This window comes from Carboxylicivirga longa, assembly GCF_050589825.1.
GTDB classification, from domain to species: domain Bacteria; phylum Bacteroidota; class Bacteroidia; order Bacteroidales; family Marinilabiliaceae; genus Carboxylicivirga; species Carboxylicivirga longa.
Genome location: NZ_JBNGOZ010000015.1, coordinates 57,672 through 115,342, shown reverse-complemented (window position 1 = coordinate 115,342; position 57,671 = coordinate 57,672). Strand labels below are relative to the sequence as shown.

General features: G+C 36.6%; 47 protein-coding genes (1 of these 47 only partly in view). 40 read left to right on the top strand and 7 right to left on the bottom strand.

The annotated features are described in order from the left end of the window. The 39 genes from ACRD7A_RS13715 to ACRD7A_RS13525 form a co-directional block, all read left to right on the top strand. Positions 1-601, top strand: the 3' portion of a protein-coding gene (locus ACRD7A_RS13715) for a hypothetical protein (RefSeq protein ID WP_430811563.1). The gene continues 356 nt to the left of window position 1, outside the view; only the last 601 of its 957 coding nucleotides appear in the window; the start codon falls outside the window, past its left edge; its stop codon occupies positions 599-601. A gap of 224 nt (positions 602-825) precedes the next feature. Further along, positions 826-1,128: a helix-turn-helix transcriptional regulator gene (locus ACRD7A_RS13710; RefSeq protein WP_430811564.1), complete on the top strand. Its 303-nt coding sequence runs from the start codon at positions 826-828 to the stop codon at positions 1,126-1,128. Between the two features lie 182 nt (positions 1,129-1,310). Continuing rightward, positions 1,311-1,646 (top strand): DUF4406 domain-containing protein, encoded by a 336-nt coding sequence (locus ACRD7A_RS13705; protein ID WP_430811565.1) that lies wholly within the window; start codon positions 1,311-1,313, stop codon positions 1,644-1,646. Positions 1,647-1,715: 69 nt separating this feature from the next. Next, on the top strand, positions 1,716-2,258 hold the full coding sequence (locus ACRD7A_RS13700) for a phage antirepressor N-terminal domain-containing protein (RefSeq protein WP_430811566.1): 543 nt from the start codon (positions 1,716-1,718) through the stop codon (positions 2,256-2,258). Positions 2,259-2,263: 5 nt separating this feature from the next. Beyond that, the gene (locus tag ACRD7A_RS13695; RefSeq protein ID WP_430811567.1) at positions 2,264-2,554 is read left to right on the top strand and encodes a hypothetical protein; all 291 of its coding nucleotides are present in this window, start codon (positions 2,264-2,266) and stop codon (positions 2,552-2,554) included. Between the two features lie 3 nt (positions 2,555-2,557). Then, positions 2,558-5,779, top strand: coding sequence for a DNA primase (gene dnaG, locus ACRD7A_RS13690; protein ID WP_430811568.1), 3,222 nt, complete (start codon positions 2,558-2,560; stop codon positions 5,777-5,779). Positions 5,780-6,149: 370 nt separating this feature from the next. Continuing rightward, complete coding sequence (locus ACRD7A_RS13685) at positions 6,150-7,040, top strand: Rpn family recombination-promoting nuclease/putative transposase (RefSeq protein ID WP_430811569.1); 891 nt, start codon at positions 6,150-6,152, stop codon at positions 7,038-7,040. Positions 7,041-7,366: 326 nt separating this feature from the next. Beyond that, positions 7,367-7,675 carry a hypothetical protein gene (locus ACRD7A_RS13680; RefSeq protein WP_430811570.1) on the top strand — a complete coding sequence of 103 codons (309 nt, stop codon included), beginning with the start codon at positions 7,367-7,369 and terminating at the stop codon, positions 7,673-7,675. 508 nt (positions 7,676-8,183) lie between these two features. Continuing rightward, positions 8,184-8,417: a DUF4248 domain-containing protein gene (locus ACRD7A_RS13675; protein ID WP_430811571.1), complete on the top strand. Its 234-nt coding sequence runs from the start codon at positions 8,184-8,186 to the stop codon at positions 8,415-8,417. After that, a complete protein-coding gene (locus ACRD7A_RS13670) occupies positions 8,414-8,767 on the top strand; it encodes a J domain-containing protein (RefSeq protein ID WP_430811572.1) in 354 nt (117 codons plus the stop codon). The genes ACRD7A_RS13675 and ACRD7A_RS13670 overlap by 4 nt, the downstream gene beginning before the upstream one ends. 118 nt (positions 8,768-8,885) lie before the next feature. Next, positions 8,886-9,176 carry a helix-turn-helix domain-containing protein gene (locus tag ACRD7A_RS13665; RefSeq protein WP_430811573.1) on the top strand — a complete coding sequence of 97 codons (291 nt, stop codon included), beginning with the start codon at positions 8,886-8,888 and terminating at the stop codon, positions 9,174-9,176. Further along, positions 9,173-11,851, top strand: a complete 2,679-nt coding sequence (locus ACRD7A_RS13660) for a class I SAM-dependent DNA methyltransferase (RefSeq protein WP_430811574.1) — start codon at positions 9,173-9,175, stop codon at positions 11,849-11,851. Before ACRD7A_RS13665 ends, ACRD7A_RS13660 begins: the two co-directional genes overlap by 4 nt. 1 nt (position 11,852) lies before the next feature. Further along, positions 11,853-13,787 carry a DEAD/DEAH box helicase gene (locus ACRD7A_RS13655; protein WP_430811575.1) on the top strand — a complete coding sequence of 645 codons (1,935 nt, stop codon included), beginning with the start codon at positions 11,853-11,855 and terminating at the stop codon, positions 13,785-13,787. Next, positions 13,780-15,018, top strand: coding sequence for a GIY-YIG nuclease family protein (locus tag ACRD7A_RS13650; protein ID WP_430811576.1), 1,239 nt, complete (start codon positions 13,780-13,782; stop codon positions 15,016-15,018). Before ACRD7A_RS13655 ends, ACRD7A_RS13650 begins: the two co-directional genes overlap by 8 nt. A gap of 21 nt (positions 15,019-15,039) precedes the next feature. Beyond that, positions 15,040-17,553 (top strand): HD domain-containing protein, encoded by a 2,514-nt coding sequence (locus ACRD7A_RS13645; protein WP_430811577.1) that lies wholly within the window; start codon positions 15,040-15,042, stop codon positions 17,551-17,553. Between the two features lie 47 nt (positions 17,554-17,600). Further along, complete coding sequence (locus ACRD7A_RS13640) at positions 17,601-19,934, top strand: AAA family ATPase (RefSeq protein ID WP_430811578.1); 2,334 nt, start codon at positions 17,601-17,603, stop codon at positions 19,932-19,934. Beyond that, positions 19,934-21,259, top strand: a complete 1,326-nt coding sequence (locus ACRD7A_RS13635) for a hypothetical protein (RefSeq protein WP_430811579.1) — start codon at positions 19,934-19,936, stop codon at positions 21,257-21,259. The genes ACRD7A_RS13640 and ACRD7A_RS13635 overlap by 1 nt, the downstream gene beginning before the upstream one ends. A 146-nt stretch (positions 21,260-21,405) precedes the next feature. Continuing rightward, positions 21,406-23,886 (top strand): hypothetical protein, encoded by a 2,481-nt coding sequence (locus tag ACRD7A_RS13630; RefSeq protein ID WP_430817950.1) that lies wholly within the window; start codon positions 21,406-21,408, stop codon positions 23,884-23,886. Between the two features lie 34 nt (positions 23,887-23,920). Then, a complete protein-coding gene (locus ACRD7A_RS13625) occupies positions 23,921-24,583 on the top strand; it encodes a hypothetical protein (RefSeq protein WP_430811581.1) in 663 nt (220 codons plus the stop codon). A 64-nt stretch (positions 24,584-24,647) separates the two neighbouring features. After that, the gene (locus tag ACRD7A_RS13620; RefSeq protein ID WP_120271258.1) at positions 24,648-25,490 is read left to right on the top strand and encodes a hypothetical protein; all 843 of its coding nucleotides are present in this window, start codon (positions 24,648-24,650) and stop codon (positions 25,488-25,490) included. A gap of 78 nt (positions 25,491-25,568) precedes the next feature. Then, complete coding sequence (locus tag ACRD7A_RS13615; protein WP_212191656.1) at positions 25,569-25,958, top strand: hypothetical protein; 390 nt, start codon at positions 25,569-25,571, stop codon at positions 25,956-25,958. 106 nt (positions 25,959-26,064) lie between these two features. Beyond that, positions 26,065-26,841 (top strand): hypothetical protein, encoded by a 777-nt coding sequence (locus ACRD7A_RS13610; protein WP_430811582.1) that lies wholly within the window; start codon positions 26,065-26,067, stop codon positions 26,839-26,841. Continuing rightward, positions 26,828-27,178 (top strand): hypothetical protein, encoded by a 351-nt coding sequence (locus tag ACRD7A_RS13605; protein WP_301193225.1) that lies wholly within the window; start codon positions 26,828-26,830, stop codon positions 27,176-27,178. Before ACRD7A_RS13610 ends, ACRD7A_RS13605 begins: the two co-directional genes overlap by 14 nt. A 7-nt stretch (positions 27,179-27,185) precedes the next feature. After that, positions 27,186-28,307, top strand: coding sequence for a hypothetical protein (locus ACRD7A_RS13600; protein ID WP_430811583.1), 1,122 nt, complete (start codon positions 27,186-27,188; stop codon positions 28,305-28,307). An 11-nt stretch (positions 28,308-28,318) separates the two neighbouring features. Further along, on the top strand, positions 28,319-28,495 hold the full coding sequence (locus tag ACRD7A_RS13595; protein WP_170154413.1) for a hypothetical protein: 177 nt from the start codon (positions 28,319-28,321) through the stop codon (positions 28,493-28,495). A gap of 13 nt (positions 28,496-28,508) precedes the next feature. After that, the gene (locus ACRD7A_RS13590; protein WP_430811584.1) at positions 28,509-28,985 is read left to right on the top strand and encodes a hypothetical protein; all 477 of its coding nucleotides are present in this window, start codon (positions 28,509-28,511) and stop codon (positions 28,983-28,985) included. Positions 28,986-29,002: 17 nt separating this feature from the next. Further along, a complete protein-coding gene (locus ACRD7A_RS13585) occupies positions 29,003-29,608 on the top strand; it encodes a hypothetical protein (RefSeq protein WP_430811585.1) in 606 nt (201 codons plus the stop codon). Positions 29,609-29,627: 19 nt separating this feature from the next. Continuing rightward, the gene (locus tag ACRD7A_RS13580) at positions 29,628-32,129 is read left to right on the top strand and encodes a hypothetical protein (RefSeq protein WP_430811586.1); all 2,502 of its coding nucleotides are present in this window, start codon (positions 29,628-29,630) and stop codon (positions 32,127-32,129) included. 2 nt (positions 32,130-32,131) lie between these two features. Continuing rightward, positions 32,132-32,632 carry a hypothetical protein gene (locus ACRD7A_RS13575; protein WP_430811587.1) on the top strand — a complete coding sequence of 167 codons (501 nt, stop codon included), beginning with the start codon at positions 32,132-32,134 and terminating at the stop codon, positions 32,630-32,632. Positions 32,633-32,645: 13 nt separating this feature from the next. Beyond that, positions 32,646-33,776 carry a hypothetical protein gene (locus tag ACRD7A_RS13570; protein WP_430811588.1) on the top strand — a complete coding sequence of 377 codons (1,131 nt, stop codon included), beginning with the start codon at positions 32,646-32,648 and terminating at the stop codon, positions 33,774-33,776. Then, a complete protein-coding gene (locus ACRD7A_RS13565) occupies positions 33,754-33,924 on the top strand; it encodes a hypothetical protein (protein WP_430811589.1) in 171 nt (56 codons plus the stop codon). The genes ACRD7A_RS13570 and ACRD7A_RS13565 overlap by 23 nt, the downstream gene beginning before the upstream one ends. A 30-nt stretch (positions 33,925-33,954) precedes the next feature. Beyond that, positions 33,955-37,707 carry a strawberry notch-like NTP hydrolase domain-containing protein gene (locus ACRD7A_RS13560; RefSeq protein ID WP_430811590.1) on the top strand — a complete coding sequence of 1,251 codons (3,753 nt, stop codon included), beginning with the start codon at positions 33,955-33,957 and terminating at the stop codon, positions 37,705-37,707. Further along, entirely contained in the window at positions 37,704-40,040 is a 2,337-nt protein-coding gene (locus ACRD7A_RS13555) for an LPD1 domain-containing protein (RefSeq protein ID WP_430811591.1), read from the top strand. Before ACRD7A_RS13560 ends, ACRD7A_RS13555 begins: the two co-directional genes overlap by 4 nt. A 34-nt stretch (positions 40,041-40,074) precedes the next feature. After that, positions 40,075-40,941: a hypothetical protein gene (locus tag ACRD7A_RS13550; RefSeq protein ID WP_430811592.1), complete on the top strand. Its 867-nt coding sequence runs from the start codon at positions 40,075-40,077 to the stop codon at positions 40,939-40,941. A gap of 14 nt (positions 40,942-40,955) precedes the next feature. Then, positions 40,956-41,588 carry a P-loop NTPase family protein gene (locus tag ACRD7A_RS13545; protein WP_430811593.1) on the top strand — a complete coding sequence of 211 codons (633 nt, stop codon included), beginning with the start codon at positions 40,956-40,958 and terminating at the stop codon, positions 41,586-41,588. Position 41,589: 1 nt separating this feature from the next. Beyond that, entirely contained in the window at positions 41,590-41,922 is a 333-nt protein-coding gene (locus ACRD7A_RS13540) for a hypothetical protein (protein ID WP_212220934.1), read from the top strand. Beyond that, positions 41,919-42,332 carry a hypothetical protein gene (locus ACRD7A_RS13535; RefSeq protein WP_430811594.1) on the top strand — a complete coding sequence of 138 codons (414 nt, stop codon included), beginning with the start codon at positions 41,919-41,921 and terminating at the stop codon, positions 42,330-42,332. The genes ACRD7A_RS13540 and ACRD7A_RS13535 overlap by 4 nt, the downstream gene beginning before the upstream one ends. Further along, positions 42,329-42,889 carry a glycoside hydrolase family 108 protein gene (locus ACRD7A_RS13530; RefSeq protein ID WP_430811595.1) on the top strand — a complete coding sequence of 187 codons (561 nt, stop codon included), beginning with the start codon at positions 42,329-42,331 and terminating at the stop codon, positions 42,887-42,889. Before ACRD7A_RS13535 ends, ACRD7A_RS13530 begins: the two co-directional genes overlap by 4 nt. A gap of 44 nt (positions 42,890-42,933) precedes the next feature. Continuing rightward, complete coding sequence (locus tag ACRD7A_RS13525) at positions 42,934-43,656, top strand: GNAT family N-acetyltransferase (RefSeq protein ID WP_430811596.1); 723 nt, start codon at positions 42,934-42,936, stop codon at positions 43,654-43,656. Between the two features lie 43 nt (positions 43,657-43,699). Here ACRD7A_RS13525 and ACRD7A_RS13520 read toward each other — a convergent pair whose 3' ends face one another. From ACRD7A_RS13520 to ACRD7A_RS13495, 6 genes are all read right to left on the bottom strand, one after another. Beyond that, a complete protein-coding gene (locus ACRD7A_RS13520; RefSeq protein ID WP_430811597.1) occupies positions 43,700-44,413 on the bottom strand; it encodes a hypothetical protein in 714 nt (237 codons plus the stop codon). After that, on the bottom strand, positions 44,370-50,624 hold the full coding sequence (locus ACRD7A_RS13515; protein ID WP_430811598.1) for a P-loop domain-containing protein: 6,255 nt from the start codon (positions 50,622-50,624) through the stop codon (positions 44,370-44,372). Before ACRD7A_RS13515 ends, ACRD7A_RS13520 begins: the two co-directional genes overlap by 44 nt. A 341-nt stretch (positions 50,625-50,965) precedes the next feature. Further along, entirely contained in the window at positions 50,966-52,027 is a 1,062-nt protein-coding gene (locus ACRD7A_RS13510; protein ID WP_430811599.1) for an acyltransferase family protein, read from the bottom strand. 184 nt (positions 52,028-52,211) lie between these two features. After that, positions 52,212-53,006 (bottom strand): hypothetical protein, encoded by a 795-nt coding sequence (locus ACRD7A_RS13505; RefSeq protein ID WP_430811600.1) that lies wholly within the window; start codon positions 53,004-53,006, stop codon positions 52,212-52,214. Positions 53,007-53,129: 123 nt separating this feature from the next. Beyond that, positions 53,130-54,695: a zinc-ribbon domain-containing protein gene (locus ACRD7A_RS13500; RefSeq protein WP_430811601.1), complete on the bottom strand. Its 1,566-nt coding sequence runs from the start codon at positions 54,693-54,695 to the stop codon at positions 53,130-53,132. Between the two features lie 355 nt (positions 54,696-55,050). Further along, entirely contained in the window at positions 55,051-55,914 is an 864-nt protein-coding gene (locus ACRD7A_RS13495; RefSeq protein ID WP_430811602.1) for a hypothetical protein, read from the bottom strand. Positions 55,915-56,008: 94 nt separating this feature from the next. Between ACRD7A_RS13495 and ACRD7A_RS13490 the strand changes: the two genes are divergently transcribed. Next, the gene (locus tag ACRD7A_RS13490; protein ID WP_430811603.1) at positions 56,009-56,164 is read left to right on the top strand and encodes a hypothetical protein; all 156 of its coding nucleotides are present in this window, start codon (positions 56,009-56,011) and stop codon (positions 56,162-56,164) included. Here the strand turns inward: ACRD7A_RS13490 and ACRD7A_RS13485 are convergent. Then, complete coding sequence (locus ACRD7A_RS13485; protein WP_430811604.1) at positions 56,161-57,012, bottom strand: hypothetical protein; 852 nt, start codon at positions 57,010-57,012, stop codon at positions 56,161-56,163. The genes ACRD7A_RS13490 and ACRD7A_RS13485 overlap by 4 nt on opposite strands. Positions 57,013-57,671 lie beyond the last annotated feature (659 nt).

The following is a 57,671-nucleotide window of genomic DNA, read 5'->3' as shown; positions in this document are numbered from 1 at the left end:
AGGTGAATTATGCTATACTCAAAAAGGTAGAATGCGCATAAACATCATTCGCTTATTTATTTGGATATTTCTCCGAGAAAAGAAACAAAAACTACAAGATATAATCTCAATTCAGCACGAATCTTCGGAAATCAAGTTATTGGAAATTTATTACTACTCCGAATACATTAACTTATCTACCACCGACAATAAATCGTATTACAACTTCTTTTGTGATTACTACGGAAAGCTGAAATTTCTCAACTACATCAGGGCAAACAACAATATACCGATTGAAACGACAGAACCCACAAGCGTTAAAACAATTAGTGATTTAACAAGCATTCGTCAGGTAATTTGGGCAAAGTTCATTTTTAACCTCATTGGGTTAAGGCTACGAGAGAATCTCGACACAAGCTCCCTGGCTAAATTTCTACTCTTAATCAACAATCTTAACCTTGAGGATTATAAAAATTCATACTTCTATAAGATTGCTGGTAAACTTCAAAATCTAAGCTCAAAAAAATATTATCGGGAACTTGAATATATGAAAGCATATTTTCAAGAACGGAATATTCCGACCAAAGATATAGACAATGAGTTAGAAAAATTGAAGCGGTAACCGGGCAAAAATTGACCGTTTTTTTATTTGTTGCCTTTTGCTTTGATAAAAAGTATCCGACAAAAATGGCAAAAAGTGTCCGACAAGGTTGTTTAGCACACTTGTAAGGTATTGAATTTGTGAGCTGTAAAAATTATTTTAAAAATATCGGATAGTCCGACGTTGGAGAGTTGCATTGCCTCGCCTTAAACTTGCATCCATAAAATCGAAGTAAAAAAATGATTATGGATAAGCAAGAAAATTTCAATGCGGAGACATTAAAAAGTCTCGAAAAATTAAACAACCAGGTATCGGAATTGATACAGGTACAACGAAAAGCCATTACCGGGTACGACTATATCAACGTACACGAGCTTTCTCAATTGTTAGGCGAAAGTATCAGTACCATTTACAATAGAGTTCATCATAAGCAAATCCCTTATTATAAGCCGGGTGGTAAAGTCCTATTGTTCAAAATAGGCGAAATCGAGGACTGGATAAAGTCAGGTCGTCATTCCCCCATAGATGAGATTAGGCAAAATATTTAATCGGTCACGCCTGTATAAATCTATGAAAGTGAAGACTGAAAAGAATAGAAAGGAAAACAAAGGTCGGAAACAAGGTGTCAGGTTCTATTTATTCAAAAATCTACTAAAGAAAAAATCGAAAACTTACACTATTCCGGAACACCTTATCTGTAAGCAAAAAAACATAAGAAAATAAGGCTGTTATGAGAAAAATATACATCTGCGGAAACGAAACGGATTCAGATGATGGAAGATATTATTTGGAAACAGACAAGATTAAGAAAAAGCTGAAATCCATGCGGTGTTCCGTTATCAATCCTACCGAAATTCCATACATACACATGGGTTGGACGGATGCAATGGAAAGCAGAATCAGTCAGTTGAAAAAGTGCCAGGCTATTTATGTTTTGCCGAATTGGAAAGAGAATATCATGGCACGAATTGAACTGACAGTAGCAATGGACTTAAAGCTTGAAACAATATTTCATCCTGTAAGCAATAAAGAGATAAGAGAAATATTAACCTCCCTTAACAGTTAGCAAGGTTTCGGCAGGACTGAATAAGGGCAGTCCTGCCAATTATAACGAGTAAATTTTAAACAAACGATTATGACAGAAAGATTACAAACAGTAGCAAAGATTAACAATGTAAGCATCACACTCATTGACGATGCAGACAAACTTGTGCCAATTAGACCTATTTGTGAAGCCCTGGGCGTTGATGATAAAAACCAAAGGTCAAAAATAAAGAACGATGAAATATTGGGTTCAGTTGGGGTGCTGAGCACCTCTACAGGAAAAGATGGAAAACAATACGAAATGTTTTGCTTACCCTACATGTATGCTTTAGGTTGGCTCTTTACCATTAACCCTAAAAACGTGAAGGAGGAATCACAGGAAACTATCATCAAATACAAAAAGGAATGCTACACGGCTCTGTTCAACCATTTTGTTGGTAAGTCAGAGTTTTTGGAGCAGAAACAATTAGCCATAGAAAAACAGTTGGAGGATATTGAGAAAATCCGTTCCGATTACGGTAATCAGAAGAAGCTGCTCTCTGAGGCTAAAAAGGCTCTCAACAAAGTTAAGGAAATGACTTTTGAGCAATGGCAGATAAACAAGCGACAACTTTCTATTGACTTCCCAAACTAAAACAAATGACAGCATTAGCTCCTAATACCGTATCGAAGTTATACTATTTCGATAACCGCATAAAGAGTATTTATGAGAAACACGGTCATACATCAATCCCGTTTGATGGCACAAAAGTTCAAGCCATGATACATGAAGCTGCAAAGGAACTGGTAGCTCTCTTTTACAAAATATGGGGTTCTATTATGGGGTATCATCTTTTAAACAAATTCTATGATTTCAGAGGGAATGTTTATGAGTTCTTTATGAGCCTCGACAGTACTAACCGTGAACTATTGACAGGTAAAGATTGGTAGCCGATGGATGCAAAGAGGGTTATAGAGCAAATCAATGATGAAATTTACGAGGTAGTCTCCAATTTTGTCACACTAAAGAAAGCAGGAAGCAATTACAAAGCATGTTGTCCATTTCACAATGAGAAAACGGCTTCATTCAGCGTTAACCCGGCAAAGGGTATTTTCAAATGCTTCGGTTGTGACAAAGGTGGCAACGCCATTGAGTTTATTAAAGAGCATGAAAATGTTGAATTTAAAGAAGCCGTTGAGATTGGAGCAAAGCTTTTGAACCATAATTTTGAATGGAAAAGAAGCACCAATTGGGATGAAGCCAAATTTAAACATGAAGAAAGCCTTAAAATAGCTTGTAATATCATTGAGAAATTCTTCTTGGAACAGGTCAATCATAAGAATGCACAGGATTACATTAAACAGCGCAACATTGTTATTCCTGAAAACAGCAGCTTTAATGTTGGCTATGCTCCAAGTGGAAATGCTCTACTGGCCCATGCAAGGGAGAAAGGTGTGAAAACAGAAATATTGGAGGAAATTGGTGTTCTGAAAAGCAATGACAAAGGCATTTATGACTTTTTCTATAACCGATTAATATTCCCTGTTTGCAACTCCAAAGGTCAAACCATTGCATTCGCCGGGCGTGATTTGAACGAAAACCCAAAGATTAAGTATCTGAATACACATGAGAGCTGCATTTATACCAAAGGCAATGAATTGTATGCTTTAAATATTGCACGGTTCGCCATTAAAAACGAAGACCGGGCATATATAGTCGAAGGTTATACCGATGTACTTCGGATGCACTCCGTTGACGTTATTAATTCAGTTGCAACAGGAGGAACGGCATTAACCAATGCACAGGCAAAGCTCCTGAAAAAATTCACCAATAAGGCTACTCTCATTTACGATGGCGATAGTGCCGGACGAAATGCCATGTGCCGAAATGCAGAAATCTTGATTAAAAACCAATTTCACGTTTCGGTTGTGGTTCTCCCTGAAAAACAAGACCCCGATTCTCTTTTTATCGACAACAAAACGTTTCTTCAGTACGATGAACAACAGGAGGATTACATCATCTACAAAACGGCTGAATATGCTGACCGCTTTGCAAATGACCCTGTAAAGAAATCGGAAGTAATAAAACGTATGGCTTCCTTGATATGCTGTTATGATAAAACAAATCAGGAGGTCTATCTTGACTTTGTTTCTGAACAGATTAAACCTAAAAAAGCTTGGCAGGATGCTTTAAAGGAAAACAGCCAACCAACAGAGAAAAAAGTCAAGAAAAAGGAGAACATCAACGACATTATAAAACTGAAAAAAGAGCAACAGGAAAACCTTTTAGAAAATCAGTTTTATGAAGAAAAAGGGGCTTACTGGACTGTGGAAGGCAAGAATCCGAAGCAAATATCGAACTTTACTTTTGAAGCCTTATTCTGCGTATTCCATAAAGACCCACAAGGCAGAACCGACCTGAAATATGTTTTACGCCTGATGAGCCAAAACGGAAGAAAACGCCTGGCTATTATTTCATCCGATGATTTTTGTACTCCTGCATCTTTCAAGAAACAGGTACACAGGCGACATGGATTCTTTTGGTACGGTAACGATAGCCAGCTCGACAATATTAAAAATGTAAAACTGCTTGGAATACCCGAAGCCAAAGAATTGGAGCGTGTAGGTTACAATGAGGAAAACCGCTTTTGGGTTTTTGCAAACGGCTTGTATTACACTAAAAACTTTCACCCAATTGATGAATATGGCATCACAACCCATGCCACACAAATAAACAACATGGATGAATTTGAAAACATTCCTCCGGAAAGTCAGATACGAATTAACGATACTTTTCATGTACTCAATACCACAGCAGAATTTATCGGTAAGTATGGAAAAGATAAGTTAAAGGAGAATATTAAACAGGGCCAGGTTCATTTGTTGCATTTCTTCTATCTGCCCTATGGTAAAGCTCTTAAAATTGGTAGTTCTGATGGTGGTAATCCATTCAAAGAAAACTCAAAATATGTGAAGCCGATAAAAGGCAGTGATTGGGATTTTGGCAAATGGGCAACATCAATGAACAAGGTTTATCCAGGTAATGCAGAACTTCTGATTGCCTACTACATTGCAACAGTTTTCAGCGATGTGATTTATAAAGCCAATTTCGGGTACTTTCCTTTATTGTTCCTATTTGGTAAAAGGCAATCAGGTAAAAGTACCGCAGCTCGAAGCATCATGTATATGTTTGGAAAACCACCAATGGAAGACGGTATAAACCTTGCTTCCGGTAGTACAAGTACAGGTATGCAGCGTAGTATGGATTCCACTACCAACCATCCGTTTTGGGGCAATGAGTACAAGAACAGCATCCACAAAAACACCATCGAGGCGTTAAAAGGTATTGCCGACCGCAATGGAAAACTTACAGGTGTAAAATCGGGCGGTAATGAAACACGTATTGCCAAGCCCAGAGGTTCGGGTATTATTAGTGGTCAGGATTTACCAACGCAAGACCCGGCACTCTCAAGTCGTAGTTTGTTAGGTGAATTTGACGATACCAACCGAGGCAAATATGAAGACCTGAAAGAATTTAAAGAAGCTGAAGAAAGTTTGCAGTTTACCAATATTACCTGTTCGATATTTGATAACCGATATTTAATCGAGGAATACTACACTAAAGAAGAACCAGGAATTAGTTCAGAGGTTATGGATGAACTGATAGGTGAATTTGGTAACGTTGACCGAAGGACTGTTCTGAATATTTCATCGGTACTTACGCCAATGAAAATTCTAATGGAGCAATCTGATTTAAAGTTTCCTTTCGATTATCAAACGGCAAAAGCAGCTTTAATCCGTTCGGCAAAGCTTACCATTTCAGTACAAAACCAAAGCGATGAAGTCGAACAGTACTTTCATGTGCTGCAATCGCTTATTAACCTGTACAGGCTGACCGAAGATGTGCATTATAAAATCGTTAATACCGAGCATAGTACAAAACACCTATACCTTAGAGTTGGGGCTATTCATGGATTATATCGGGAACAGGCAAGAAAAGAAGGTTTGACCGTACTTGACCAGGCGGTTGTTGGTGAGTACCTGAAAAAACACCGCTCTTTTGTGGATTACCGAAGAAAGAATGTAAAGTTCGGCAATAACAGGACAAGTGCTTACATCATGGATTACGACATTCTAATTGAGCAAGGTATTGAAATGGAGCGATTCCATGTATAGGAATTAATTATGAAATATATTTTTTATCCCTACCCAATGGTACTAATGCAAAAATCGTCCTCATTTCCTCACTTACTAAGTATAGATTATAATAATATACTGATATATAATACTATATACTTTAATATTCTAAAAATAAGTGAGGACGGCTGAGGGAAAAAAGAGGAAATATGAGGGAAACGTGAGGAAAAATCTTCCTATTTCCTCACTCGTCCTCATTGTCCTCAAATTACTTGATTGATTATTAAGTAATTAACTGCAAAATGAGGAATGAGGACACTTTTTGAAAAATACCATAGCCTCTGAAAACAAAATAATTTTCAATAGAACAGAAATACGATTAACATTCAATTTTAACACTTTTAATGCGATGAAAAAGAACAGTAACGTACAGAAAAACAATAACATTCACGACAACTTCTTTAAAAGCCTTTTCTCTGTAAAAGAGAATCTTGAAGATTTACTATTAGGTACACTTCCGAAAGAAGTGTTACAAGGTTTAAAACCAGAGACACTTGTTTATGACCCAACCGAATACGTTGACCAGGAACTTGCTCCATATTTTAAAGATGTTTCATGTAATATGTTCTATGGACACACCAATATTAAAGTTTCGCTACTGTACGAACACAAAAGCTATCCCGACAAAAATATACACTTGCAATTGCTTAGATATATCCTGAACGTATGGGAAAATCAGGCTGCCAACAAACAGCCACTTACTCCTGTTATTACGATGGTATTCTATCATGGAAAACCGAAATGGACGGATTCGGGATTTGTTCAGGTTCCGGAGGAACTTAAACGCTTTGTTCCTTTATTTGATTATGCCCTGTTCGATACTAAGGATATTGAAGACCATGCCATTATCCGCCACTTTAAACGACCAAGTGTAAAAGTAGCCGTATGGTTTATGAAGCGGAGCGATAATCTTATTGGCTTTATCAAGAATAACCCTGATTTGGCACGAGAAATGTTCAGTCAGCTAAAGGAAATTGACGAAACTATTTTCCAAAAAATAGCATTATATTTGTATAAAGTTTCTGGTTTAGAACCTGATAAAATTGATGCGATTATGGAAACAATTTCACCACAAGTTAAAGATGCTTTTGCAGAGGCAGCCAACGAACTAAAATACTTAGGTAAGAAAGAGGTTGTTGTAAAAATGATTGCAAAAGGTTATTCCGATAAAGAAATATCTGAAATAACAGATATTACTATTGAGGATATTCAAAAGATTCGGACAAATAACTCTCATTAAAGAGTAAATAATCTAAAATATAGCCCGGTATCAGTTTTGGTATCGGGTTTTTTATTGCCTTATTTTATCATTTATTGCCTTTTGAATATTACTTTTGTATAAATAATAACAGTAAAACTTATAATTTGAAATAAGAATAAAGGAAGCGAACATATAATCTTAAAATATTAAGACTTAATCTCTTAACAATCGAAAATCGCCAAATTTGAATTGCAGTAAAGAGAGTAGGTACGGGCGTGGTCTGTACTACTTTACTGCGTGGGTGTTTGGCGATACCTCGATTGTTGGTGGTTTCAGTGCCACGCTCCTTTTTTATACCATAAAGAATGAAAGATTTATATGTTTGGTTGCAAAACGAGGTAAACGAATCGCTTGAGTTATTAGATAATGAAATCATAAAAGATGAAACAGATAAAATCGTCTTCTCTTCCAGTAAGGACTTCCTGATTAACAGCAAAGAAGTATTGAAAAAGTTGGTTGACCTTCTATCTGAATATGATTTGGATATAATGAAACTGATTAATTTAATTGCCAAACTAAAAACCGAGGGTAATGATGCTGAGGAAGATGCTATCATTCAATCTATGATTGTGAAAATGTTGGAAACAAGCTCCCTGGACCCAAAAACTCGATAATTTTCTCTATCTTTATGTAGCTAATTGTTAAGGGTATAATACTTGAATTTATGCCCAATTATCATTTTACCACTTTAAAAATGAGCCTCTTATCGGGGCTTTTCGTGTTTATATACCTTTTGTGTTTTAACAGATGCTTTTATTTGCTTCATTTTATTGCCCGAATTATTTCGATAACATCCCGGCATAGTATAAAAAATCCCAATTGTAATTTAAAACAGGCTTATTTTTTCTGCCGTTTTGGAAAAGCAGTCTTGAAATTCCTCCCTATTCCCCTTTATTTCCATTATTTTTTTCAATCTATTCAAAAGGATTCAAAATATACCCTTCCCAAAAATCAATATTCAAAAAAGTCTTTAAAATATTGTCTTAAAGTCCTCAAAAGCAGTCTGTATAAGCTAAAAAGTATTCAAAAGCCTTCAATAGCAATTGAAATATACTCAACAAGGCTGCTTTGCTCAATAATTCAGGTGCGTCATCGCTCATTTTTTTACCCAAATCCAACACTATGATAGTACGCAGAACCATATTAAAGCAGGATTTGGTAAAAAAGCTTTACCCCGATAGTGTGTCCATTGATGCAGCTATGCAACAACTAAGAAGAGATATTGATTTGTGTCCTGAATTAAAGGTACGGATAGCAAATACAGGACGTACCAAACGCCATTACTACAACAAACAACAGCTCCTTCTAATCCTGGAGCATTTTTGTATAACACTTGAAGAATTTGAACAGCTATGAAGTATTTCTTAGGCATAACCGATATTGAACAAGCCAAACTACATTACCGAAAATTAGCAAAGCAACTACACCCCGACAAGGGTGGAACTGCCGTTGGATTTCAGGAGATGCAAAATGAATACAAGGAACTGCTTTTAAGCTTGTCGCAAAAACACAAGGTCGTTACCCCTTCACATAAAGGTACATCAGCAGAGAATGAATTGATAAACGAATTGGGTAATGTAGCCAAAATTCTGATTAAAAAACAAGTGCCTCAAAATTACCTTCGACAGAAAATACAAACAACAGATTCACCACTAAAGAAAGGTCTGTTTGCGAATATTGTGAATTTATTAGATAGTCTTCAATAAAAATATAATTACCAATTAAAAAGCTTTAGCTTTTATATAAAATTTCAACTGAGGTTCAACTGGTTTGTTGAAGTTTTTTTATATATTTGACAAAATGTGACAAGTCAAAAATACAGCAATGAATATACTTGGCAAAAGATTAAGAGAATTGAGAGAGGAAAAAGGATTATTGTTAAGGCAGATTGCAGCCGATTTAGAGGTTGATACTGCTTTAATGAGTAAGCTTGAAAGAGGCGAACGGAGAGCGCAACGTGAACATATAACTCAATTATCCTCGATTTTAAATGTTCAAGAAAAAGAATTGGTGATTTTATGGTTAGCTGATAAGATTAAAGATTTAGTGCGAAATGAACCTCTAGCACTTGAAGCTTTAAAATTTGTAGAACATGATATTAAAGGAAATAGATGAACATTGCACAAATAGAAATAAACCTACAAAAGCTGGTAGCAACCATTAATAAAGAAACCTTTATTTTCGACTTGCTTTTGGCTTACGGTTTACCGAAGGCATCAATCACAAGGTTGCAAAAAGGCAACCTGAATATGTCAAAAACAGAGGGCGAAATATCCTGGAAAAAGAAGTTATTTTTTAGAGAAGAAGACAAGTCCGACTTACATATTACAGTTTCTGAACTAGCCAAAAATATTACACACAACGAGCGATTTGTTGTTGTTACCGATTATAAAACACTTTTGGCAATAGATACCAAAACACAAGACAAACTAGATTGCCAAATAACGGACTTAGCGAAGCATTACGATTTCTTTTTGCCTTGGTCAGGAATGGAAAAAGCTCAACATGCCAATGAAAATCCAGCCGATGTTAAGGCTGCCGAGAAAATGGCAAAGCTTTTCGATGTCATTAAAAAGGATAATCCTGATGATTCTCCTGAATTTATTCATGGTTTAAATGTATTCCTGTCTCGTTTATTATTCTGTTACTTTGCGGAGGATACACATATTTTTGAGGATTGCCAGTTTACAAATGCTATTGATTCACATACACAAGCCGATGGTAGCGATTTAAACACTTATCTCGATAATCTTTTTGTAGTTCTAAATACACCGGGAAAGCAACGAGAAAACTTACCTGAATATCTAAATGCCTTCCCCTATGTAAATGGTGGATTGTTTAAAGATACTGTTCTTACTCCAGTATTTTCAAGAAGCTCAAGAGCAGCCTTATTGAATAGTGGCGACCAGGATTGGTCAGCAATCAATCCAGATATTTTTGGTTCGATGTTTCAAGCTGTTATTTCTGTTGACCAGCGTGGCAACTTAGGACAGCACTATACTTCTGTTCCCAATATTATGAAGGTAATTGAGCCTTTGTTTTTAAATGAATTATACGAGGAACTTGAAAAAGCAGGAACAGACCAAAAAAAGTTAAAAGCATTACTCAACCGTATTCACAAACTGAAAATATTCGACCCTGCTTGTGGTAGTGGAAACTTTTTAATTATAGCATACAAGGAACTCCGCTTGCTTGAAATGAAGATTTTTAAAGCTGGTGGTATGATGGCTCTTTCCGGCATTCAGCTTTCGCAGTTTTATGGAATTGAAATTGATGATTTTGCAGGAGAAATAGCCAAACTTGCTTTATGGTTGGCTGAACACCAAATGAATGTTGAATTTTACAAAGAATTTGGACGTGCTAATCCTACCTTGCCATTGAGTGAAGCCGGGCATATTGTTCAGGGAAATGCTACACGCCTTAATTGGGAAGATGTTTGCCCTAAGAAGAAAGATGATGAGATTTACATCTTGGGAAATCCTCCATATTTGGGGTCTAAGGAGCAATCAGTAGAACAAAAGCTAGATATGGATTTTGTTTTTAATGGATGGGGCAATTATAAGAAACTTGATTATATAGCTTGTTGGTTTAAAAAAGCTACAGATTTTATTCGGTCAAGCAGGATAAAATATGCTTTCGTTTCAACTAACTCAATTTGTCAAGGAGAACAAGTATCTATCCTGTGGCCATATATTGTTAATTACGAGCAAGAAATCTTTTATGCCTATCCTTCTTTTCATTGGAAAAATAATGCAAAAGATAAGGCTGGAGTTACTGTTATTATAGTAGGTGTTAATTGTAATAGGATTTCTTCAAAAAAGAGCTTGTTTTATGAAAATAGAATTAAAGAAGTCCCACAAATAAGCCCATATCTAATTCAAGGTGAAAATATTTGTGTTTTTCCAAGAAATGAGTCTCTATCTAAACTTCCAGAAATGATTAGAGGAAGTCAACCTACTGATAATGGTAATCTAATTCTCAGTAAAGAGGAAGCATTAGTATTACGAGAAAAGTATCCAGAAGTGCAGACCTTGTTAAAAAAATTTATGGGTGCAGATGATTTCATAAATAATAAAGAAAGGTGGTGCTTATGGATGAACAAAGAGTCAGTAAAAATTTCTAATGGCATACCAGAAATCGAAGAGAGATTAAAAAATTGTGCCGAATTTAGGGCTGCAAGTAAAAAGGAAGCAACAAGAAAAAAAGCACAAATCCCTTATAGTTTTGATGAAATAAAACATAAAGAAACCCAAGCCATTATTTTCCCTGTAATCTCCTCTCATAGAAGAAAATATATACCAGTGGGATTTATTAATTCTGACACTATTATTAGTAATAAGGGACAAGTTGTATATAATGCTGAACCGTATATGTTTGGCATTCTCACTTCTGCAATGCACATGACTTGGTTAAAAACAACAAGCTCAAGAATGAGAATGGATTACCAATACTCAAAAACATTAAGCTACAACACTTTTCCATTTCCTTCAATTTCAACCCAACGCAAAAACGAAATCACACAATCCGTATTCCGAATTTTAGAGGAACGTGAAAAACACTCCGATAAAACGATGGCAGAGTTATACGACCCTGATAAAATGCCTGAAGGTTTGCGAGAGGCTCATCGTCAAAACGATATAATAATTGAAAAGTGTTACCGCAGTACACCTTTTAATAGCGATGAAGAACGTTTGGAGTATCTATTCAAGCTTTATGAAAAAATGATTGCAGAGGAACAAGCAAAAGGAACTCTGTTTGCTAAAGAAAAGAAAACCCGAAAAAAGAAATAATATGCCAGATATAGTAAACGTACAATACCAACAAACAGGAAAAAGTAAAAGTACCAATCAATATGGTATGCGTGAAATGCAGGAACGTGCTTTTGAGTATCGTGATGCACAATACCTATTAATTAAGTCTCCCCCTGCTTCTGGTAAGTCGAGAGCATTAATGTTTTTGGGTTTAGATAAATTAGTAAATCAAGGCATTAAAAAAGTAATTGTTGCCGTTCCTGAACGTTCCATCGGTAGCTCCTTTGCAACTACTGAATTGAAAAAGTTCGGTTTTTTTGCAGATTGGAAACCTAATGACTCCTATAATCTTTGTACCCCTGGCGGTGATGGTAGTAAAAGCAAAGTGCAAGCTTTTCAAAAGTTTATGGAAAACGGTGAGCAGATTTTAATTTGCACACATGCCACTTTTCGATTTGCTTGCGAGGAACTGAACGAAACAGCCTTTAATAATACCTTAATTGCCATTGACGAATTTCACCATGTTTCGGCAGATGCAGAAAATAGGTTAGGTGATTTATTGCGTGAAATAATGAGCAAATCTTCTGCTCATATCGTTGCCATGACAGGTTCTTATTTTCGTGGTGATAGCATTCCCGTTTTACGCCCGGAGGATGAAGAAAAGTTCACAAAAGTAACCTATAACTATTACGAGCAGTTAAACGGCTACGAATATTTAAAATCGTTGGGTATTGGCTACCACTTTTATCAAGGTAGATACACCGAAGCCATTATGGAGATTTTAAATACCGACCAAAAAACCATACTTCATATTCCCAATGTTAATTCGGGAGAATCGACCAAAGATAAACACAACGAGGTTGATTTTATTTTAGATGCCATTGGTGAAGTTGTAAAGCAGGATAAAGAAACAGGTGTAATACACATAAAACGACATTCTGATGGCAAAATGCTTAAAGTTGCCGATTTAGTAGAGGATAACTTCAGAGAACGAGATAAAATTGTCGATTACCTACGAAACATTAAATCCATTGACGATATGGATTTAATCATTGCTCTTGGAATGGCAAAAGAAGGTTTTGACTGGCCCTATTGCGAACATGCTTTAACGGTTGGTTATAGAGGTTCGCTTACCGAGATTATTCAAATTATTGGTAGAGCAACTCGTGACAGCAACAATAAAACCCATGCTCAATTTACCAATCTGATTGCTCAACCTGATGCAGCTGATGATTTGGTTAAGCTTTCGGTTAATAATATGCTAAAAGCCATTACTGCATCCTTGTTAATGGAACAGGTATTAGCTCCAAATTGGAAGTTTAAAACAAAGGTTGATGAATACGATAAGGCTAAACCGGGCGAAATAAAAATCCGGGGCTTAAAAGAACCAAGTTCAAAACGTGTAAAAGATATTTTAGAATCAGACTTAAACGACCTTAAAGCAACGGTATTACAAGATGACACCATGCTCAAAGCAATGCCGGGCAATGTTGACCCCGAAGTCATCAATAAAGTGTTGATTCCAAAGATTATCAAAGTTAAATATCCTGATTTATCTGATGATGAAGTGGAAGAAGTTCGTCAGCATGTGGTGGTTGATTCTGTTATTAAAAACGGAGAAATAAAAGAGACAGGCGATAAACGATTTATACGAATGGCTGGTTCATTTGTTGATATTGACGACATTCACATTGACCTCATTGACAGGGTTAATCCATTCCAAAAAGCTTTTGAAATTCTTTCAAAATCAGTAACTACTAAAGTGCTTAAAGTTATTCAAGACCATATTGAATCAACTCGTATAAAAATGGACTTCGAGGAAGCAAAAATTCTCTGGCCAAAAATTCAGGAGTTTATTAAAATGTACAATCGTGAGCCAAATCTAAAGTCTAATGACCCCTTAGAAAAGCGTATGGCTGAATGTATCATTTACTTGAAAGAAGAAAAACGTAAACGAGCAGAAGCAAATGGATAAGGATAGTATTTTAGATGAAATATTTAACAACGACCCTTTAGGCTTGCTAAACGTAAAGCCTAAAAAATCGAATACCCGTACTGCGGACGAGCGTTTATTAGCTTCGTTTCAGGAAATTAACGATTTTGTTGCGAACAACAGCAAAGAACCTGAACCAAACCCATCAAATATTTCAGAGTATCAATTGTATTCTCGTTTAAAAAGTATGCGTGAGGATATTGAAAAAGTTGAACAACTAAAACCTCACGACATACATAATCTGCTACCTGAAATTGAAATAAGTCAAGTAAACGACCCCAAAGCGGAATACAACAACCCCAAAGAAATAAGTTCACTTGATGATATTTTGGGCGATGATTCTTTGGATATTCTTGGCGGTGATGATGCTGGTCTTTTTGATTTTAAGCATACACCAAAAGATTACGAAAGAGCGCAAGCTGATTTCATTGCACGCAGAAAACCCTGTAAGGACTTTGATAAATATGAGCAGTTATTAAAGGATGTTCAAAAGGATTTGGCGGAAGGTAAACGAAAATTGATTGACTTCAAGCAGGACAACCTTCAGGAAAAGGCTTTTTACGTGCATAATGGAGTGCTTTTCTACCTTGAAGAAATCAATATATCTCAAAAAGAACATTATAAAGAAGATGGCACCAGAGTGCGTGAAGATGGTCGTACACGCTGTATTTTTGAAAATGGAACAGAATCAAATATGCTTAAACGTTCTGTCGAGAAAATACTCTATGCAAATGGTCGTGTCGTAACAGAAAATATTGATAAGGTAAACGAGGGCTTCCTTGAAAACTTTAGTTCAATTACAGATGAAGACGAAGAAGCCGGGTACATCTATGTTTTAAAATCAAAAAGCACAGACGAAAGGATTTCTTCTATTACAGATTTATACAAAGTTGGCTACTCGAAAACAGACGTTGAAGAACGGATAAAAAATGCCGAAAAAGAGCCAACCTATTTGATGGCTCCGGTACGAATAAAAGGAGCTTGGAAGTGCTATAATATGAATCCTCAGAAATTAGAGCAATTGCTTCATAATTTCTTTGGCAACTCATGTTTAGAAATAGATGTATTTGATGAAAAAGGCAAACGCCATACACCAAGAGAATGGTTTATTGCACCTTTTGAGGTAATTGAGCAAGCAATTGAATTAATAATTAATGGGAAGATTGTGAAGTATAGATATGATGAAGAGAATGGTGTAATTATATTGAGGTAACACAACAAAAAGCGATTTCAAATGAATATAGATACCGATTATAAAATGGATGATTTAATACTGATAAAGTATTTAAATAGTATTGATAGTCCGTTTCTACCCAAAATAGCTGAAGTGTATGATGAGATAAAAGAAATATTAAATACAAGAGTACAACGAGTCTTTCCTAATTACACTTTACATAATACAAGTCATTCGTTTCGAGTAATGGAATATATGGGTAAACTAATTCACGATGTTAGTTTATTAGATGAATTAGAAGTTGTTTTATTGGTTTACGCAGCATTATTGCATGACATTGGGATGGCTGTTGGTGAAAACGATATTGACGATATTAAAAATGACAATTTTAAGTACTGTAATGTTAAGTTTTCCGCAATGAAGAAAATTATGGATGGAAATGATGATTTAGCATTACAGGAATATGTAAGAAGAATTCACTCATCTTTATCTGCAAGGTATATAAACGAGAATCTGAAAGATAATCTTACTATACCTAAACTAACAACACTTGATTTCACAAAGGAATTAGCATTAATATGTGAAAGCCATACAAAGGATTATGATTGGATTAAAGAAAACTTAAGAATAAATGAAGTAAGAGGCGATTATTCTTTTAATTCTCAATTTATAGCATGTATATTAAGATTAGCAGATATACTGGATATTGATAGCAATAGAACACCTTATAACTTGTATAAATTAATTGTTCCAAAAGGTATTAGCGATGACGAATGGAAGCAACACTATGTAATATCGAACAATGAGAAAATTTTATTTAATGAGAAAACTCAGCAAAAGAGAATCGTGTTTCATGGAAAAGCTACTAACGCAAGCATACACAGGAAGTTGCTTTCGTATATTGGGTGGGTTAAAGATGAACTAATTAATGCTACAGCTCTAGTAAATCATTTACCGACAAAATATAGTTTGGTTTATGACACAACTCCGGAAATAAACATTCAAACGGAAGGATATACTTTTTCTGATTATAAGATGAATTTGGAGTTCAGAGCAATCAGTTCTCTTTTAATGGGAGAAAAGATATATGGTGATAAATCTTTAGGTTTAAGGGAACTTATCCAAAATTCACTTGATTCATGTAGGATTAGACAAGAAACGGAAGAACGTAATTATGAGTTTGGTGAAGATAAATATCAACCAAGAATAAAGGTGATTCTATCTAAGTCAAACAATCAAGTTGTAATTAAAGACAATGGAACAGGGATGTCAATGGACATTGTCAAGAAGCATTTTCTGAATATTGGGGTTTCATATTATAACTCAACGGAATTTTTACTTAATGATTTTAACTATAAACCAATTGGTAATTTCGGAATTGGTTTTCTGTCCTGTTTTATGCTTTCAGATGAAGTAAAGGTACTAACCAGACATTATAAAGAAAAAAGCAAATTTTTAATTGAGCTTGAAAAAGGAAATGAATGGACTTCTTTAACTGAATCACTTGATGTCACTTTTGAAGGAACTGAGGTAATTTTAAATTACAATGACTTCATTTCTACCTTTGATAACAATACTGAAAAAGTTAAGAAATTTCTAAATCAATATTTTTTAACGGACGGAGTGAATTTTGAATTAGTAGATAAATCAGCTGAAGAAATTTTTAAGATTGAAAATCAAATTAATCTGATACCAGAATTAGCGAAAGGACATTACAAGATTGACTTAGGAAATTACTTAAATGAAATTGAAGGATATGCAATTATTAAAAACAAAAGTAGTTTCATTACCACATTTGATGATTTAGACTTTATTGGAAATATTTATATATATGATGATGAATCCGGACTTAAGGAGGTTGAAGAATTAGATTCTATATCTATTGATGATTTCGTAAATAACAATGAAATAAAATATCTGGCAATCCCAATTGTAGAATCATTTATTGAAGACGACTTTTTAAGTGGAATGAAATTTACAGAGGACGATATTGGTGAAGTTATTGATAAGTTAGATAGACAACTAACATGGATTTCAATAATAGTCCACAAAGATTCACAATCTTCACTAACAGATGAAACAATCGAACCTGGCAATTATATTTTTGATAATTTAGAATTTAGTGACCTTGTTTCTCTTGGGCATTCAGATAGTTGTGCAACAAAGTCATATGTAAAAACCATTTCTCTTTTTGAAGGCAAAAAAAATGATTTGTATTTGCCTTTTAATAATAAGTCTGATTGGATGCCTTACTATTGGAGACATGATAGTAAACGAAAGGAACTCTTTATGAGAAGTGTTTTAATAAAAGATTTCCGCTTTGACATCCCTATATCGGCTTTGATTTTTGATATTGAAACCATTGTTGTAAATATTAATTCAAGGCTATTTATTCCAGATATTTCAAGGAATAACATAGATTCAACAGCAATGAAAATGGTGAATTATATTATTGGAAAATCAATTCATCTTGGAGCATCTGATATATTGGAGCTAGGTAGTCAGGAAAAATTAACCCTAAATAATTTTATCCAAAATTACTATGCGGAAACAACTGAATTTGAAAAAGTATAGAATAGATAAATACTGAGATTAAATTATATTGATTAAAGCTATACCGTATGATTGAATCATTAAATAATTTTAAGATTAGGTTATCAAATCACCCTGAGTTAAAAGGTAACCTATTAGCATGGCTTATAGCTAAGAATCCAAATTTGAATACTTCTTCCAAAGAAAACTTGTATTTAGATTTGATTCCTTTTTATTCTCAATATAGCCAATCGGATATTGAACCAATATCAGAGCAACAAGAAGCAAAAGGTGAATTTATTAAAGGAACCGACTACCGTCTTAAATCAATTGAAATTTCTGGAGTTAGAGGTTTTCCTAAAAAGTCCCCTCCGTATGGGATAGATTTTTGCATAAATGAACAACCTTCAACCGCAATTATACTAGGAAAAAACGGTGTAGGTAAAAGTTCAATTTTCACATCGTTAGAGAAAATATTTGGTCATGAAATTGGTGAAGCTAAGCTAAGAAATATTCAAGATTTTAATAAGTACGTAACTCATTTTAATGGCACATCACAAGATTGTCATTTTATTGCAAAAACAAATGAAGGTGATTATTCTTTTGAAAGCCCACTACCTGATAGTATTGTAGATTCTTTAAATCCCAACAGCCATTTTATAAGTGATTATGACATCTATGAGAATGGTCAACGAAATTATGAAGGTTCTGCAATGGATAATAATTCTTTTCACAATCTTATTGCCTCTAGCTTAGGACTTCAAGAGTTTCTTGACTTCAATCTATTAATATCGGAGTTAGCTAAATACCAAAGAAGAAAAGAATCAAACAACCTAAACAATGCCATAAAGAATAAAACAGAAGGAGTAAATTCAATTACAAACTGGCAGAAAGAACTTGATAAGAAGAATCAAGAATTAAAACTTATTGCTGAAGACAATAAGAAAGTTTCGCTTGAGCGACCTAAAAGAGTAATCGAATTAGCAAACGAACTGCTTAACAGGAATTTTTCAATAACTTTTGATTTATCAAGAATACAATCTAACATTGAAAACTTTCTTAAAAAATTTCTTGAATACAATTCATACAAAATAGAGGGTACAAGTACCAAAGAAATTGATTTTTTAATTCAAGGCTTACAATTGCTAGAGAGTCAATCTTTTAAAAATTGCCCATTTTGTAATAGTTCAAGCAATGAAGTTCCCAATATTAAAACTGAAGTTGAAAAAAAAGTATTAGAATATAAAAAGTATCGTACGCTATCGAGTGAAATATCTCAATTATTTGCTGCTATTACTGAACATTTGGGTTCTCTTTATTCTCAATTGGAGAATATTTACAAAAGTTTGGAGAATGAAAGATTAAACCTACGAGACTATCCGGAATTTTCAGGATGGTTAACCAAGTTAAATGAATATCGAGAATTTATATATCACTATTCCTCTGATGACTTTTTTGTAATGGCTATTGATTTTTTTGAAATACACCAGCCAAATAGGAAACAAATCAGTGAACTATATGACATCATTCGTGAGAATAAAGATTTTATTCAATCTCTTTCCGAACTTAATAAAATAAAAGAGTTTACTTCTAGTAGGCAAAGCGTTATTGAATCTATCAAGGAACGAGAAAATAGTAAATTGAAAGCTGATACCACCGTTCAGCGAAAAGCTGTTTTAGAAAGTGAAATTCGAAATTTAGAGGAACAAATTAAAATTAGAAATACACAAGTAAAGCAAGCAGAAAAAGAAATTTCTGAATTTCAGCAAAGCGTTGATATACTAAAACAAATTAAAAATGACGCATCAGTTTATCAACCATTAGTCTATAACGAAATAAATAAAATTGTTAAAGAATCATTTATTCCTATAGAACAATTAATAACTGACGTATTAAATAATTTTCTTGAGGGTGAAGATATTTCAATTGACATTGATATAGAGAAGAAAGAAGATGATAATGGAGATGTTATTTCCGAAACAATTTATGCGAAAATAAAAAGCCCTTATGGTAACATAAGTCCTAATAAGTATTTCAATACATTCAGATATAGGCTTTTTTGCATGATGGTTTCGTTAAGTATTGCACTAGCTTCAAGAGTGCGGTCAGGTGTTAATTTACCTGTTGTTTTAGATGATGTTTTTTATGCAAGTGATTTTATTAAAAGGGCATCAATTGAAAAGTTTTTGGAGCAAATGATAAAGACTTTTGCAGAGTTTTCTGATTTGCCTTTACAACTTATATTGTTTACACATGACGAACTAATATTTGATTCAGCTATGCATGCTATTAGAAAACTAAAAATTGAATCAGATACAATTTTCGCAAAACTTTTACCATATGATAATTCAGAATTAATACAACACTATTCCGAATTAACCTATAGGATTCCAACAAACATTCCAAAAACTATTTTTGCCTAATGGAAAAGAAATATTTATACTATTCAGGAAGTTTATTGATTTTTATATTAATAATAATAGGTGTTAGTTATCTTCTTATCGAATCAAAGATTGATAATCAGTACAGTAAAATTAACTCTCAAGTTGAAAATATTCTACAGAAGGAGTATAATATTAATTCCATAAAGCCATTTATCCTAATTCCGCAACGAATAGACAGTACTGGGAATTATTTTCTTGATTCTACTGAAATTGCTACAATAGAAAGTCATATCTCAAAGTATTACCAAAAAGCATATCATTCATATTATGATTCAATACTTGCGTGTAAAGATTACTCTCCTTTTTTAATACTACCCAACAATTCTGACAAATACGGTAATATTGTTTTAAAAAAAGAGGATTTAGATAATATCGAAAAGCACCTTAACTCTGTCATTAAAAGTGTAGATGATGCTATTAAAGAAACTAAATATGAAATTGATAATGACATTGATAGACTAAATCTGTGGCTTACTGCCTGGATAGCTGCAATGGGTTTTATAGGTATTGTTTTACCAATTGTTATAAATCAGGTTTCCTCAAAAGAACTCAAAGAAGAATCTAAAGCAATAAGAGAAAAAGCAGATGGTCTTGAAACTGATATAACTAGAGCCAAGACGGATGCTAGTTCTGCAAAAACAACAGCCACAGAAACCAAGGAAGAAATAAAAAGTCAAAAGGAAGAACTTGAAAGAATAACTAATAAAATTAAAGAAGAAGGCAATAAATTAGATGAAGTAGAGAAGCGATTTAATAATATTGAAGCTAAGTTCAAAGAAAAGGACAGGGCATTCAATGAGCTTGAAGACAAGTTATCTAAGAAGGAAGAAGAAATCATGGAACTCTTTGACCTTGCTGAAAATGCTAAAAAAGATTCTGAAACAGCAAATTCTTTTGCAAAAGAAGCTTTATTAAAAACAGAAGAACAGAATGTCATCATCAAACATTTGTCTTCTTTGAATAAGCTAAAGTCCCTTGATTTTCACAGAATAGCTTATCATAACAATGGAGGTGTCAACCAATATTTTGCATATTCATTTAAGGGCATTAAAGATGGATTTGAAAATTTTCGACTACCTGATAATGCAAGTGAAGAAATTAAGAACATGTACCAAGAAATAGTAAGAGATTATGTTTTTTCTTTCTACGAGGTTATAAGATTTTTAGATGACAGAGGGGTAATTCATAATATGGAGAATTTAACAGACTTACTGCTGAGTTATTTGAAAGATGAAAAACTTGATGTTGTTGATAAAATTGTTGAAGCTCTTGATTCTGCAATTCAGTCGTTAGAAAAAAAATAATAGGAAATTTTATATTTGAAGTCGGCATACCACCGACTTTTTTTTACTCATTTTTTGACAAATTTCTTCAAACACTTACAAACTCCTTCAAGCACCGTTAAACTCCAACCCCCCCACCATAAGCCTACTATATGTTTGTTTCCATTATGGAAGCAAGCACAAAGAAAATATTAGGCACATTAGCAGCTGTTGCAGCCGTTGGTGGAGGTTTCTACCTCATTAAAAAAGGCAAAAAGCTTCTTGCCGGGGCAAAAATGAACTTTGCTCTTTTAGGATTCCGCATCCACAAGATGAACTTACAGGAAGTTCAATTTGCTGTAAAGCTTCGTTGCTACAACCCCACAAAAGCCCCCATCACATTAGCCGTTAACCAGGTTGTTGCAAATTACAAAGGTTCGGCAGTCGCTTATTCTACCCCCGATATTAAAGGACTTACCATTGGTGCAGGCAAAACACAAGAGCCTGAAATCGTTTTTCAAGTGCCATACCTGAACCTTATGGGTAAAGGTCTTACTCTTTCCGTGCTTTCCAATACTCAGCAGCTTAAAGCTGATATGACTTTCACCATGACGATCAGCGTTAATGGCGAAACTCTTACTACTACGCAATCATTATCAGAGGACGAAAATATGAACGGATTAGCATTGGGCGAATTGGGCATTGTATCCGGCCCACGAAACACCCAAAACGGTAAACGTTTCAACCACCTTATAAAAAAGGCAAACGGACAGGACACATTTATTAAAAACGGTAACGTAATTGAAACCGTTGAAAGTTGTATTGATATTATCGGTACACATTTTCGGGAAGTCGAGGAACTGGCAAGTAACCTTCAAGGTGGTTCACTCAAAGAGTCTTGCCGAAACATCTTCAACTTTTCGTACAACTATTTGCAGTACCATAAAGATGATGACGGAACGGAACAACTCCGAACTCCATCACGTTCCTGGTTAGACGGACAAATCAAGTTCAAACAAAAAGGCAAATCAGATGCAGGGATTGACTGTGATGATTACAGCATTTTTGTGGGTTCGCTTTTAAAGTGTTTAGGTATTCCGTTCAAGCTCCGCATTACCAAGTATGACGGTAAAAAGAACTTTCAGCATATCTATGTGATTGTTCCTGCTATTGGCGATTCCGAAGATGAAATCGTTATCGACCCTGTTCTCTCAAAGTTTGATTACCAAAAACCATACAGTTTTGAACGGTCTGATTTTGATATGTCTCCTTTACAGTTGGCAGGGCTTAGAGGAATTGACGGTATTACAGGTACAAGTGCTTTAGGCTTGCCAATATCGGTTTTATCAGGCATTGATTTAGCTGGCGGTATTCAGGCACAAGCCAACCATGAAGACCTTATTGCCATTGTATCAGGTGTTGACTTTGACGATGCCATAAGCGGCTTGGGTGATGCAGAAGATGCTACCTACAACTATTTAGTCCGTACCCGGAATTATCTTTTAAAGAACAGGGATAACAAGGACAAGATGGCTCACGTCCAAAACCCTGACCAATTCATATCCATGTTGGACCAGGCAATCAAGTTTTGGAATACTCCACAGCGAGATGCCGTATTGGATAAGCTATCGGATATTGAAGAAAAGCTTGCCGAAAAAGGTCTGATTAAATACGATTCAGAAGCCATCCAGGGATTGGCTGAATTGGATGAGTTGGACGATGAAATGGACGGTTTAGGAAGAAGAAAAAGACGTAGAGGTCGATTCTTCAAAGCTATAAAACGTGTTGGCAAGAAGATTGGCAAAGTAGCCAAGAAAGTAGTAAAAGCTATCGTAAGATTTAATCCTTTGTCAATAGCTATCAGAGGCGGATTATTGGCAGCCTTACGCTTAAATATGTTTGGTATTGCCAAGAAATTGCAATACGCCTATTTACCCGATAATCTTGCAAGCAAATACAACATCGACCCGGCAAAACATGCCAAACTAAAAAAGACACATGGCAAGGTTCGTAAGCTGTTTAAAGGCTTACAGGGTAAAGAATCCAACCTTAGAAAAGCAATCCTTAAAGGTGCAAAACAAAAAAGTTCTGACTTCTCCCTAAAAGGAATTGACGGTTTACTTGCTGATTTGAAAGGCTTGGAAGCCATTGGCGAATTGGCAGAATTAGGCAATATGGGTGCAGTTGCCACAGCAGCATCAGTAACCGCAGCAAGTGGTGTATTGGCAAAAATCGGAAGCTGGTTAAAGCCTATCAAAAACATCTTTACAAAGGTTAAAAGTAAATTCAAAAAAGCAGCTCCTGCAACGGAAGCAGTATCTCAATTTAACAATCAGGCAGCTCCTACAACTGAGGCTTATGCTCCACCAACAAACAGCGTGATGCCTCCATCCAATAGTATCATGCCACAGTCCGGCAGTTACACTCCCCAACCCATAATGAAATCTGGGAACTACACACCACAATCGACTACAACAAACCCTACTGCATCAGGTAAAAAGAAACTGAGCAAAGGTGCAAAAGTCGGTATTGGTTTAGGTGTTGCAGCTCTTATTGGAACAGGAGCTTATCTCATGTTCCGCAAAAAGGAAAGCACTCCGGCAAAGCGGAAATCATCCCCCAAGAAAACCACCAATAAAGAAGATTTAGGAAGCATCAAGCTTCAATAAATAATTGTGAATCAATAATTAAAATTTAGAAAACATGGCAGTTAAAAAATCAACGTCAAGTACCCCAAGGAGAACTTCAAGAGGTACAAAGATTGACTTTATGAAAGCTACCAACAACATAGGCAAGCCCATTGCTGCCGTAGCAGGGTTTGCAGTTGGCAAGTACGCTTTAAAGAAGTTGGAAAAGAGCCAGACCGTTAGCGGTTTGTTGGGCAACGAAATGAAAACCTACATCGTTCCGGCAGCCGTTACTATGGGCGGTTTGGTGGGTACGCAGTTTACCAAAAACGAGTATGTAAAGCTGGGCTTGGTAGGTGCAGCAGGTGCAGGTGTTGAATCCATTATCAAAAAAGCCACAGGTAAAACTATCCTTCAAGGATTAGAGGGTATTATCGGTGATGAAGATTACAACGATGTGGACGAAATGGACGGACTACGTGCCTTAAACCCAATTACGCAAGCACTCCCGGCAGCCGACATTGACATCGAGCGTGAAATTCAGGCTTCGGTATCAGGTGCAGCATCGGACTATTCGATGAGTGATGACCCTATCGGCAGCGCAGCCAATGATTACGCAATGAGCGATGAGCCTATTGGCAGTTCAGATGATGACGATGAGCCAGTTGGCAAAATCCAAAACCTCGACCCCGACAGCATGGACTATGACATCTTTTCGGGCGATATGATGGCATCCTGATTCTCACTAAATAACATTTAATCAATTTAATAACAAAGGCTAATAAGCCGCAAAACAAATTATCATGGCAGAAATTAATGAGCAAAATGATTTGTACCCTTCGATGGAAGAAATAGAGGGTTTAGAAGAAGCGATTCTTGAAAAAGAGGAAGATGCTTTAGAGAAAGAAGAAGACCAGGACGATGCAGTCGAAGGCATTGGCGATTTAGGTCGCTCACGCCGTAGAACAAGACGCAGAGGGCGAAGAAGTCGCAGAAGAACCAGCAGAAAACGTGCTGTACGTAGGTCATATAATGCCGGAGCAAGAAGTACGGCTGTAAAAACAGGACTTACCAAAGACCTGACTTCAAAAGGTCAGTTTGAACTTCGCAGACAGCAGTTGCCACCGGAAGTGCAGAAAGCATTGAAAGATGCACGTATGCAAACCGTTGATACGGCAATCTACACCGTTAAGTCGATTAAAGATAAGTCCGACATTGATTTGATGGAGGCATCGGACGATAAAAAGGCTGGTCGTACCAACCTGAACCGTGCGCAGTTGGATTCAGGAAAGTATTTCCTGTTAACTGATATTGTTCTTGAGTACGCTCACGGAGCATCGGAAGAAGACAATGACCCGGCAGATTTTGCTTTTGGTCAGTTTGCTTTACCTCCGGCAATCCTGAACGGTACTTTCGAGATGACGTTAGGCACGAAGGTAATTGTACCTGAAATCTCATGTGCGGTGTTTGACGATACCGATACCACAAAACGCAAATTCCAATACAAGCTTGCCAATCCAAAGTGGTTAAAGCCATCAATGGATATTACACCAAAGCTGAACATGCCGAAATCGGTATCAGGTGATAAGATTTACCACCCTGCCGTTAAGGTAACGCTATTGGGAACTATCACAGAGAAAGCATAGGAGCTTGATATGTCATAATCGTTTGGGGGCGGTCAGCGGTTGTTAACCGCCCCTTTTTTCTTCTTAATCATTTCAAAAATGGAAGTACAAGACAATAACATACGCAAATTACAGGTCGTGAAATTCGAGGTTAAAAAAGGTCAGACCTACGAGTTTAACGGCAATACCAAAACGGAACATGACCGTATCAAAGGAATTTTCTTACGCCTATCCAACCAACAGGCATTACCCGGTGCCACACTAAGGGTTTGGATTGATGATACAGAGATAATCCCCGATGATACCGAGGTGGCATTGCTTCACCACAATGATGACATGAGTATTAAGGACGTGGCCTTTCCTGTGGATGAAAAAGCCAAGAACAGCCCTGTACGTGTCATTTACAAAGACGACAGCGAGAACCTGGCTGTTAATGAAAGCTACAATGTTCGTGTGTATCTGCTTGCCGAGGTAGAGAAAAAGAAATAACCCTAAAATCTCCCGACAATGAAACGAGCTATTCAAAAATATTTCACTAGAGCAATTGCTATTACAAGCGAGTTCCATGTGGCAATTAAAAATAAAAATTAATCACATGAAACGATATTTTGTAATTACAAAAACCTCAGTTGGCAACAAACACATCAATGAACAGGACTTGCTCCCTGCTTCCTGTAAACTGATTACAGGCATTGCAATAAACGCCCTGGTTAAAAAGGAATCGGAATTGGAAGATGTAACACAGGATTTAGCTTTTCCCCAAGCTTTAATATCCGATTTGTTACTGACCGATGGGATTACCAACCTGTTCTATTCTTACCTACGCACAAGGGCAAGCGAAGCAGAAAGCAAAGACTTTTTTGAGACTGATATTCTTCCGGCAATAGTTGATATTTTGAGCAACAATATCAAATTTACTTGCCTTGATGCAGACCAGCAAAGCAACCTGAACAACAGCATTGCAGAGCTTTTCAATACACAGTTTGCTGATTATCTCTACAACGAAGTCGGTTTGTTTGAAAAAGGTCAAACCATTACAAGCCTTGAATTTGCCGACTTGATAGCACAGGAAACATTAACCTTTGCCTATCTGCATAAATCCGATGTATTTCTTCGTCCTGTTAAGGCATACAAACAGCCTGAACCTTATGAATGTGGCAATATCAGCCTATTGGTAAACGGTAACAGTTTTCTACTACGTGATTACATGCTTACTGCCAACAGAAAGGTAAAGCATTTAAGCAAAGAGGTTATCCCATTCCATGAGCCTTTAGAGGTAAACAGCAATATCCATACGGTTTTCAAAAGCAATAAAAACAGCGGAGACAATACGCTAACCATTAGAATCTACATAGAATATGAACACGAGTGAGTTATTACATACCATCGCAAAAGACCGTGTTTCAGGGATGCGAACCATCGACAGCTACCAATTAAAACCAACGGTGATAATGGTAACAGGTGCGGATATTTCGCTGGACCTGAAAAACGATATGTGGATTCTGAACACCAAAGGTCTGCCAAGCTCCATTGATGAAATGGAACTCATTAGCAGCGATAATGTGTTTACCGCTACACCCGAAGAATACGACTTTATGGATGAGTACCGCTACCAGGTATTCACCGATTACATAGACATCAAAACCCAAGCGGAAAACTTTAAGCCTTACCGATTGGAGTTTGTAAAGATTATTCCCCACCGAAATTAATACGACTATGTTGGATTACAGAGAGCAAATACAAAGCATATACGAGTTTATAAAGCGTTCGGAGGATGAACAAAAGTACCCCTACGCTTACGAAATATACCTGGTTACCGCAGCACAAGAAACTGCACTCACTTCAAGAACCTCCGGAACGGATAAGTTTAACCGTGACATTGAAAGTGCCATTGAAAAAGCAAAGCAGTCTCATGGTTCACTCAGGGTTGATGTGTTTGGAGGCAAAAGCCCCAATGCACGAAGTCTGAACAGTTATACGGTGAATATCAGCAAGCTTTTGAACCCACCCAAAGAACCCATTGAGAGAGCCGAGCTTCAAACCATTATCCAGGAAGAAGTAAGGCAGCACCAAATTCAAAGTAACACCAATGGTTTAGGTGAATTAGATACGCTATTGGGATTGTTCTCCGGTGAAAACGAACAGGCAAAAAACAAGTTGGAAGGTCTGTTTGGTGTGTTTAATGCCTTATCGGGCAATAACAAAGAGGTTGAGCGAATCAGCTACCAAAAGCAGTTGGATGATTTTAAGTTCGAGACACGCTACAATACTTTGGAAGAAAAGTATGAGCGTTTACGCAATGAAAATGCAGAACTACGAGCTGAAAAAGACCGCTATCAAAGCGAAAACAGGGAACTGAAAACCGATAAGACAGACCTTGAAAGCCGTCTTGCAGGGTATGCTCCCAATGAAGTGATGAAACGAGTTGCCACAGGTGCATTGGTCGGTATCGGTTCACGCTTGCTTACCAACAGTCCCAAAACAGCAGAATTATTAGGCTTATCAGCCGAAGAACTCAAAGGAGCTTTGGGAATGCTTGATGATACCGAGGAAGAATCGGCACAGCTCCTTGAAACCAATGTTGAGATTACCGACATAGGTACGGCTAATACACCCGAAGACCGCAAGAAAGCTGAGATAATCAAAAAACTATCCGATGCCCTTATGACATGGGAACTGCAAGATGTAGCCAAGATTGCAAACATCGTTGGCTTATGCCTTGACAAAGCGGAGCTGATTAATAAAACCCTCCTGTTCCTGAATCAAGCCGTGAATGGCATATCAGAGCCGGAACCGGGAAACGCAGAGTTTGATAACGATGATTTAGATAACGAATAAAACATACGATTATGAGAAAATTCAAAGTAGGAATCACCATTGAAGCTGACAGTACCGAGGTAGTTCAGCAAGTAGGAAACCTTTTGCAAAATGCAGTCAATAAGGTTGAGCAACAGGATATGATTAAGCTTCTGACCAAGGTTGCCAAGAACCCAAAGATTGTAAAGACCGCATTACGATACATCTAAAAAACTCAGCAACGTGCAACAGTTACCACCAGTAAATAAAGCAACATTAATAGCAAACGGCATTAAATACGGATTGCCCATTTTGGGCGTTGGTATCGGTATTTACGCTGTTAAAAAGCTATTGCTTAAGAAAAACCCTGATGGCACTTCATCAAGGGTTGCTCCATCAATAAAAGATACGGTTATCGACAGGCAAAACCTGACTATTTCTGCTTCTGATGCTGCTTTATATGCTAATACGCTGTACGGTGCAATGCTCGACTTTGGCACAGATGAAAAGGTTATTTACTCCACCATTGATAAGATACAGAGCAAGGACGATATGCTATTGGTGATTAAAGCCTTTGGCATGAAACAGTATTTGTGGGGAACCAGGGCAGCGTTTTTAGGTCAGGACTTCAACCTGATTGGCTGGTTCAGACAAGAACTAAGCGAAAGTGAAATTTCCAAAATCAAACCCAAGTTCGACAGTTGGGGAATCCCTCTCTAAACTCTAACAATAAAGCTATGGACAAGAAGAAAAAGATATTATTTATTTCGGGAGGGGTGTTAACCACAGGGGCAATAGTTACCACAATTGTACTCGTTCGCAGACGAAACAAACGCAAACGTGGGCTATTGCCTCCTCGTGGTTCAAACGTTTTGACAACCAACAATAACGAACTACCCTCAAATTTTCAGAATTGGAATGGTGGGAATACCTATCTCTCAAATGCACCCAGGGGCATCCGAAACAACAATCCGGGAAACCTGATTTTCACCAACATCAAATGGAACGGTAAACTGCCCAAAGAGCAAAATAAGGACAGACGTTTTGAAATGTTTATTGCTCCGGTTTATGGCGTTCGTGCCATGATAAAAGACCTCAAGCACGACATTGAAAAGGGCAAGAATACCGTGCCGTTATTGGTCGAAGAATATGCTCCCCGATTTGAAAACAATACAGACCATTACATCCAAACGGTTTGCAAGGATTTAAAGGTCAGCAAGAGTGCAAAGCTCCTGCCTACAAAAAACACACTCCGCTTATTGGTGCTTTCTATGACAAAGGTCGAGACTGGTGGTAATTACGTCTCCAACCAATTGTTTGAGCAAGCCTACGCAATGATTTAGCAATTAAAAGACTTTAGATATGGGAACTATAAAGATGTTTAGGGGAACAACCCCACCGTTATTGAAAAAAGGCGAATGGGCTTCTGATGGCCAGTACGCTTATTTGGGCATGGAACACGAACAATACAAGGTGTTTCAGGGCGTGTTTGATATGAGTAAAGACCAACAAATAACAGGTTTTGAATACGATGTTGAACGCAAAGCGATTATTATTCCTTCGGGAACTCCTTTTTCAAAGCTTCAAAGGCTGTTTGATTCTCTGCCCAAAGCATTGAAGTACCATACCAACAAAAGTGCAAGCATCAGCATCATGTTTGAGGATGGTACTTACATCAATGATTTGGGAACGTTCCTGGTCCTTCGTGATTTCTCCTACCAAATCAACATCTGCTCATTGAGCAATGAGGTCGATGGTGTAGTTGGAACATACGTTAAGCCTGTGATTTTCCAAAGTGATAAGGCTATTGAGATTTACAATAGTGCTATCAACTTTGCCGACATACGCTTTGAATACACCGATGCCGGAAGCGGTGCAATAGCTTTCCTGAACAGTACCACCAACATTGACGATTGCTGTTTCGAGGCGAAGGTCAATCAGTCGTGTGTATTTGACAGGGGCTACAACAAGATTGTGTTTTCTGATACCTACTTCAAGATGAACAGGGATATTCAGGACACGATACTTGACAGGGCTTCGGTTGGTTCATTCATCAATATTGCACGTTCGAAATCCGCTCCGGAATACAGACCCAAAACCATTGTTCAGCAAATTAGCGGTGGTCTGATAATCGCCGGGAATGTTGAAGACTTACTCATTTCAGAGAAAAGTCCTGTGTACATGCCCAATGGTGGTATCGAAGTGCATGGTGGTTTTGTAACCGACCCTGATGGTAATATCAATATTGCCATTCCTACAAAACTTTCGCAGTTGGAAAACGATATGAACCTGACTTCTAATTTTGAGGAACTGCAAAACAAACCAACGACCATTAGTGCAGAACAGGCAACGGCAATTGAGAACAATAACAAAAAGAGCAGCTATCCACAAGCAGATGCAGAAAAGCTTGCAGGGATTGAAGAAGGTGCTACTGCCGGGGCTGATTGGAATACTAATATTCAGAATAAGCCGACAACCATTTCGGCAGAACAATCGGCAGCTATCGAGGCAAATACGCAAAAGCGTTCCTATCCCGAAGCGGATGAAAACAAGCTTGCAGGGATTGAAGAAAACGCCACCGTTGGAGCAGATTGGGACACGAATATACAGAACAAACCTGTTACGATTTCGCCACAACAAGCAGCCGATATTGAAGCCAATAATGCAAAACGCAGTTATCCGCAAGCTGATGAAGACAAGCTTTCAGGCATAGAGGAAAATGCAACTGCCGGAGCTGATTGGGAAACAAATATTGCGAATAAGCCTACTACAATTTCAGAGGAACAAGCGAGCGCAATCGAGGCAAATACTGCAAAACGCTCCTATCCCGAAGGGGATGAAAACAAATTGGCAGGGATTGAAGAAGGTGCGACTGTTGGGGGTGATTGGGAAACTAACATTCAGAATAAACCTGTTACCATATCGGCAGAACAGGCAGCAGCTATTGAGGCAAATACTGAAAAGCGAAGCTACCCACAAGCCGATGAAGATAAGCTTTCAGGCATTGAAGAAAATGCAACTGCCGGGGCTGATTGGGAAACGAATATTGCCAATAAGCCTACAACAATAACAGAGGAACAGGCTACCGCTATTGAAGCGAATACCGCAAAACGTTCTTATCCCGAAGCCGATGAAACAAAGCTTGGAGGAATTGAAGAAGGTGCTACTGTTGGAGCAGATTGGGAAACTAATATCCAAAACAAACCTGTTACCATTTCGGCAGAACAGGCAGCAGCTATTGAAACCAATGCCCAAAAACGAAGCTACCCACAAGCTGACCAGGACAAACTTTCGGGAATTGAAGAAAACGCCACAGCCGGGGCTGATTGGGACACGAATATTGCCAATAAACCAACTACCATAACAGAGGAACAAGCGACCGCTATCGAAGCGAATACAGCAAAACGCTCTTATCCCGAAGCGGATGAAACAAAGCTTGGAGGAATCGAAGAAGGTGCAACTGTTGGAGCAGATTGGGACACCAATATTCAGAATAAACCTGTTACCATATCGGTAGAACAGGCAGCAGCCATTGAAGCCAATAATGCTAAACGCAGTTACCCACAGGCAGACGAAAATAAGCTTTCAGGTATTGAAGAAAATGCCACAGTTGGGGCTGATTGGGATGTCAACTTACAGAACATTCCTGACTTCCTGAAAAAGTTCTTACAGGTGTATGGTGATTCCGGCATTTTCTCAGGTGAAGATTGGGAAGCAAAGCTGACTGAGATACTGAACTTCCAAATCAACTTCATGAAAAACTTCGTGGATGCCGATGTGGATAGCCTTTCGGTAGATGTTGCAGGAAACAACCTGAAGCTCACTTTCAAAGATGAAACAGACAAAACCATTACACTTCAATAATTATGAAAGTATTAGTAATAGCAAGCCTTTTCACGGCATTTATAGCGTTGGTAGTTTATCTTACCTCAATCATAGCGGTTCATGGCATCCGCAAATCAATTTCCGATAGTAATTACTTTCTACGCAAACCCTACAAACTTGTATTTGAGATAGTGATGTGGGTTTGTGGACTGGCCATCATCATAACAGGTCTTTTTATTAAAGAATCTGCTGATTGGTGGGTTATCGGAGGCGGTATCGGAATCTTTTTAGTGGGTGTATTCTCCGACTTTAAACGAAATCTGTTTATCCGTATTGCTCACTATGTATCGGCAATTGGCGGATTTACACTCCTTGGATTAAGCTATTATTTCAGTTTCGGAAATATCGAATACACCATCATCATCGCTATTTCGGCTTTGATTGCAACAGGCTTTGCCGATAAGCGAATTTGGTGTTTGGAGCTGACAATGGCAGCAGAGATATTCATTGGACTTTTCTATTTAGCTCACACAATCATGTAGTTCTGGTTTGTTCATGGATAAAAAGGGCTACATATCAAGGATTCGTGAGGATTTAAAAGGCGGACGTAAGCACTCTAAAACCACTATTGAAAGCATTGCCAAAAGCTTCGGTATCGCTAATAAGAACTTGGTGAAAGAATTTACCGAACTGGCAATAATCCTAAACGCAAGAGAGATAGCACACAACAGTTCGCTAACCACTTACGAAAAATACCTTGATATTGTAGCCCTGTATCACTCACAGGTTAACCTCTCCATGCGTACAAGCATGAGTGTGTTGATGCAGCAATATTCCACTCCGGCACCCATCTCGTTCCTGGCATCGAGTTATATCTTAAAATCAGGTAGCTTATCAGGCTACAAAGCTTTTAAGAATATTGTAAAAGGAAGCACTAAAGGCAAAATTGTCGGCAATGCACACCTTACCAATGACAAAACCGACTTTCCAAAGTATTTAGAGCCATCGGCAGGGAACGGACTTTTAACCATTGCTTTACCTTATCACTATACCCATGTTAACGAGCTAGACGATGTAAGGCTTGCCAACCTGAAAGAACAACCTTTCGCAAAGGTCAGCTCTTGGGATGCTTTAAAACCTCCGGCAGCTTATGACAGAAGTTTTGATGGTATAGTTACGAATCCGCCATTTGGTTCACTTTCTCAACCTGAACTTTTTGGAAAGTTTAAAATCAAACGATTAGAACATGCAATGGCATTAAACGCTTTGCGTTGCATGAAGGATGACGGTAAAGCTGCCATTATCATAGGTGGTCATACTACTTGGGACGAACACGGTCGGGTTACGGCAGGTACTAACCGCATTTTCCTGAATTACCTCTATCACTTTTACAACGTTGAAGATATTATCCCGATTAATGGCAAAAAGTTGTACTCCAGACAAGGAACTTCAATCAACACCCGATTGATTTTGATTGATGGAGCAAAAGCAGTTCCCGATGGAGCAGCTCCGCTTAAAAATAAATTACACAGCACCGTTGTCAATACCCATGAAGAACTTTGGGACAGAGTTCAACTTCAACCATCTCCAGAAATACTTACGAAAATCAACCAGAACATTGCCAGATTGAGAGCAAAAGCAATTCTCATAAAACAGAAGCAGCATGAAACAAGCAATATCATTTAGCAAAAGCAGCATTACCATAAAGTTTGGTAGCGTTCCGCCAAAACATATATCGGCACGGCTTATTGAATTGGGTTTTAAAACCAACAACAACAACAACAAAAGCTTTGTCCGCACCAAAAAGCTGGCTCAAAATGAACATGAGTATTAACAAGGGATGTTCGGCCATAAAGGATTGGGCATGGCATATATCCCGACAGCCGAAAAAGGTTTTATCCTGGATACAACTGTTCCCGATTCAATGGGTCACGAAATGCACATCGCTATCCGAAAAGTAAAGAAAAGTATCGGAATGCCTTTGTTTGACTATGTTGCAGAGAAACTCGATTACAGCAATGACGAGCTTGTCAAGTCGCTTTCGTGCGAACAGATTGATGCAGTATCATTGGCAATTTACAATATCGAAAAGCGTGGCCAGGGAATCATTGTTGGCGACCAAACAGGAATTGGTAAAGGTAGAACCGCAGCAGCTTTAATCCGCTATGGTGTTAAAAGCGGTTTGCAACCTGTGTTCTTATCCGAAAAGCCGAACTTATTTACTGACTTGTATCGTGACTTATCGGACATTGGTAGCTCTGCCCTGGTACCGTTTATCGTTAACACCAAAGAGAGCAAAACCAATGTAAAGGACAAAAGCGGTGAAGTCATTTATACAGCTCCCGAAAAACCTACACAAGAAAGGATTATCAAGGGTAAGAAAGTACCCAACAATTACAACTTTGTTTGTGCCACTTATTCGCAGTTCAATCAGCCGAAAAAGCCAGCCAAACAAGAGTTTTTAAATGCTGCAAGTAGCGGTAATATCATCATAATGGACGAAGCTCATAATGCTTCGGGTAGTTCCAATACAGGTGAGTTTATGCAAGATGTGTTAAGGCAAACCAAAGGCGTTTGTTTCTTATCTGCAACCTTTGCCAAACGACCTGATAATATGCCGATTTACGCTCAAAAGACTTCAATGAGCGATGCTAATATGAGCAAAGAGGACTTGGTAGAAGCCATCACCAAAGGCGGTGTGGCTTTACAGGAAGTATTAGCAGCCCAATTAGTTTCAGAGGGGCAAATGATTAGGCGTGAACGCTCTTTTGAAGGTGTGGAAGTAAACTATATCGAGCTGAAAGAAAAAGCCAAAGAGCAAGCTGAAACTGCCGACAAGATTACCTCAATCATCCGTGATATTATCGGGTTCCAGGAGAAGTACATTAACAAACAGGTTGATGAGCTAGATAAGATTGCAGCAGCCGAAAGTAAAGAGGTTGAAACACGCAAAGGAACTGAAAAAGCCGGGGTTGATAATATTCCGTATTTCTCAAAAGTCTTCAACGTCATCAATCAATTACTCTTTAGCCTGAACGCTGCCGATGTTGCCGACCATGCCATAAACAGGTTAAAAGAAGGTAAGAAACCTATCATTGCTTTTGCCTCCACAATGGGGAGCTTTTTAGAAGGAATGGCAAAACCCGATGATGTGATAAACGGAGACTTCTCAACCGTTTTGGAAAAGGGGTTGGATTCAGTTCTTCGTTATACCGAAAAGGATATTGATGGAGAATCACAGGGTAAACAATTCAATATTGCCGATTTATCCGAAGATGCTCAATTGGCTTACTATGATATTATCAGGCGAATCGAACAGGCTTCAACAGGAATTACTATCAGCCCTCTGGACCTTATTATCCAAAAGATAAAAGAAGCCGGCTATTCAGTTGGTGAGGTTACAGGTCGAAAACTTTGTGTCCAGTACAATTCCACCAAGGCAAAGAATACAACCGCTTTGGTGATGAGCCGAAAAAAGGAAAATACAGCCGATTTATTCCGACAGTTTAATGACAATGAAATTGATTGTTTGCTTATCAATCAAAGTGGTTCAACAGGAGCTTCGGCACATGCCATTGTTACGGATAAGGTGCCAGCAGAAAAAGTGAAGCAACGTGTGATGGTGATACTCCAACCTGAACTGAATATCAATACAGAGATTCAAAAGCGTGGACGTATCAACCGAACAGGGCAGATAATGAAACCGATTTACGATTACATTATTTCGTCTATTCCTGCACAAAAGCGGTTTATGATGATGCTCAAAAAGAAGCTGAAATCATTGGATGCCAATACCACCTCCAACCAGAAAAGCAGTAAATCACAATTAGAATCGGATGACTTTCTGAATAAATACGGTGACAAAGTGGTTCGCCAATATATGTTGGAAAATGAGGAACTAAACAAAGCCCTGGATAACCCACTCAAATTTGAAGGAAAAGACAGCGATGAAACCCCATCCGAAGGTGATGCTTCAAAAGTAACAGGTCGAGTGGCTGTTTTATCGGTTAAGGAACAAGAGAAATTTTATCAGGAAGTCATTGAGCGATACAACGACTATGTGGAGTATCTCAAGCAAGCCGATGAGTACGACCTTGAAGTGGAAGTCCTGAACCTAAAAGCAGAATCACTTGAAAAGCGTGTTGTGATTGCCGGAAAAGGTGGGCGTTCGGTTTTTGGTAATGATACTTTTTTGGAAAAATGCGAATGTAACGTACTTAAAAAGCCGTATGGCAAAGCTGAATTGGAGAAGCTTATTCAAAAACAATTAAGCGGTAAACACCCCGATAGCATTTCTGAAGAAATAGTTTCAGCTCACGAGAAATTTGTGCAAAACAAGTTATCTGAGGATTTAAAAGCGTTGGAGGATAAATACAAAGAGCTTTTTAATGGTATTACCGATGAGAAAGGCTATCAGAAAATTCCGGTATATGACAAAGCAGCCCAAAGAGATTATGTCGCTGAAAGAACCGAAGAAATTGAAGAAGGAAAACAAGCCGAGATTACCAAGACCAAAACACAAAGCGAGAACCGTAAACGCTACTTGAACAACTTTTTCAAGTTCTTTAAAGTCGGTCATGGTTATTTCTATCCGGCAGTCAGTTTTGAAACCGATAGCAGTTCCAATTCTTATTGCGTGTTTCTTGGTTTCGACATTAACCCAAAGCGCAAGAATCCTTATGCTCCGTCATCGGTGAAGCTTCGCTTTGCCATTTCAGACAGCCGTAAATACATCGTTCTCCCTGCATCGGGTGATACCGCCAAAGAAATTGAGCGTGTAATGAGCCGTAGTATGCAGCTTACCACAGGACAAAAAGAAAGCTTGATTGAGCGTTGGGATGAAGCTATTAAAGACTTCACCGCCGACCGACAAATCCGCTATATCGTAACAGGAAACATACTTCAAGGCTCTGCCGATTTTCCCGGTAAGTTGGTAAGCTTTACCACTAAAGGCAGAGGTGTTCAGAAAGGAATATTAATGAGTGAAGCATGGTCGCCTGACAATAACAATAATAAGGCAGACAACTATGTTGTAGCTCCAATAGCCAAACTGCAAAAGCACATTATGAGCCTTCGCAATGGAGCTACCATTGCCACCGAAAACAGGATTACAATAGCCAGGCATTATGATGGCACTTTTAAGGTCATCATGCCGAAAACCAAAACGCATATTCCCATTTACACCGATAAAGAAGTGGTGAAACTTCTGGTTAATAATCGGGATGGTTTTGAAATGGTTTCGGGCAATATGAGGGCTTCGGTTGAAGAAAGCAAGATGACCAAACTGCTTAATCTACTTGGAGAGCGATTCAGCCTTTCGGTTAAAATTCCACGCCATTATTACGATGAGTTTTTGGATAAGGGAACAAAGCGAGGCAATTCAACTGATAGCCTTACCAATGAAGCAATGAAGATGTTTGAGCAGGACAAAAAGGAATTTCCCAAACGACTGGCCAAACAAAAGCAATCCGCACCGAAAGGAAAGAAAATTAGCATTGACAAGGGTAAGCAATTGACACTTGTAAAGCTTAGGGCAAAGGCAATACTGATTAAGCAGAAACAGCTTCGGGCAGTTGCCGGGCTTGGTACTCATCCTAAAATCAAGACCATACTATGACCGAGAAGGAGTTTTATAAAAAGTACAAAGCCATCCATAAGGATATTCGCACTAAAGGAAAATCAAAGGCTTCCATCTTATCCAATGGTTTTAAAGAGGGCGTTAATGTCAATGCTTTGCCCATCTATAAAGGTTTTGAGAAAGCAACCGATATTATTGCCACTCGCTACAAACCGAGAAAGGGTGACTTCGTTTGGATTCTACCCAAACAAGGCTTCATTGAAGGTCGCAATGGCTACAAAACAAAGCAAGGTTACAAACCTAATCCCAATGATGGTTTCTTTATTATCAGCGATGATTGGTCATTATACGAAAACTACTGCGCCAACTTAGCAACTCCCAATGATGACCTTGGGGATATTGATACGGAAGTCGAAAAGGCTTTGCAGGAGAAGCAAAAGAACCGGGAATTTAAAGATGCCGGAAAGCGTGTTCATGGTTCCAGGAAAGAACAAGCCATGTACAACAAGCTTATCAGCAGTAGCGATTTAAACAGCATCGAACAGGATGAAGCAACCGCTATCGAGCTAATTAAAAAAGATAAGGTATTTCCAAAGGTTGACCCACAGGCAGAAAAAGAAAATGGAACGGATTCAGGTTGTGCCTTTTTGAAAGTAAAGGTTCGTCAGGCATTTCCTGCTAAGCCACATGCCAACACCAAAGAAGCCAGGGAACAATATGTGAAAATGGCAGAAGCTTTTGCAAGTGTTCTCAATGATGCTATTTCAATCACGGATTTACAGCAGCTCGATACCATTGCCAATAGTGGTGAGATTGTGGGCAAGCATGATTTTGGAATGATATTCGGTAAGGCACTTCGCAATATTGTCTTTACCATTAAGGGCTATCGGACAACATCTGCGGTCAAGGAAACTTACATGAAAGCCCATCAATATTCAGGTATCACAAAAGAACAGGCAGCTCCACATGCTAAGAGGTTGAAAGAGTACACCGACAAACGGATAAAACGCCAACAGGATTGTATTGATTCTGCTAAGCAAATTCTTTCTCCTGCCGATATGAAACGCCACAAGCAAAATGACCTGACTTTTCAGGGAGGTATGTTGAGCAGCGTTCGGACTGTGGAGGACTATGTAAGGTATGTTACTCAGGTTTGCACACGATTTATCAATGATGCAAAAAGAGAATACGATGAGCAAAAAGAACGATTCCCATACAAGGAATTTAAACCAGATTGGAGCTGGGCAGAAATAAAGAAAACAAGCAAATCTAAAAGTAGCAGCAAGCCAAAGATAGAAGCCGTACCGCTATCATACATCAAGCGTACAGGCGGTTTATTGATTGAGGAAGCGGATGAAAATACGGTTATCAAGAAGCTGCATTTTAAATCGCTCACATTAGGAAACTATGTGAAGGATGATGAAGCGAGGGAACACATTCGTCACTTTGTTGCAGCCATCGTTGATTTATGTGAGGTTCTTGACATCAACCTATCCATAAACGAAGCCCTGGCTATTGCTTTCGGTGCGTTTGGTCGTGGAGGTAAGGCAATGGCGACTTATTATCCAACACGCCAGCTCATCAACCTGACCAAACGAAACGGTGATGGCTCGGTAGCCCATGAGTGGGGACATTTCTTTGACCACTACTTGAATGGCTTGGAATTATCAACCAAACCGCTACGTTCAGAAAGTTATCTGAATACCATCATTGAAAGTTTAGGGTATCGTAAGAAGTATTTCATTGGTGGTAATTCTTCGCCAACAAAAGATTGGTTCAAGGATATTTTAAAGACCTCCATTAAGAAGGTTGTACCAACATTTCAGGAAAGGCAATCGGTGGTGCATACAAGTATCGTTTCGCTAATTCTAATGCTCCGCTTTGGTTATTATGCTTTGGAAGATAAAGCAGTTAGCTACAATGATTTTGACGAAACAAAGAAACGCAGAACCGACAGCTACCTGTATCACTACTCCAAACTTCAAGGTGCTTATTGGAAAGATATTGCCGAGATGTTTGCCCGAAGCTTCGAGTGCTATGTGTACGACAAGCTAAAGGAAAAGAACCGGGTAAATAACTACCTGGTATCAGGTGGTATGTTTTCTCATCCTGTTTATCCGCAAGGTCAGGAACGCATTTACATCAACAAGTGCTTTGATAACCTGATTTATGCCATCAAAGAGCATTTATCCATAAAATCATTTGAGCCATTTACCGATAAACGAGCCGATGAATACATCGACCTAACCGAAAAAGGCAGCGTGAACAAAGGTGTAATAGTGGGCAAAGAGCGCAAACTGAAACTTGCCAAAATCAGGGCTAAAGCAATTCGCATTAAACAGAAACAAGCCCTTGCGAAGGGCAGCGAATAATAAATAGTGTACTAAAAACTTAATATCAGATAGTATGAAATTAACAATCAAAAATTACAAGGAAGCCACCAAAAATATTGACTTCAAAAAGTTGCCGGAAGCAGCACAGGAAGCACATAAAGAGTTCGATTCATTTGCCGATTTCTACAATGAGGATAAGGACATTAAAGAGATGTTGGATAATCATTTCAAAATCGTTGAACCTTACCTAAAGGATTCAGAAAAGAAAAGCCCTGCACCTAAGAAATCACCAGTGAAGAAAAAGACTACCTCGTCACAAAAATCAACAAAATATGTGACCAAGAAAGCTGCTCCAAAACGGACAGCCACCAAGAAAACAGCAGCACCCAAAAAAGCACAACGAAAACCCATAGAGGTTGATTTGATGCCGTTGGAGATTAAAGTAATCAGGCGTTATCTGAACTTCCACAATAAGAAGGTATCTGAACGTCAGGTATCGCTTTTGTACAAGGTGATTCAAAAGGCTGCTACCGAAAAGACCATTCGCAAAACAAGTAAGTATGCTTCTGAAATTAAAAGCATCAGCAATGACCTTATCAAGACTTACAAGGATATGAATGGTACTTGCAAGTTTGAAGTTCCGGATTCCTTATACACGAAGCTGAAAAAGATTGTGGATGATTATGGTGTTACTCCGGCAGTTGCATTGATTAAAAGGTTTATCAATCTGTATGGTAATATCACAAAGGCAAAAGCCCAACGCTTGCTTACCTCAGTTACCAACTCACTGAAAAATGGTAAGGTTGACAAATCCGACAAGGAATTTGAACAGGTGAAAAACGTTCAAAAGCATTTGCACGATTATCTGGAGAGCGACAAACTGCTTGTTACCAATGTTCAGTTAAAAGGGCTACAAGGCATTGCCGGATTGGGAAAGTAAATGCCACTACTTCCATGCCCAAAAGTAGTGGCTCTCAAAACAGGGCATTCAATCCCGGCACCACAAGAACCGCAGTCATCGCATCCGACCAGGTTGTTTTGGCAAACGACCTTGCCAAGATGAATTTTAAGACCATCTCAATCAGGGGAAAGTTCGGTAGGCTATTAGGTAAGCTGTATATCCCATTCTATATAATGATTTACGGCTCACGCTTTCACGGCAAAAGCACCGTTGCCCTAATGTTTGCCGATGAATTGGTAAAACAACACGGCTATAAAGTCCTGTATGTAGCCAATGAAGAAGGCGCAAAAGGAACAATGCAGGAGAAAGTGGTAAGGCTTGGAATTAACAGTCCGATTGGAATCATCGAGGACTACAATCCAAGATTATTCAAGGATTACGATGTGGTATTTATCGACAGTACACAAACGACCGATATTTCTCACGAGGAATTTAAAGAGCTGAAGAAACAGTTTCCCAACACCTCATTTGTAATCATCAATCAGGCAAACCGAGACGGCAGCTCTAAAGGCGGAACGAAGTGGGAACATATTGTGGATGCCATTATGCACATCGAAAATCAAAGTGCAACGATGGAGAAAAACCGCTTTCCGGAGGGCAGCACAGAAACCATTAAAATCTTTTAGCATGGAAGAAATGACAATAAAATTCTATTGGCTTGTTATCGGTGCTTTCAGTTCGCTTATCGTTGGTGTAGTTTCTTTCATCATCCGCAATGCCATTTCAAAGAATGCCACAAAGGAAACGGTGGATGCTAAAACCGATTTATTAGAAAAGGATATTCAGCACTTGACAAAAGAGCTTGCTTCATGCGAAAACAAGTTTACAGTACTGCATAAACGAATATCTGATTTGAGGGATAGCTCCAAGGAGATATATGTCAGCAAAGAACTATTCCATCAAACCATAAAGCAGCTTAACGAGAAGCTCGATACCATTTTAAAATTTGTAGAGAAATGAAAAAGTTATTTGGAAAGGTAATCAATACCGGAGCTGCGGAAACCTTAAAAGAGGGAACTAAGCTGATTGATGAAATATTCACCACACAAGAAGAAAAGCTCCAGGGGAAAATGGAACTTTTTAAGATGGCAGTTGCCGATAGGAGTTCGGCCAGGGAGATGTATCAGAAAGACAGTTGGCTTCAAAAAGCCTTTGCTATCTTCTTCTTGCTTGCTTGGTGCAGTTTGACTTTCGTAATGCTGAACTACTTCATTTTTGACACCATTCAGCTTGATGATTGGCAAATAGCATTTGTAAGCAGTATCAACGGTGGAATATCCACCAAACTAAGCACCATTATTGACTTTCTTTTTGGTGGTGCAATATCAGGAGTTAACGATGTCAAACTTAAAAACAGACGTAAACAATGAAAACATTCGATGAGTTGTTTGATGGTGTAATCAAACATGAAGGCTATTATGCCAACGTAGAGGGCGACCAAGGTGGAGAAACCTACATGGGTGTTGCCCGGAATTTGCATCCCGATTGGGAAGGATGGCAATACATTGATGCCTATAAAGAAACCTATGGTGAAATACCTTGGAACAAACACATTGACATACCTCAATTGAATTGTATGGTAAAAGAATTTTATTGCCATACATTTTATGAGAAGTTCAGTATTGGCGGTATTTCAAACGGTTCTTTACAAGAAATAATCTTTGATTGGTGTGTCAATAGCGGTCATTGGGGTGCGAGAGGTGTTCAACGTGTTTTAAACCAGTTTTTTGATGCCGACTTAAAGATGGACGGTATTATTGGGAAACAGACCTTATCTGCGATAAATGCTTGTGAACCTAAATTGTTGTTTGTTGCCATTCACAGAGCAAGGGTAAGGTATTATCATTCCATTTCTAAAAAAGGCAAGAATCATTTGTTTTTGGAAGGTTGGTTGAAACGTATTGGAGCTATTGAATATGTAAGTTGATTTCAAAATTGTATTTTTATAATTTAATTAATCACTTAGGTTACATGTCAGAGGTTCTATTAAATATTAATCCTTCCATAACTGATTTGAATTCTGTTGAAGAATGGCTGAAAGATGAGTACAAATTATCAAATGATGGTTTTTATTGCAATTGGAATATTATTCAATCTTCTTTTGAGAAAGAAAAGTTTTTCACACTCCATTTTGAAAAACAATCAATAGGGTTCATATCATGGTCAAATCATGATTATTATGCTGAAATAGATATAATGGAGATACATCCAAAATTCCGTAAAATGGGATTAGGTAAAAAAGCTTTTGAAGCTATTAAGAAATATTTCAAGTCGGAAGGAAAAATAGCTTTAAAGCTATTTTGCGAACCGAGGGAGTCTGAAAAATTTTGGAAGAAAATGGGCTTTATAAAATTCCCAACGAGAGGGTATTCTGAATCAGAACTTACATACTTCATACCATTGATGGAATATAATGCTCCGCACAATAAAGACATTGATTGTGCGGATAAAATTGAACTCTGGAATGTTGAGCCCTATATGAAAGACCGCACAGAACCTAACTGGATATGGGATGCTAAACTATCATGTACGGAACTTTTGTTTCCAATTCTATATCCTTGCAACCCAAATTGGAACATACGATGGTCAAGGAATGGAAAAACAATTATTGAAGATAAGGTGAAATATTTCTCACGTATGAATCCCATAGATTTCGACCCATTTATTTATATTAATAAACTACAAAAAGAATAATACTAAAACCGAAAAAAAGTAAAGCTTTATCTTTTGTTTGCTATTATTCTTTTAGAGCTTTGTTCAATTCAAGTTCATAGGTTTCAATTAGTAGTTTATTTAACTTATCAAATTTCTGTAGTCGAGAAATTCCATCTTTCAGTTTTTCAATTGCATATTTTTTAGAGAAATCATCCATTTCTTCCTTATCATCAAAGGAAATTTTTAAATCAACCAATTTACTTATTATACTAGAATCAGCACTTTCAGGCATGTTAACCGCATTATCAATCCATTCTTTAGTTCTTTCATTCGCTGCCTTGTTTGCAGCTTGACCTAAAGCAAATTCGATCCAAATTTTTGCTGTTTTATCTATTTCTTTGGCAATATTTGTCCAGTCCTTTACTGATTCATAGTCTAAATTATTCTTCTCAAAATCATCCAACTGGTTTTCAGGGATACTATTGAAAAACAAAGGGTGTTCTCTTTCCATATTTAGTTTTGATAAAAACTCAATAATGGGTTCAAAATTTTGAAATGGTCTATTACCAGAAGGAAGAGAATTGCGATGTTCCCAAAGTTTTAATATTATCTCAAAGCATTCCTTATTAAGGGTGGCTTTTTCCTGACCCTCTGACTGTTCTGCTAATGTAATCTTTTCTGCAAGGTAATGAGCCATCCATCGGGAAAATGTATCTACACCAGGTTCCAATTTAAGTTCTTTTACAAAAAGCTTACCCAAGTTTATAATTTGCTCTTGTTGTTTTAAGTTCTCCATCTGATGATAGTAAAAATAATTTTTGTTTAGGTTTCGAGTATTCATACTTTTCATCTCGCTCCCTGTATTTGTAACTTATTTCTCTTTTTATTTCAACTTCAATTATTAAATAACAATTATATTCTAAACACAAATGCTTTAAAAAACGTAATGATATTTGTAATCTATTTCCAGCCTGGTTTGGTTCTTCACTAATAGTATCTCTATGGCTACTCCATACTTCGGATACTAAAATTGAGTTTGTCTCTTCTGGAAAACAAACGGTTCCATCATCTTTTACTGTCAATCCTGTTTTATTAATAATATCACTTCCAATTGAATATGAGGGATAGCTTAAATTATCTGCATATGGGTCATACTCATCTATTCTTACTGAAACTGATTTGTCAGTAATCCAACCGATTAACACAAAAGGTGTTGAATTTATTTCCATATTGCCCTCTTCATAATCTGGTAATTTATAGTCATAAGGGTCACTGCATGTTTCTAAAGCTCTCATCAAGGCATGTGCAGATTCCTTGGATACTAATGCTGAAGTTATAGAAATAGTTTCATCATGCTCACCTTCGACCTCCTCCCAGCCGCCTCGCACATTTAACCATTGTTCACCATCCTTTTCAATAAGTAAAGCATCTAGATAATCTTGTTCTAAAATATTAGTTCTCCAATCTTTATTTTTATTTAAAAAAATCCATTGAGGTCTTTTTATTGGAACAGATCCTCGGTAATCCGATAACCATTTACCGTTATCACAAGTTAAAAAATGTCTATTAAGCCATTCACCCCATTCATCATCATACCAGTCTCTTTTAGAAACAACAGGCATTTTTTTTAGAAGTTTTGATGCTGCGACTAACATTGAATGGTAGGATAAATAGAAATCAAGATTATCTGTTCTCGGATAATTTCCATGGTCGTGCCAAGTTTCTCGTTCTTGGGAATATCTATTCCATATAGATACTCTAGGGTCATTATTGTAGCCACTTTTATCCTTAATACCCCATTCATTAATTATAACATGGGCAGCAATATCTTCAACCTGTTTTCCAGGGATACCGAATACATTACCTAATGGCTCATACCAATACCTATCAAAATCCCATCCAAAATGAAATTCATATTCTGTACTAACTTCATTATTTTGATGCCAGTAACTATCCTTATTCTCATTGTAAGCGATTTCATCAATCGGCATTTTGCTAACACCAATTTCATTTAACTTTTCCAATACTGAATTATCAAAATCACTTTTACCAGAATTAGCAATACAAATGGCAATCTCCGCTGATTTTTTTTGAATAATAATATGCTCTTCTTCTAAAGCATTCTGAATAAATATATCCTTGTATGTTATAAGTAACTCAGGTTGGTCAAGAGCAACTCTTGCTAATGCAATTAAGAGAAATTGTTTTGCATGAAGATTATAAAATGGGAATTTGATATTTCCAAAAGCCTCCACTTTATTTAGTTGCATCCATTGTATCAACTCATCAATTATTTCTGTACAACCGAATTTTGACAACATTCTAACAGAATGTGCCGCATTCCAACGTTCTGATGAACGAGGTGAGCCAAGGGCTGACCATATGAAACCAGCTATACTTTTGTTGGTGTTATGCGAAGTTGACAACCAGTCGCTCCACTCTCCATCGCCGAAATCACTTTCAATATGCAACTCAAATCTTGTTAAAGCATAATCTAGTAATTCAGTAGATTGTTCAGGTTTAATCAAAGGAACAACAACACATGGAAAACCAAAGAACATCTCAGCATTGGAAAACTCGTAACCATTTGCTAAACCTTCAAAAATACCCTCCTTTAAAATGTTAACCTCGTGTCCATGAAGTTTAAAGTCTTCAATAAAATATTTAAATCCATATAAAGTTACCAGCTCATGTGAAAATTTACTTCCTAATCGTTTTATTATATCAGGCCATTTCTTTTTAAAGCTTACTTTACTTACCCAGTTCTTTGGAAGTGAATCGAAGAGTGATTTAATCTCAAAACGATTTAAATCAGATAAAAATAAAATATCAATAAACTTCCAATAATCTGTCTCATTTATTCTTGATAAACATTTTTTGAAAAAAGTATCAACGCTTCTATAGTGTTGCTTTTTTGATTCAATGTTAAACCGCTGAAAACAATTTTCAAATTCCTCATTATTAAGAATGTTAGATGTGCCAAAAATATCCTCCCAATTTATTTTACTTTCAGTATCGTTGGAATTTGAGCTTCTTTTATGATTTTTTGATTTTAGTGAGGTTACAACATTGCTTTGATGTGAATGCAAAATACTTTCCACATTATTATTCTTAATATTCTGCTCTATTGCCATCTGTTGCATTTCTTTCCAGCAACCATGTGATGCACCTTCAATTTGGAGCAAATAAACAGCATCAGCAAATATGGCTTGCTTTACTTTAGAATCATTTTCCTGCTGTAAACATATCTTTAATAAACCTGGAAGATTGTGATAAGAAAAGAACCTTGCTAGTGACCAACAAACAGAAGAAGAAATCTTACTTGATTTAATTAATTCAGTTAATAATGCTTCTAATTGATATTCAAACCTCCCAATATCTCTGTCTCGCCATCTGCTTAATGCAGAAATACCAGCACCATCTGACATTCTGGTACAAATTGATATTGCTTCACTTCTGTTCCAATATTTTTCGCGAGCAACATATTCTCCAACTACTTCAGCACATCGAATAAATCGGTAAGCTAATTCTTCGTTAATATCCTTTCCAATAGAGGCTTGTTTTGCAATAGCCACAACAGCTTCCCATCTTCTAACAATTTCATCTCCAAATTTTGATACAATATCAATAGCTTCTTCAAAGTAAACACTTGCATCATCAGTTGCTTCATTTAGTACTGCACGAGTAAGACTAATATATCTTTCAGCTATTTCTTCTGGTCCATCATCTTTGATACTTTTAATTCTTTTGTATGCATCCTGCTCTAGTTCATGTTTGATATGTGATAAATGCGACAATCTAAACGATGCTCTTACAAGACCTATATGATTAGAAATCCATAGATGTTTGTTGCCTTTGATATATGAATGATAAAAGCCATTTATTTCATTGATGCCTTTATCATTAATTAATAACAAGATTGATGAGTTTAAAGAGGCTATCTCATAGGGCAATGTGTCATTTTGGCGATACCTATTTGACCGAGCACTGTTTGATTTATCATTCGCTACTTTTATAGCATCTTCAAAATCAATTTTCTGATTACTTAATAGCTTCGCTTTAAGAAAGTACCAGGGAAATAGTCCATTGATTATCTCCTTGAATTCCTTTATGTCATCGTCTTGTCTATTATTCTTTTTATTTTCCTTTGCTAAAAGATTCTCAGGTATAATTTCATCAAAGTTTACTTCATTTCTGTTTTGCAATAAAGTTTGAATTGCCAGCGACTTTAGATAAACTGTACGTTCGTGATGTTGATATCCACTATATACAGTTTGAGTAGCACGTTCTGGTATGTAATACTTTAGTACGTTCAGCATTTGAGTTGTTGGTAAGCCTCTAAACAGACATGCCTCTATAAATGCCACAATTGCTGGAGTAATAATATCGTTATGTTCGTAATAACCAACTTTCTTAATTCTGGATTTTGAGTTATTTAGTAACTGTAAACAGTTCTCGATATACTCTTTTTGAGGGTATTTTCCAATAACTACAAGTTCACTAACTATTGCAACAGTATAATAAGGTTCCTTAGTACATGTTTTTAGAAAAGTATTTATTTTCTCAAAACTTCCAATATCTACTAATCTTCGGATTAAACTCCTAACAATACCGAAAATATAGCCTTTAGATGTGAAACGATTCAAGAATGCAATACAATCATTAACACCATGAATGTTTAAATATGCATATGCAATCTCCAATATGTCGCCATCTTCAATATTAATTTGATGGAATTGTTCTTCACTGTTACGGCGTTCTTCATAGAATATCTGCATCCAATTTACGGCAGCTCTTAGATAACCTCTTGCTTCGCCCTTAAATTCTTTTATTCCTGACAATAACGAGGCAGTATATACATTTTCAGAACCATTCCAACTACTACTTAATAATCGCTTAAATGCAATTTCTTGAACCTTTTGCTTGTCTTGGAGCAATACAAGAAGGTCGATATTATCTTGAAAAAGACTAAGTTGCCTTTGGTTTCCAGCAACCTCTTCTCCGGACCTCAATGCAATTTTTATTGCATCCTCATACTTTTTTTCCCTTAGAGCTGCTCTAAAAGCAAATTGCAGCCTGTAAACTCGAACATTCCTCTCATCTATTGGATTGTCTTCAGGTAAATAATCATCGGAAAGAGCTATACTAATTAGCTTGTCATATTGTTCAGCCTGAAGGTATAGGTGTGGTAACACTTCTGAAATATATGTTGATTGTTCAGCTAACGGCTCAAGTATTGATATATAGGTTTCAAAATTTCCTTTTGTTGCTAAATAAGTTTTCCTAAACCATGTTTCTGTTGGTTCATCTCTGAATTGAACAGACTCATCTGACAACCATAAAGAACGACCAATATCTGAAACAAAACTTTTAATCTCTGCAATTGAAACGCCTGATGCTTTTGCCAATATTTTTATTGGAATATGAGGTGGTAAACTGGCTAAGCCTAAACAGATTGCATTTACTTGTTTTTGAAAGATATCAGATAATGAATCTTTTAATCTTGAAACTGCTGTATTTAATTGAAGCTCTATCTGGTCTTCAACTGTCATTCCAGAAGGTCCTATTTGCTCCAAAAGTTCAGAAACTGTTGATGCTTTAATATCTAAAGCGTTTGCTTGAACTCTAGGATTTCCACTAGTTAAACGATGAAACTCTAAGCCATCTTGCTCATTCGCCTTCGGAAATTTCCTTTTTAAATTTAGATGAGATTCATCTTTTGTAAATGGTTTTAAACCAAACTGAGAAATAGAGGACGGTGGTTTTAGCAAATGTATTCTTTCGGTTCTGCATAGTAAAACTAATTTACATCCATCGGGGATATGCTCGCGAAGAAGCTCATTTGCAAAACAAGGATGACTAAATTCTTGAGCTGCCATTTCTGCATTATCCGCTGCATCAATCAATATAAAAAGAGAAGCTGAATCTTGCACCTTCCTTAAAGCTTTTACTGAACATTCTATTCTCAATAAAAACTTTTTCATAATATCACTATCTAGTGAAGTGTCTTGAACTAGCAAAGGGTCACATAATCCTTTAACAGCAAGTTCATTTACAATTTGCACCAATGCATCTCTGTGTCGATGTCTTGACTCACTTCTGTTGCGATATCTTCCTGCCCCAAAGCAATCATATGCTATACCTGCTGAATTAGAAGGCAAAGAATTTATTAATTGACGGCAAAAAACTGATTTACCGACACCTCCAGGAGCATGTATTATAACAGGATTTATTGAGCTTAAAACATTTTGTTTTAAGTTTCCATATTGTTCAATCTCTATAATATTTTCTGCTTTTTCCCAAATAGGAGGAGCAGGAAATAAATCCTTCTCAGAAGATATTTTAAAACGTTTTAAAATATCTTCTTTACAAATTAAACCATTAGAATGAGGAAGAACTTTCTCACTAACCAATGAAACAATACTTTCAAGTTGTGCATTATCGACAGCACCAGTTATAAGTTGAGAGATCTCTGTCCGCAATTCATTCTTTTGAATGTTATAATCACCTTCACTGTCATCAAGCTGTAATACACTGCAAAAAAGGGCTAATCTATGGTCAGTTAGTTTCGTGTATTTTTCTAAGGTTTTTTTAAACCTATTATTTACTTGTTCCTTATCGGCTAATAATTGTATATTCTTCTTAAAAGATGAACTAATAGGTCTATTGGTAACAATTACAAATGAAGAGTTCAACTTATTTTTATTCTTACGGTGTTGAGAATACCTTTCAGAAAAACCTTCCAATGTTCCTTGCAAATCACTTAATGTAAAAGGTATATCTTTTTGAACAGTTGTATGTTTTAATTGATAGTATTTTACACAGTCACTATAATATTCAGATACATCAATAACATACTCTCCTTTCTTCTCAGACTCCTTTGAGCCTTCAATCACAACATCTATTAATGATGTATTGGGGTAAATTAAATTTAAACATCTTCTTGCAGCCCATCTATAGTGAAAAATGTCACCTGCTCTTGAATATCCTACTAACTCATTTTGCATCTAATATTATTCTTATACCAATATTTTTATAACCAGAGAATATAATAACAAAAATAAGTTATCAACAATTTAATTTATATTTTTTTGAATATTTTTTCCTTATGTGTATGGTAAATTGTATTAACACTACCTCAAAGCGAATCATCATACACTCCTGTCTATCATACATTTACAAAGTCATAAGAAGATCTATTTACGGTTGATTGTATGAGTAGTGGCAGATTGCGTGGTAATTTCCTGTTAAACCTCTGCGCAGTTTGATCGGGCTACAATCCTTGATATTTAGATCTTTCCCTGCCATTACTTATACAAAATGTTAGCCATAGGATTTAATTATCTTTTCAATAAAAATATCTTTTCAGCTTTAAAAATTGTTTTTCAAACAAATGATAAGAAGTTACACTAATCGCGATTGTGATAAATAAAGATGATATTCCTAATACATACCAATTAGAAAATGATATATATTTAAAAATCTGAATTAGTAACAGAATTATTATAGTATGATACAAATATAATCCATAAGTGTAAATACCTAACTTACTAAACCATATATTGTCATTGATATGAATAGAATTATTTCCTAATGTAAATAGTATAGTAATTGAAAATAGAAGTCCTAAGATAAAAGGGGATAAAAAATCAATCGATACTAGGTTAGTATTTGGTAAGATGAATATGGTGGCAACAGTAAGAACTAGAAAGGTATACTTAAAATATATTGGTATTTTTTCCACATAAGCGATGTAACTCTTCTTATGCATCAAAATATATGCAGGTATTGCACCGAAAGCAAAATAATCTAAATGTGATAATATATCAATATGACCTAATCCAAAATAAGAATAAATTAGTCGTGCAATATTTGCAATGATAATACTGAATATAATAAGAAGAGGAATTTTTTTAATAGAGATAAAATAAAGTAACACTCCCCACAGAATGTAAAAGTGTTCTTCTATGCATAGTGACCACATAACTCTTAAAGGCGCTCCGTCTGGAAATGTATTAGTCATCATCATCTTATAATTTTCACCGAAGAATATTGATGTCAATAAATGTGGCTTGTATCCTTCATTTTCAAAAGGCAGATTGAGAGCATTTAGTATATATGGTGATAAATAAGCAAATCCTATCATAAGATAAAATAATGGCCAAATCCTCAATATTCGCCTTGAAAAAAAATTCTTAAGGGAAATTGTCTTTTTATGTTCTTTTTCATACAACAAAATATAAGTAATTAAAAAACCACTTAATACAAAAAAGAATGTTACTCCAATCCCCCCACTTTTAAGGAAAAAATCAATATACACTACTCCAGTTTTTGGTAAGTGGAGAAAAAAAACCAAGAGAAAAGAAAAAAATCTTAATGCATCAAATGTATGAAAGTGTTTTCTACTCATATAATTAGTAATGTTCAGTTTTTATCTTATGGCTAACGGTTGGTACATGTTGTCGGGGCGGATTTCGGAGAGCGTTCCTGTCCGGTAGGACACGGAACTGCGATGCGAGCCCCGAAGCCTCGGGGCGCAGTTGGCGTACCACCTAACCCCGCCCTGCAATATGTACTTTGTTACCAACTGGGCTTTATTTTTTCTCATACAGTTTCCGTAGAGTAAAATCCATATCAGTTATATATTCCAAGGTTCTCAATTGTGTGTAAATAAATCCACTACCAATCATCTCTTTACTCTCTTTTTTAAGAAATATCTCTCTACTTAATTCAGCTCTTGGTGTCACCTCTAGAAAAAATACATTGCTATAAATTAGCATTGTATAAAATCCGAAATCATCGATTTGATTTAAAACATTTTCTGGAAAATGAAAACTGATATTATCAATATTTTCTTCCACAAGGTGGACTCCATTATTATCTAAAAAATAAACTGGAAGATTTCCAATATCATAACGGACAAATTTTCTTATTGAATCAAATCTCTTGTCTAATCCGTTTTTTGTTTCTCTGTGATATTCTTGCAAAAAAGTCTCATAAATTCCTTTTTTAAACTGTCTTGTCAAACTCCCAATGAAGTATGGATTTAGTTTAAATGTTTTATTTATAACGATTGTCGATTTTGAATGGTGATATGAAAAATATGTTGATTTGAATGATTTGTAAGTGTCTTTATTTAAATCATTTTTGAGCAATAATCGCATTATATTTAAAATCTCCTTGAATGCTAATTCAACTGACATTGGATATTTTTGAGTCCGGTCAATTTTGCCAAAGAAATGATTACAGTTATCACAAATATCAAATCCAATGTTTGTGGCTCCTAACTTTTTAGAAATCGTATGAGGTTTATTAAAGAACGAAACCTCTGGTTCTTTTTTTAAACACCAGATACATTGTCCTGTCTCTATATATTTCTTTTTCGCCATTCGAGTTCGTTCTTTTTTAGCCTTGTTGGTAACGGTTTGGCGGTATGCAGTGTGGCTTGTGTTGCGCCTGCGGCAAGCCATGGTGTATGACCGCGTGTTGTCTGCTGGTCTTATTTTTAAAAATTATTTTCCATTTTTTATTGCATCTTTTTTACACAATGGACACCATGAACCCCCAATTAACCCATCAACTCGTGCTGACCAAATATGGCCAAATGCACATTCGACTTTAATTTTAGATTTCATGGTTTCATATTTTCCTTGAAGTATTTTTCCTTCATTTATTGATATGACTTTTAGTAACTTTTTTTCATATTTTGTTCTAAAACTTATTTTTTTACAGTCAGGACACCAAGATCCTTTGAATATTGATTCAGGCCTCGCAGACCAAACATGCCCGTGACCGCAAGTTACCAGAACTGGTTGTTTAATACTCTTATAAAAACCTTCAGAAATACGGCCTCCCTTATTTTTCAAAACTTTCAAAAACTTATCTTCATATTCTTTTCTAGTTTTTTCCTTACGCTTAATTTTAGCACAAATTGGACACCACTTACCTTGTGAAACATTTGCAGGTGTTGAATTAAATTCATGACCTTTAGAACATCTCCAGATATGATGACTATGAGCGCCAAGCGATGAATCTGATATAAGTACACCGCCATAAATTTTTGCTATTTTTCTTAATTCTTCAATTTCTTTTGTGGATTGTTTATTTTCTATTTTGGAACAAACAGGGCACCATTGACCTCTATGAATTATATGAGAGGGTGATTTCTTAAATTTGTGTCCATGTTTACATATAAAATCAAGTTTTTCAAAAATTCCTAAATATGATTTAGAAATAAGTTTTCCTCCTTTTTCCAATGCTATTTCTCTGATTGGCTCTAAAGGCTTGTAAATATACGCCCTATTGTAGTCTATGTGCTTCTTTTTAAATGAATCAAGACATTTACTGAGCTCAGAAGATATTTTTAGTTTACTTAACTCATCTAGTATGAATTTTTTAATTTTGTTTATAGGAAGTCTTGTGGGAATCTCAGGTATAGCCAACAATATAATTCCATGACTATTACATAATTCTTTCTTTTTCAAGTCATCATTTATCCGTTTTTTTAATTTTTCGTTATTTGAATAGTGTAATCTTGCGCTGTAATGTTGATCACCTTGGTGTTCAAAAGCTAATTTATATTTTGAGCTGTAGCCATCTAATTCCATTTGGTTACCTAAATCATTTATAAGCCATATAGGATAAGTTTTAGGGAATGCACAATCGAATAGTTCCTCAAAAAATAATCTACAAATCCGCTCGCCTATTCCGCTAGCACAAGTTGGACACCATTGAGCATTTCTTTTTATATCTCCATAGCGTGCTTTCCATGTATGCCCAGCTGCACATTGCCAGAGCATCTTTTCATGCTGATTCTTATAATCGGATTCAAGGCATTTACCTCCTCTACGAATTGCTAACTGTTTGCATTCTAATAAACCACTCCTCTGTCTATTGACACTACATTCTTTACACCATTGATTGTTATGCTTTATGTTTGTTGGTGTCGATTCAAAAATGTGCCCATTTTCGCATTTGAATAGTAGTTTTTTCATCGATCCTTCATAAACTTCAGATAAGCACTCACCTCCTTTCAATTGTGCAATTTCTTTAACTTCTTTTAAGTAAGAATTATTCATCTAACACATTTAGCTATAAAGATTTATTAATATGATATTTTGTTTTACTTCTGACTAACGGTAAAATCCCAAATTCATAAAACCTACAATTTCAACACTATACCATTTTATCGTTTGCTTGAGAAATCAATGGCTCTGGAATAGGGGGAATTGCAGACAACGGTGGCTAGATGAAGCGATTGGCAATTTAACGAAACCCTACCTCCAAAAACTCTCTGAGCCAAATCTTTTATTTGTTATTATCTTTCTATTTCTAAAGCCAAATCAAAGATTTGGCGGTGTTCGATTACCTAACTTATCTACCAAATTCTTACGAACGCCAATTGCTTTATACTAGCGTGTTGCCTGCAGTAGTTTATTTTCCAGGTTTAGCAATCATAATTGAGTTGCCTAAAAAAAAGCCTAATACTTTTTCAGTTTCATTGTTGATTATAAATGGATTAAAAGCCTCATGTTCAGGAACAATTTTATTCAATGTATTTTTTTCGACATCAAGTTCCCAAATACAAGCAACTGCACCTGTATTGTCAAAGTAAAATTTGGTTTCTTCATTGTTCCAAACGCCTGAGCCAAATGACCATGAACCATCATATTGTTGAGATATAAGAGTTTTTGATGAAATTGGAACTAACAAATCACCAGCAAAATCATCCTCTACAATTTTCATTTTGTGCAATATCAAGTCTACATCTTTAAATTCAATTCTGAACCGACCTGAACGAGATGGGAATGAGGACCGATAGGAGCTTCTGCCAGCACTTGCATGTCCTTGAATTTTCATAGATAAAACGTTAATTAACTCTTTATCTTCAAGGTCATACTGATATTCTACAAGTTTTTCATTAGAGACAAATATACTTACTTTGTTGTCCTTTAATCTAAAATTCGCACTATTGAAAATTCCGAATTTTACATTGTTTAATTTAACTCGATGTCTGTTTGATGAATTTATAGTGAATACGTTTAGATATTCATCATATTGATTACCTATTCTTATTTGACTAATTGCAAACAAAGTATTCTGAACTTGTTTCAAATAAATAAATTGTTCATTCTTATTCTCAACACTGAATAGTACCTCACGATTCCATTGGTCATTTATTAATTCAAGTCCATTTAATGAATTCTTAACAATTTCAGAGTTATCGGCTAAATTGGTTTGTGAATAGATGAAAATTGGTTTCAATAAAATTATTAGCAAGAATAAGTATGATTTCATTTCAATGAATTATTTGCGGTTTGTACTTTTTCTATTGCAGGCAACGGCCTGCCGCATGGAGCGTAAAGGGATTTAACCTTACAAACTTTCCAAATTGCGCGGAGCCAAAGCGCTGTATTTGTTTTTATCTTTTCATTTCAAAAGCCAAATCAGTGATTTGGCGCTGATTGCCGAAGCTACGAACCAACCAAGAAAAGCTGCACCCTATATGCTCTATGGCGGTTTGTTAGCAACTGAGCTTTATATCTAAAAAATATATTTTATTATATCATAGAGAAATGAACCTAAAATTCCAGTTGTAATTACGTAAAAAAAGCCTCTATGAATTAAAGACAAGTCTTGGTTTGACTTAAATTGTAATTTTGGATATAACCACCTGGAATAGTGGAACAGTACTCTTAAGACCATTAAACTAATAAAGAAAATGTAAACATAGCTTAGGCTGCTTAAGAAGTCATTAGTGAACGATTGATTAATCCAATCTTCTATTTTTGAACATGCCCAAAAACCAATTGGTAGTCCCAATGTCCATACAATTATATCGTAAACACTATTTTGATGTATACTTGAAAACTTAGATGACCTCTTTTCAAAATATTTATCAATCTCACTAAAAACTCCATTAACCCAAGTATTGTCAAATCCTTCAACGGTAAAATTAGAGTCATTTGGAGTTTTCTCACTTGGCAGGAATGAAAAATCTAGCACTTTGGGTTTGGTAAAATCAATAAATACTTCAAATCGATTTCTTGGTATATAATTAAATCTTGACTCATAAATTAATTCACTGTTAAGATAAAGGGACTTTATTTGTTCTGGAAATGAGACTGAGTTGAATACGTCGTCAATTGAGCCAAAAAGTTGTTCACCGTCAATTCCGTTAACTGTTACCTTTAACTGTGAACAACCTTTTAAGTCTTCTTTTGATTTCTCTAATTTGTCAGCATCAATTGTATTTTCTATATGCTTACATTCTATATCACATGCAGCATTGGCTCTTTCTTGTAATAAGTTTAGAAACTTTAACAAGTCCTCCTTATTGATTGTCAAAGACTCAATAGGTTTATGAAGTTTGTTTTTAACAATGCTATCTGTCATTCTATTTATTTTTCAATTGATGTTAGGATTATTGCTTTGTTGCTAACGGTTTCGGGTATGATGCGCAGCCTGTGTTGCGCCTGCGGCAGGTTGTGCATTATGACCCATTGTTAGCCCTCGTCATTCCTTTTTTCTTTGCTGTAATCTACGGGCTTCGCCTGCTAAGTCCCATTTTTCTGAACCTTTGGGATAGCTTACACAGGGTATGACTCAAAGTTAACATATTTGTCCTACGATGATTCTGGTACTGTTAATTTAAAGGAATTCAAAATAAGCCGTCTGCCCAGGGTGTCCTATGTTTCTTGAGTCTGAATGGCTTTGGTCAATGGGGTGGGGCAGTAGCTTTGCCACTTTTTGATGCTTGTCCAAAGGGAGCCGCTGATCCCACTGGAGGACTGCTTAATAACAGCTTAAAAAACTGGATTTTGTCGGTTTTTAAGGCGAACTTGAAAAAGCCGTTCCGCTAATTCCAATAAAGCCCTCCGCTTCCAGCGTCTTGCATTATCCCCTTATCGTTCCGGCTTTTTCAGTGGCGCTTGAGAAAATCGACGCTTTTCTGATTTTGTTAAGGTACTCATTGAGGTCCTCCAGCCGGACAGGCTCCTACTTTTTCCAACCACGAAAAAGTAGGCAAAAAATCTCCGCTGCAGTCCCCTTTG

Excerpts from the sequence above, each read along its gene's own strand:
- ACRD7A_RS13630 (WP_430817950.1), top strand. The coding sequence starts at position 21,406 with ATGGAAGCAAGCACAAAGAAAATATTAGGCACATTAGCAGCTGTTGCA.
- ACRD7A_RS13665 (WP_430811573.1), top strand. The coding sequence starts at position 8,886 with ATGAATATACTTGGCAAAAGATTAAGAGAATTGAGAGAGGAAAAAGGA.
- ACRD7A_RS13655 (WP_430811575.1), top strand. The coding sequence starts at position 11,853 with ATGCCAGATATAGTAAACGTACAATACCAACAAACAGGAAAAAGTAAA.
- ACRD7A_RS13560 (WP_430811590.1), top strand. The coding sequence starts at position 33,955 with ATGGCATATATCCCGACAGCCGAAAAAGGTTTTATCCTGGATACAACT.
- ACRD7A_RS13700 (WP_430811566.1), top strand. The coding sequence starts at position 1,716 with ATGACAGAAAGATTACAAACAGTAGCAAAGATTAACAATGTAAGCATC.
- ACRD7A_RS13675 (WP_430811571.1), top strand. The coding sequence starts at position 8,184 with ATGATAGTACGCAGAACCATATTAAAGCAGGATTTGGTAAAAAAGCTT.
- ACRD7A_RS13545 (WP_430811593.1), top strand. The coding sequence starts at position 40,956 with ATGCCCAAAAGTAGTGGCTCTCAAAACAGGGCATTCAATCCCGGCACC.
- ACRD7A_RS13540 (WP_212220934.1), top strand. The coding sequence starts at position 41,590 with ATGGAAGAAATGACAATAAAATTCTATTGGCTTGTTATCGGTGCTTTC.
- ACRD7A_RS13605 (WP_301193225.1), top strand. The coding sequence starts at position 26,828 with ATGAACACGAGTGAGTTATTACATACCATCGCAAAAGACCGTGTTTCA.
- ACRD7A_RS13640 (WP_430811578.1), top strand. The coding sequence starts at position 17,601 with ATGATTGAATCATTAAATAATTTTAAGATTAGGTTATCAAATCACCCT.
- ACRD7A_RS13600 (WP_430811583.1), top strand. The coding sequence starts at position 27,186 with ATGTTGGATTACAGAGAGCAAATACAAAGCATATACGAGTTTATAAAG.
- ACRD7A_RS13510 (WP_430811599.1), bottom strand. The coding sequence starts at position 52,027 with ATGAGTAGAAAACACTTTCATACATTTGATGCATTAAGATTTTTTTCT.
- ACRD7A_RS13525 (WP_430811596.1), top strand. The coding sequence starts at position 42,934 with ATGTCAGAGGTTCTATTAAATATTAATCCTTCCATAACTGATTTGAAT.
- ACRD7A_RS13705 (WP_430811565.1), top strand. The coding sequence starts at position 1,311 with ATGAGAAAAATATACATCTGCGGAAACGAAACGGATTCAGATGATGGA.
- ACRD7A_RS13650 (WP_430811576.1), top strand. The coding sequence starts at position 13,780 with ATGGATAAGGATAGTATTTTAGATGAAATATTTAACAACGACCCTTTA.
- ACRD7A_RS13515 (WP_430811598.1), bottom strand. The coding sequence starts at position 50,624 with ATGCAAAATGAGTTAGTAGGATATTCAAGAGCAGGTGACATTTTTCAC.
- ACRD7A_RS13500 (WP_430811601.1), bottom strand. The coding sequence starts at position 54,695 with ATGAATAATTCTTACTTAAAAGAAGTTAAAGAAATTGCACAATTGAAA.
- ACRD7A_RS13495 (WP_430811602.1), bottom strand. The coding sequence starts at position 55,914 with ATGAAATCATACTTATTCTTGCTAATAATTTTATTGAAACCAATTTTC.
- ACRD7A_RS13680 (WP_430811570.1), top strand. The coding sequence starts at position 7,367 with ATGAAAGATTTATATGTTTGGTTGCAAAACGAGGTAAACGAATCGCTT.
- ACRD7A_RS13580 (WP_430811586.1), top strand. The coding sequence starts at position 29,628 with ATGGGAACTATAAAGATGTTTAGGGGAACAACCCCACCGTTATTGAAA.
- ACRD7A_RS13585 (WP_430811585.1), top strand. The coding sequence starts at position 29,003 with ATGGACAAGAAGAAAAAGATATTATTTATTTCGGGAGGGGTGTTAACC.
- ACRD7A_RS13575 (WP_430811587.1), top strand. The coding sequence starts at position 32,132 with ATGAAAGTATTAGTAATAGCAAGCCTTTTCACGGCATTTATAGCGTTG.
- ACRD7A_RS13620 (WP_120271258.1), top strand. The coding sequence starts at position 24,648 with ATGGCAGAAATTAATGAGCAAAATGATTTGTACCCTTCGATGGAAGAA.
- ACRD7A_RS13695 (WP_430811567.1), top strand. The coding sequence starts at position 2,264 with ATGACAGCATTAGCTCCTAATACCGTATCGAAGTTATACTATTTCGAT.
- ACRD7A_RS13565 (WP_430811589.1), top strand. The coding sequence starts at position 33,754 with ATGAAACAAGCAATATCATTTAGCAAAAGCAGCATTACCATAAAGTTT.
- ACRD7A_RS13530 (WP_430811595.1), top strand. The coding sequence starts at position 42,329 with ATGAAAACATTCGATGAGTTGTTTGATGGTGTAATCAAACATGAAGGC.
- ACRD7A_RS13685 (WP_430811569.1), top strand. The coding sequence starts at position 6,150 with ATGAAAAAGAACAGTAACGTACAGAAAAACAATAACATTCACGACAAC.
- ACRD7A_RS13635 (WP_430811579.1), top strand. The coding sequence starts at position 19,934 with ATGGAAAAGAAATATTTATACTATTCAGGAAGTTTATTGATTTTTATA.
- ACRD7A_RS13505 (WP_430811600.1), bottom strand. The coding sequence starts at position 53,006 with ATGGCGAAAAAGAAATATATAGAGACAGGACAATGTATCTGGTGTTTA.
- ACRD7A_RS13555 (WP_430811591.1), top strand. The coding sequence starts at position 37,704 with ATGACCGAGAAGGAGTTTTATAAAAAGTACAAAGCCATCCATAAGGAT.
- ACRD7A_RS13710 (WP_430811564.1), top strand. The coding sequence starts at position 826 with ATGGATAAGCAAGAAAATTTCAATGCGGAGACATTAAAAAGTCTCGAA.
- ACRD7A_RS13615 (WP_212191656.1), top strand. The coding sequence starts at position 25,569 with ATGGAAGTACAAGACAATAACATACGCAAATTACAGGTCGTGAAATTC.
- dnaG (WP_430811568.1), top strand. The coding sequence starts at position 2,558 with ATGGATGCAAAGAGGGTTATAGAGCAAATCAATGATGAAATTTACGAG.
- ACRD7A_RS13625 (WP_430811581.1), top strand. The coding sequence starts at position 23,921 with ATGGCAGTTAAAAAATCAACGTCAAGTACCCCAAGGAGAACTTCAAGA.
- ACRD7A_RS13670 (WP_430811572.1), top strand. The coding sequence starts at position 8,414 with ATGAAGTATTTCTTAGGCATAACCGATATTGAACAAGCCAAACTACAT.
- ACRD7A_RS13570 (WP_430811588.1), top strand. The coding sequence starts at position 32,646 with ATGGATAAAAAGGGCTACATATCAAGGATTCGTGAGGATTTAAAAGGC.
- ACRD7A_RS13595 (WP_170154413.1), top strand. The coding sequence starts at position 28,319 with ATGAGAAAATTCAAAGTAGGAATCACCATTGAAGCTGACAGTACCGAG.
- ACRD7A_RS13485 (WP_430811604.1), bottom strand. The coding sequence starts at position 57,012 with ATGACAGATAGCATTGTTAAAAACAAACTTCATAAACCTATTGAGTCT.
- ACRD7A_RS13645 (WP_430811577.1), top strand. The coding sequence starts at position 15,040 with ATGAATATAGATACCGATTATAAAATGGATGATTTAATACTGATAAAG.
- ACRD7A_RS13535 (WP_430811594.1), top strand. The coding sequence starts at position 41,919 with ATGAAAAAGTTATTTGGAAAGGTAATCAATACCGGAGCTGCGGAAACC.
- ACRD7A_RS13520 (WP_430811597.1), bottom strand. The coding sequence starts at position 44,413 with ATGGAGAACTTAAAACAACAAGAGCAAATTATAAACTTGGGTAAGCTT.
- ACRD7A_RS13610 (WP_430811582.1), top strand. The coding sequence starts at position 26,065 with ATGAAACGATATTTTGTAATTACAAAAACCTCAGTTGGCAACAAACAC.
- ACRD7A_RS13550 (WP_430811592.1), top strand. The coding sequence starts at position 40,075 with ATGAAATTAACAATCAAAAATTACAAGGAAGCCACCAAAAATATTGAC.
- ACRD7A_RS13660 (WP_430811574.1), top strand. The coding sequence starts at position 9,173 with ATGAACATTGCACAAATAGAAATAAACCTACAAAAGCTGGTAGCAACC.